Genomic DNA, 41,275 nt, shown 5'->3' on the forward strand with positions numbered 1-41,275 from the left:
GCCCGTCGTACAACATGGCGGTCAACCTGGTCGGCCAGGTCGGCAGGGAACGCGCCCGTACCCTGCTGGAGGCGTCGTTCGCCCAGTTCCAGGCCGACCGCGCGGTCGTCGGCATCGCCAAGCAGCTCCGGCGCGCCGAGGAGGCCCTCGACGGCTACACCGAGGCGATGACCTGCCACCTCGGGGACTTCCCTGAGTACGCGGCGATGCGCAGGGAGCTGTCGGACCGCGAATCCGACCTGTCGCGACAGCGCGGCACGGCCCGGCGCGCGGAGGCCGTGCGCTCGCTGGAGGCGCTCAAGCCCGGCGACGTGATCCGCGTCCCCGGCGGACGGCGGGCCGGTCTGGCCGTCATCCTGGACCCGGGGCTCACCATGCGCACCGAGGGGCCCTCGCCGCTCGTGCTGACCATCGGCAAGCAGGTCAAGCGGCTGTCGGCGGCCGACTTCCCGGTGCCGGTCGAGCCGGTCGAGCGGCTGCGCATCCCCAAGGGCTTCAACCCGCGCGCCCCGAAGGACCGTGCCAACCTCGTCGCCACCCTGCACGCCAAGATCGGCGACCGTGACCTCGGCCGACCGATGCGGGTCCGCGACCACGACGCAGACACGGCGATGACCCGCGGCTCCACCCCCGGCACCCCCGAGTGGGAGATCGCCGAGCTGCGCCGCAAGCTGCGCGCCCACCCCTGCCACGGGTGCGACGAGCGTGAGGACCACGCCCGCTGGGCCGAGCGCTACCACAAGCTCCTGCGCGAGACCGAAGGCCTGCGCCGGCGGGTCGAGAGCCGGTCGCACGTGATCGCGCGCACCTTCGACCGGGTGTGCGGGGTGCTCGACCAGCTCGGCTACCTGGACGGGGAGACCGTCACGCCCGAGGGTCGCCGCCTGTCCCAGCTCTACACCGAGCTGGACCTGCTCACCTCCGAGTGCCTGCGCGCGGGCATCTGGGAGGATCTCGACCCGGCCGAGCTCGCCGCGTGCGTGTCCTCGCTGGTGTTCGAGTCGCGGCAGGCCGACGACGCCCGCCCGCCCAAGATCCCGGCGGGCGCCGCGAGGGAGTCGCTGGCCGCGATGGTGCGCATCTTCGCTGAGCTGGAGGACATCGAGCGCGACCACGGCCTGTCGTTCATCCGTGAGCCGGACTTCGGGTTCGCCTGGGCCGCGTTCCGCTGGGCGAAGGGCCACAGCCTGGACGCGGTGCTCACCGACGGCGACCTGGCCGCGGGCGACTTCGTCCGCTGGGTCAAGCAGCTGCTCGACCTGCTCGACCAGATCGGCAAGGCGGCCCCCCGCGGCGGGAAGGTGAGGCAGAACGCCGCCAAGGCCATCGACGCCCTGCGCCGCGGCGTCGTCGCCTACTCCTCCGTGGCCTGACCTCACGTCCCTCACGACCCCGCCCGGGGACGGGCGGGGTCTCCGGCCGGGCGCCGTCCAGGCCCTTCCGGGCGCTCAGGAGGCGATGGCGCGGCGCGAAGGGTCGCGGGCCCCGGCTGCGGATGATCGAGCGGCACGAGCGCCTCAGGCGACGGTGAAGCGGACCTCGCGGGTGAGGAGGTCGGCGCGGGTGAGGCGTACCTCGGTCCTGTCGCCGAGGCGCAGGCCCTCGCCGTCGCAGCGGGCGACCACGGCGGGGTCGGCGATCTGCACGAGGCCGCCGGGCCTGCCGTCCTCGACGTCGATCACGACCGCGCCGAACGTCTGCCCGACCCGGTCGCGCAGCACGAACGCCTCCACCAGGTCGACGCAGGCGCGTTCGACGGCGGCGGCGCGGCGGCCTCCGCCCGCCATGAGCGGGGGCAGCTCGGCCAGCGCCTCCTGCACGGGTTCGGGCACCGGCACGCCCTCGGCCACCGCCAGGCACACCTCCCCGGCGTAGCGGTCTACCAGGCGGCGCAGCGGCGCGGTCACGTGGGCGTACGGCGCGGCGACGGCGGCGTGCCCGGCGTCCCGGGGCGGCTCGCCGTTGAACGCGGTGTACCCGGCGCCACGCAGCAGGGCCGTGGCCTCGTGCAGGAACGCCGCGTTGGCGGGGACGGCCGGGTCCAGCGTGTGCGCGACGTCCCCGAACGACGCGCCGGCGGGCCACGAGACGCCGAGGGCGGCCGCGATCCGGCGCACCCGCTCGACGGTCTCCGGCGCGGCGGGCGGCAGCGTGCGCAGGATGCCCATCTCGGCGTCGAGCATCATGGCGGCGGCCGCCATGCCGGTCATGAGGGATATCTGCGCGTTCCACGCCTCGGCGGGCAGCGGGCTGCGGAACTCCAACGCGATAGCCGTCCCCGTACGGCACGACCTCCTGCTCGGGCGTCGGCAGCGTCACCCCGCCGCGCGCCCGCTCCAGCTCCTGGCGCAGGGCGCCGACGACGGGCAGAAGGCGCAGCGTGCCGTCGGCGGTGCCGGTGTCGACGGCGGCCTGCACGTAGTCATAGTCGAGCCGCTCGCGGCTGCGCACCAGCGCCCGCCTGACGTCCGCCCCGACGGTGACGCCGTCGGAGTCCAGGTCCAGGCACCACAGGGCGGCGGGCCTGACCACGCCCGGCAGCAGGCTGGCCGCGCCCTCCGACAGGACGGCCGGGTGCAGGGGGACGCGCCCGTCCGGCATGTACACGGTCTCGCCGCGCCTCCTGGCCTCGGCGTCGATCGTGCCGCCCGGGGGGACGAACGCGGCGACGTCGGCGATCGCGTACCACACGCGGTAGCCCCGGGCGCGCTGCTCGATGCACAGCGCCTGGTCCAGGTCCATCGACCCCTGCGGGTCGACGGTCAGCAGCGGCAGGTCGGTGCGGTCGGGCAGGGCGGGCACGCCGGCCAGGCCGGGCAGCGCGGACAGATCGGACGCAGCCGTGTCCGCCACGCGGCGGGCCTCCTCCAGCACGGGCTCGGGGAACGCGTCCGGAAGCTCCAGCTCGCCGCGGATGCGGTCGAAGCCCTCGGCGAGCTTCGGCGCGCCGGACACGTGTATCGCTTTGGGAAGCACAACCCGGATCTTAGGGGCGATACGGCCGATACGCCCGTTCAGCCGGCCAGCGTGGCGAGCAGGCGGTTCAGCGGGCCGTCCAGGCCATAACGGTCGGCGAGGGCGACCAGCGCCTCCGGGTCGCGCGGCTTGACGGGCCGGGCCATGTCCAGATCGGGCAGGGGCGCGTCGTGGGCGACCTTGACCACGGCGGGGGCGACCGCGAGGTAGTCGCGCGCCTTGATGATCTTCGTGCGGCTGCCGGCGGGGAAGCCGTCCGTGACGCCCTCGTCCAGCGCGGCCAGCATCGCCTCCAGCGAGCCGAACCGCGTGATCAGCGCGGCCGCCGTCTTGTCGCCCACGCCGGGGACGCCGGGCAGCCCGTCGCTCGGGTCGCCGCGCAGGGTGGCGTAGTCGGCGTACGCGCGGCCGGGGATGCCGTACTTCGCGGTGACCTCGGCCTCGTCGATCGTCTGCAGGTTGCGGATCCCCTTGACCGTGTACAGCACCCGGCACGGCCGCGAATCGTCCACGAGCTGGAACAGGTCGCGGTCGCCGGTGACGATCTCGACCGCCCCGGTGGCGCGGGCCGTGCACGTGCCGATGACGTCGTCGGCCTCGTACCCGGGCACGCCGACGCGGGCGACGCCCACGGCGTCCAGCACCGCCTCGATCACCGGGATCTGCGGCACCAGGGTGTCCGGCACCTGCTCCTGGTCGCCCGTCGCGACCCGGTGGGCCTTGTAGGAGGGGATCGCCGCGACCCGGAACGCGGGCCGCCAGTCGGCGTCCATGCAGGCCACGAGCTCGTCGGGGGCGTGGCCGCGCACGAGCGTGGCGATCATGTCGATCAGCCCGCGCACGGCGTTGACCGGCATGCCGTCCGGAGCGGTCATCGACTCGGGTATCCCGTAGAACGCGCGGAAGTACAAGGAAGGGGTGTCGAGAAGCATCAGCCCTGGCATGAGCCCATCCTTCCAGCCCCAGCCCCCTGTCCGGGCCTGCGCCTCGAATCCGACGGGAGGGGACGCGCCTGCCCCGCACTCGCGCTGATCTGCTCGGGTGACGCCCCCCGCCGCCGGCGTCCACCCAGCGGTGGCGGACCGAGGTGGCCAGCGGGCGGGGGCGGTAGGTGGGGCAGACGGGAGGAATCGGGGTGGAATACATTGGGCGATGTGACAACGACGTCCTCTGATCTTTACCCCGTGACCCGCGTCGCGGCCGTGCGCGAGGCCGCCGCAGCCGCGGGCATCGACGCCCTGCTGCTGACCCCCGGCCCCGACCTGCGCTACGTCAGCGGGTACGACGCGATGCCCATGGAACGGCTCACCTGCCTGGTGGTGCCCGCCCAGGGAGAGGCGTTCATGGTCGTGCCGAGGCTGGAGCTCCCCGCGGCCGAGCACTCGCCGGCCGCGCGCCTCGGGCTGGAGTTCGTCGCCTGGGACGAGACCGACGACCCGTACGCCCTGGTCGCGTCGAGGATCGGCTCCCCGGCCACCGTCGGGCTGGCCGACCGCATGTGGGCGATGCAGTCGCTGCGCTTCCGCTCCGCGCTGCCCGGCGCCGAGCAGGTGCTCGCCGGGTCGGTGCTCAGCGAGCTGCGCATGCGCAAGAGCCCCGCCGAAGTGGCGGCGCTGCGCGAGGCGGGCGCGGCCATCGACGCCGTCCACGCCCAGGTCCCCGGCCTGCTGAAGGCCGGCCGCACCGAGCGCGAGGTGGGCAGGGACATCGCCGAGGCGATCCTCGCCGCCGGGCACGCCACGGTCGACTTCGTGATCGTGGCCTCGGGCCCCAACGGCGCCAGCCCGCACCACGAGCTGTCCGACCGCGTCATCCGCGCGGGGGACCCCGTGGTCGTCGACATCGGCGGCCAGATGCCCAGCGGGTACTGCTCGGACTCCACCCGCGTCTACAGCGTCGGCGAGCCCCCGGCCGACTTCGCCGCCTACTACGAGGTGCTGCGCCGCGCCCAGGAGGCCGCCTGCGCGGCCGTGCGTCCCGGGGTCTCGTGCGAGTCGGTCGACGCCGCCGCCCGGCAGATCATCGCCGACGCCGGCCACGGCGACCTGTTCATCCACCGCACCGGCCACGGCATCGGCCTGGAGACCCACGAGGAGCCCTACATCGTCTCCGGGAACGCCGAGCCGCTGGCGCCGGGCTTCGCCTTCTCCGTCGAGCCGGGCATCTACCTGTCCGGTCACCACGGCGCCCGCATCGAGGACATCGTCGTGTGCACCGAGACCGGCGTCGAGCGCCTCAACGACCAGCCCCGCGACCTGGTCGTCGTGTGATCTCCGGCCGTGACGACCCGATCTCCGTCACGGCCGCCGGCGCCGGCCGGGCCCGCGGGGCGATCCTCCGCGCGGCGCGTGCCCGGCGCGTCCACCCCCCAGACCCGACCTCTGCGATCCGGAGTGAATAGATGGCGGTCGACCGCGTCCTGCCCACGCCCGAGGCCCACGACCTTCTCGACCTCGTGAGAGACCTCGTCGCCAAGGAGGTCGCCCCCCGGGCGGCCGGCGACGAGGCCGAGGGCCGTTTCCCGCGCGAGGTGTTCACGACCCTCGGCCGCAGCGGCCTGCTCGGCCTGCCGTACCCGGAGGAGTACGGCGGCGCGGCCCAGCCGCAGGAGGTCTACCTGCAGGTCGTCGAGGAGCTCGCCGCGGCGTTCCTCGCCGTCGGGCTCGGCCTGTCGGTGCACACCCTGTCGTGCTTCCCCGTCGCCGCCTACGCCACCGAGGAGACCCGCGCCGCGCTGCTGCCGGACATGATCGGCGGCGAGCTGCTCGGCGCGTACTGCCTGTCGGAGCCCCAGTCGGGTTCGGACGCCGCCGCGCTCACCACCCGCGCGCGGGCCTCGGCCGACGGCGGCTACGTCGTCGACGGCGTCAAGGCGTGGACCACCCACGGCGGGGCCGCCGACTTCTACACCCTGATGGCGCGCACCTCCGACAACGGGGCGCGCGGGATCTCCTGCTTCCACGTGCCCGGCTCGGCGCCGGGGCTGTCCTTCGGCCGCCCGGAGCGCAAGATGGGCATGCGGTCCTCGCCGACGGCCCAGGTGCGCCTCGACTCCGTACGGCTCGCGCCGGGCGCCCTGATCGGCGCCGAGGGGGAGGGCTTCCGCATCGCCATGGCCGCCCTGGACGGAGGACGGCTCGGCATCGCCGCCTGCGCGGTCGGCGTCGCCCAGGCCGCCTTCGACGCCGCCTCCGCCTACGCCCGCGAGCGCCGCCAGTTCGGCTCGCGCATCGCCGACTTCCAGGGCATCGGTTTCATGCTCGCCGACATGGCCACCCAGATCGCCGCCGCGCGCGCCCTCTACCTGGACGCCGCCCGCCTGCGCGACGCCGGCCGTCCGTACGGCACGCGGGCCGCGATGGCCAAGCTCTTCGCCGCCGACACGGCCATGAAGGTCACCACCGACGCCGTGCAGATCTTCGGCGGCTACGGCTACGTCGAGGACTTCCCCGTCGAGCGGTACATGCGCGAGGCGAAGGTCCTGCAGATCGTCGAGGGCACCAACCAGATCCAGCGGCTGGTCATCTCGCGCGCCGTCACCAAGGAGGGCTGACCGCTTCACGGCGCGGCTCGCGCAGGCGGAGCGCCGCGGGGAGGGGCCGGGCCTCTACGGGGTCGTCGCCGCCTCGATCCGCTTTCGATCTACAATGTAAAGGGGCGCCCGCCGGGCTACGTGCCCAGGGGTGGCTGGACCTGCGTGTAGGCCGTGGTGAGGATGCACAGGACGGGGCCCAGGTCCGGGGGACTGGTGCCGACGCCGACCACGACGTCGGTGCGGGCGGTGTCGAACCACAGCGAGCACGCGTCGTCGCCCGGATCGTTCGGGTCGTACAGCGCGAGCGCGACGCCCGTCCCGCTGACGTAGTAGCCCCAGGCCAGCACCTGGTGGTTCTTGCCAAGGTCGCCGGGGTTGAGGCTTTTGACCTTGACCAGGCAGATCGGCCGGGGCACCCCCGCGTCGATCCACTCCTTGATGTTCGGCCACGCCTCCCTGATCATCACGGCGGACCGGCCCGACATGAGCCCGACGGGCTCCAGCACGCCGCGGTCGGTGTCGGGGTAGGCCGGTTCCATGATGGCGAACAGCCGGGCGGGCAGGTTCGGGATGTCGAAGGAGTCGAACAGCCGGCTCACCAGGAAGTCGAAGAGCGGATCGCCCTCACCGGGCGGGGCCAGGGCCTGCGGCGGGACGGCCCTGCCCGCCATGAAGTAGTCCAGGGCCGCGTAGACCATGCCGCCGCACAGGCCGTTGGAGGCGTCGCCGATGGGCAGGCGGACCAGGCCGAGGTCGATGGTCTTGTCCGTGGTCCCCTGCGGCCAGCTGTTGGGGAACCGGAAGCCGTGAGTGCTGGGCCGGAAGGCCGTGACATGCCACTGCGCCGGCTCCAGCAGCCACGTGACGGTGGTGTTCGCGCCGGCTCCGCCGCCGCGCAGCATCGCCCAGCCGGGCGGGCACACCTCGTCGTAGCTGTTCCCGCCACCATAGGGGTTGTCCCAGTGAAGCTCGGCGATCGGCCCGGCGTCTCCGATGTGGTAGCCGACGCGGCCCTCGGTCCCGGTGAGGATGCCGTCCGACTCGGTCTGCCAGCTGACGGTCTCGCCGGGGCCGATCGTCCACGCGGGCTCGATCCCCCCGCTCCACATACCGTGCGGGAGGTCCTGCCAGGCCTTGCCGAGCACCTGGCCGGTGGCGTTGGTGACCGTGACCACGGTGCTGCGTGCCGCTGTCATCCAGTACTCCTCGTACTGCTCGGTGATGCCTTGTACCGCTACAGACGATTCACGCGATCGGGGTCGCGTAGAGGTCGCCGCCGGCCATCTGCTCCCAGGCGGAGAACGGGCCGGTGCCCGTCCTGGTCAGGTTGCGCCGCCGCCATTCGAACCGGGGCGCGTCCGGGGACATGCCCGCCACCAGGTCGGCGAGCGTGTACGCGAGATGTACCGTCTTGTCCCACTCCTCGCGAGTCAGGTAGACGGTCACGGGGTCGGTGCCGCCCCGCCTGAGCTGGACCTCCAGGCCCTCCAGCCCGGCGAGCTCCGGCGGCAGGTCGGCCGCGTGCTGGAGCTGGAAGCTCCGCACCCGCACGGTGGTGTCGAGGTTGACGGTGGCGGCCAGCTCGTGCACGCGCTCCAGCACGTCCGCCGCCGTGACGTCCAGCCCCACGCGGTCGAAGTCCAGGGCCACCCGCCCGACCACGCCCGGGTCGACCGGCTCCCGGGGGACCAGCGTCACGGTGGTCTCGCCGCCCGCCGCGACGGTGAAGGGCAGCGGCGAGACGTCCGCCGGGACGGCGTCGACGGGCTGGTGCCCCGCCGGCGCCACGACCAGCAGCGTCGCCACCGCCTGCCGCACGGTCGCCGAGCCGGCGGCCAGGTTCCTCACCCGGGCGGTCAGCCTGCCGGCGCCGTCCGGCTCGACCTCCAGGAACTCGTCGTTCGGCGCGTCCAGCCTGATCCGCACGGGGATCTCCCTGACCGTGCCGGCGTCCTCGGGGGAGGTCTTCAGCGTGACGCGGACGGAGGCCTCGATCCCGGTCGCCGGTCCCTGCGCGGGGGCGAGCATCCGGCACAGCAACGTGTAGAACTCCAGGCTGCAGTCGTAGACCAGCTCGAAGCCCCTCGGGTCGACGGCGGACCCGTCGGGCTGCTCCACCACATCGCCGCCGAGGCCGGTGAACAGCGAGGAGGGGCGGAACTCGGTCTTCTCCAGCCCGCCCACGGCGAACTCCGGATAGGGCAGGTTCTCGGCCTCGGCGATCGTCGTGCGCAGCCGTTCGAGCGGTTCGGGGGCGAACCACGGCGTCAGCGCGAACCGCACCCGGACGCGATGGGCGGCGCTCGCCGGCCGGCCCTGCGGGACGGGCTGCTCGCGCAGCAGCGCCGTCACCGCGGGAACGCCCCGCGCGGTGTCGAACGCCAGCCGGTACTCCGTGGGCAGCACGTAGTACTGGTTGGGAATGGGGGAGGCCTTCCAGGGGCCGGCCGGGCCGGTGATCCACACCGTGTCGGGGTCGAACCCGATCGCGCCGTTGACCAGCGCGTAGATGGGCCGGTTGGCGTGGGCCTCGGTCGGGAACCACATGGAGATCCCCCGCCGGTCGGCCGTGAGCGTGAGCGCGTCCTCGTGCGGTTCGGACCGCGGCGGAGGGTCGGGCCGCTCCAGGATCCACCGCCCGGGGTTGCGCAACAGCAACCGATCGAGCCGCAGCGCGTCCGGGGAGAGGTTCAAGGACTCGGCGGCGAGGGTCGCGGACGTGAGCGTGAGGCGGATCCGGGGCCGCTCGAAGAGCTCACGGACGGGCAGGTCGGCGTGGGGGGTGTACTCGATCGGGTCCGGCCGCAGGGGGATCTTCTCGACGGGGATGTACTTCTCCGGGATCAGGGGGCCGTGGCCGTCGCGGCCGACCTCCAGGGGGCCGGGCCTTCGCGGGTGGCGGTCGACGGGGATGTACTTCTCCGGAATCCGGGGGCCGTGGTCGCCGCCCTCGTCCTCGGGCTCGGGCGGGAGCGCCAGCCGCCAGTGGACGGTGCCGGTGACCGTGAGCACGGCGGTCTCGTCCTTCTGCAGCACCGCCGCCACGCGGGCCGGATCGTCGAGCGGGGCCACGGCGACCAGCCGGCGCGCCACCCCGGGATCGCCGGTGGGCTCCTCGTGTACCTCGGTGAAGACCACGGAGACCCCGGGGACGGAGGTGACGAACGCGACCTTCACCCCGTCCAGCGGCAGCGGGGAGGCGTCCGCGGCGACGGAGGGGTGGCGGCGGAGCTCCAGCGTGACCCGCAGCTGCCAGGCGTCCCCCGACTTCCCGATGAACACCGCGGGCGTGGCCGAGGACGGCGTGCGCCGGGGGATCGAGGCCGCCGGCACGTAGTACGTCCCGCTGGGCGCGCCCTGCCAGGTCTGGTCGACCCGGGAGGGCGGCCCGGTCAGCACCGGCGCGGCGTCGATGGCCGCCCTGGTCAGCGCGCCCGAGAACCGCGTGAAGATCGACGGGTCGAGGTCGAGGATCAACGGCACACGGCCGGCGGGGTTGGCCGGGAACTCGCCTTCCATCCTGCTCTCCTGTCCGGATGTCTAGAGCTCGACCACGAGGAGGATGTCCTCGGTCGAGACGGGGCCGACGACCTTCTTCACGCCGTCCACGCCGTAACCGTGGATCTCGTAGGTGTAACCCTTGGCGGTGGCGTCCCGCAGCGGGACCGTCCACGGCTCGCTGGTCAGCGGGGTCGCCGCCGTGTACTGGAAGGTCTTCTCGGTGACGCGCCCGGTGCCGGGGTCGGTGTGCCTGAGCCGCACGACCACCAGCCGCCATCTGGTCATGTCGAGCAGCGCCGGCTGGACCTCGACCGTCAGGGTGGCGCCGGTCACCTCGCCGACGAACTTCGCGGTGTCGCCGCTGGTCTGCCACTCTCCGAGGTCCACCGCGCCGTCGGCGTAGGCGACGTCGACCTTGTACCTGTACTCCTGCAGGTCGGGATCGCGCAGCCGTACCTTCCACACCCACGGGTCGTCGTGGGCCTCGAAGACGTGCACGGTGTCGACCTCGTAGTCGTTGGCGGGGTCGCTGTAGCGGACGGACAACACGATCGACGAGATCGGCGGGAACGCCCCCTGCGGGGTGAAGGTGACGGTCAGCGTGTCGTCGAACGGGGCGTCGACGACCAGCCGGGCCGTGGTCGAGCGCTGGGGCTCCAGCTCCATCCGGCTGCCGTCCAGCAGGGTGAAGACGAACTGGCGCTCGTACTCCCGGGACGGGTCGCCGTTGGTGTAGGTGAACCAGCTGCCCTCGCTCTTGCCCGAGGTCAGCGTCACCGTCTCGGTGGCGGAGGGGGAGTTCAGGCCGGGGTAGCGCAGCTTGACGTCGGCCCGCTCGACGACGTCCCACGGGATCTTCCCGGTGATGCAGGTGACCTGGACGCAGCTCAGGCTGTCGTAGCCGATGACGAGGCTCTTCAGCCGGGTCTCCACGGGCGGGACGTGCACCTCGCTCTGCGAGGCCCGGTAGTGCAGTGTGCTCGAGTAGGTGAAGGTGTCCTTGGGCGTGCCGTCCGCGGCCTTGGCCATCGTCGTCCGGAAGTAGTAGACCTCGCGTCCCGTGGTGAAGTCGAACGTCTCCGATCGCGTCTTCGTCTCGTTGTGGCCGGGCCGGTCGTCGGTCTGCCGGTAGTCCAGGTGCACCTGCACGGTGTGGATCGGATCCTTCTCGAACTCGGCGGTGACCCGGACGGGGACGTCCAGCCGGTGGAAGATCGGGGTGTTGAGGTCGGCCTCCACGGTCCGCGCCTGGAGCACCGCGGGGTCGATCATGTCGAACAGCTTGGCGTTGGGCTGCACGTTGACCGGCTGGGAGAGCCGGCCGTCCAGGGTGAAGTCGATGGTGCCCTTCATGGATTGGGTGAAGTCCTTCAGCCAGAGCTGGTTGCCGCCGATGACAGGGGTGCCCGCGGGTTTGAAGTTCTGCAGCGGGTCGGTGCCGAGCTTGTCCTTGTTGAGGTCGGGGGTGAACCCCGGTGTGAAGAACCGGTCCTTGAGATAGCCCTGGGCGATGTCCAGCACGAGGTTCTCCAGCCGCTTGGCCGCCTCGTCGGCGACGGCCTGGTCCTGGCCGGTCATGGCCGGGAAGTCGACCCTGTCGTAGGTCACGTGCAGGCTCGCGACCTTGGTCTGCAGCTCCTGGAGGCTGGAGACCTGCGGGTAGATGCGCACGGGGTGCCCGTTGTGGGTCTCGGTCACCGTGGTGTGCTCCTTGAGCTCGTTGTAGACGTCCTCGGAGTTCCCGGTGATCGAGATGTGGATGTTGGGCAGCCTGGCCTGGTACCTGAGGCTGTAGTAGACGCCCCCCGGGGAGACCCCGCTCTTCAGCGACTCGCGGAGCAGGCGCGCGCCCTCCTGGCCCAGCAGCATGGTGAAGCTGGCGAGGTTGCTGCCGGTCAGGGATGGCTTGTCCGACCCTTCGTACCCCTTGAGGAACGTCGGCCCCGCGCTGGGCAGCATGGCGAATTTCACCGTGCCGTCCACCCACGTCGGGTAGGAGAGCCGGGGCGTGCCCGAGGCGCCGGTACGCCGGCGGTAGACGACGGTTCCCTCGTGCATCGAGGCCATCAGCCCGCCGTTCATGATGGTGGCCTCGATGTAGTCGATGATCTTGGCCTGGTCCTCCTGGCCGACGCGCACTTCGAGGGTCATGCTGAGCAGCCCGCCCTCCTGCTCGCCCCGGGGAAGTTGCTCCGCCGCCGACGCCATGAGGCTCATGTCGCGGGCGAACAGCATCATCGAGATGGAGGGCACGCCGTCGTCGGTCATGGCCGGCGACGGCTTGCCGGGGAGCATCCAGAACTGCAGTTCGTCCTCGTCGTCCTGGAAGATCTCCACGTGGTCGACACCGGGGACGACGAACTTGCTGAAGAGGTTGAGCATCTCCGCTCCCTACGCGGGTGGCAGTCGCAGGACGAGGGTCCTTTTGTCCGACGTGCTCTCCGGCACGGTCCGGCGGGTGCCGTCGGCCAGGTAGTACGTCGCGGTCCAGGTGTAGGCGGCCGGCTCGCCGGGGGGCACCGGCGCCGTCCAGGTGCGGGCGCCGCGCTGTGCGGGGGAGAAGGTCAGGGCGGCGCCGGCGCCCGGGCCGGTCAGCCGCACCACGATGAGCTTGACCACGGAGTAGTCGATCGGGTCGTCGGCCACGGTCACGGTCAGCACCGCCTCCGGCATGTCGCCGACCTCGACGGTCTGCGACCCGGAGGCCTCGATCCACTCCCCGGAGCGCTGTTCGCCGGTCGCGTAGGTGCTGGCCACCTTGTACCGGAAGCCGGGCGGCTCGCCGGGCAGCAGGCCGGCGGTCCACGACGCGGTCTCCGCGCCCGGCCGCAGGACCAGGGTCTCCCGGGTGACCCGCCCGTCGACTCCGGTGTGCTCGCACTGGACGATGTGCGCCGTGGCCGTGCCGAACCCGCCCGGCGCGCGCAGCCGGACGGCGAGGAAGCGGTCGTAGGGGCCCGTCAGGATCAGGCGGTCGCTCGCGCCCGGCGCCCACGGCTTCTCGATCCGGCGGCCGTCGCGCAGGTTGTACCGGACCCGGTGATCCCAGGGGTGGTCGATCAGCGCGTGGACGGGCCGCTCGGACACCGCGCGGCGCCGGTCCTCGCGCAGCACCACGGCGTCCTCCTCGCCGTCGTAGCGCACCCCGGCCTCCACCGACTCCGTGAGCCCCCAGTCCACGGCCGTGCCGTCGATCTCCACCCGCAGCCGCCCGGCGGCGGGCACCCGCAGCAGCAGGTAGCGGCCCCGGGAGGTGGCCTCGGGCAGGGTGGCGGTCGCCGCGGTGCCGGGGAACTGCACCACCGCGTCGTAGGTGTACACCGGCTCGCCGCCGGGCGGCAGGACGGTCTCGACGGCGTCCACCGAGGCGCTGTCGGTGAACAGGGCCTCGTGCCGGAACGATCCGCAGCGCAGCCGCAGGCGGACCGAGTGGATGTCGCCACGGGCGAAGTCGGCGTCGCACTGGGTCTCGACGCGCAGCGTGCGGAAGATCGGCTCGGTCAGGTCGTACTCGTGCAGCCCCTCCGCGGGCAGCGGGAGGTTTCCTCGCGGGCCGGCCCGCGAGGTGATCACCGCGCCCGCGGTCAGCACGATGTCGTACTCCCTGCCGTCCGCGCCCAGGTCACGGGCCGCCCACTCCGCGAGCTGCCGCCTGAACTCCTCGAGGGACGCGCCGGGCTCGCCGGGCGCGTCGAGCAGTTCGACGCCCGACCGGCCGCCCGCCGACCACAGGCGCGCCCTGCCCTCGGGCAGCCGGGCGAGGAACGTCAGGTCGTAGGCCACCGCCAGGGGAGAGGGGGTCTGGCCGGCCTGCTCCCACAGCAGGGTCGCCATGTCGGCGGTCAGGGTGGCCTCGAAGCCGGCGAGGCAGCCGTCCATCAGGGAGGGACGGCTGGAGATCGCGGCCTGGCCCGGGAGGGCGAGCTGTACCGTGCCGTCGACGAACTGGGGCGCGCGGACCTCGGGGGTCCGGCCGCCGGAGTCTTCCCGGAGCCGGTCGACCAGCGCGTCGCCGGGACCGGCGAGTTCGGTCTGGAGGTCGAGAAAGCCGCCCCCATTATCAGTATTTGTCCGATATTTCAGAAATGAGAAGCACGGGGAACCGTCCGGGCGCCGGCGAACGCGCGGAATCTCGGGCACGAAGTAATACACCGATCGATCTTCGTCGTCGGCGAAAACAAGATCCGCTCCCCCGAGCGGTAATGCGGGCAGCGACAGCAAACGACCCCCCCTGCCTCGATCGTAGGGGCGACTGTAGACGCCGAAGCGAGGGTTAACAAGGCTATTTATGAGGATATATGACCTCTACTTGGAACGATATACTGCTAAGCTTATTTACCTTGACTCGCGTTTAGCCGGGTGAGATCGTCGCGATGTGCCGAACGCCTTCCTGGACGACGCCGATCCCACGATCGTGCACGTCGTGCCCGGCGACCCCGGCCCGGCCCGCTCGCCCTCGGGCACCCCGATGGTCACCCTGATCGCCTCCGGCGACACGGCTGTACTCAACCTCGGCACGGTCTGGTGGCCCGGCGAGGCCGAGCTGTCCGCGGGTCTCGCCGCCCTCGCCCGGGAGGTAGGCCGTTCCCCCGGCGAGCTGCGGGTGGGCGCGGGCGCGGTGACGGCACGGTCGGTGTCGGCGTGGATCCGCGCCGGCGACGGCTCCGAACACGAGCTGGGCCGCACCACCCCCTCCGGGACGCCGCCCTTCTCCGCGGTCCTGTCCCTCGCCGTCCCGGCCGAGCACCTCGGCGCGGTACGGCGGGCGTGCCTCGGTGAGCCCGGCCTGCTGTCGGTGCGGCTGGAGGGCGAGCTGGTCCGGGGGCACACCGCCACCACCGTCCTCGAAGCCGCGGCGGGGGGACTCGGGGGAGAGGTCTCCCGGCACCGCGTCCACCTGCCCGGCTGCGACCCCGAGGTCATCGCCGCCGCCGACCGGCTGGCCGAGGCGCGGCTGGCCGAGGCGCGCTCCGCGGGCTCCCCGCCCGGGGGCGTCCTGCGGGTCTCCGCGACCGTGCGGCAGCCGTCCACCGTTCCCCTGACCCGCACGGCCGATGTCGGTGCCTGGATCCGCGGCACCCGCGAGCCGCACGTGTTCGAATACGAGAAACCCGCCGAGGGGAAGGCCCCTTCGCCGGGGCCGATGCCGGTCCGCGTCGGCTTCGACGCCTCGGGGTCCCCGATCGAGCGTGTCGAGGCGCGGTGCGGCGACGCCGTGGCCGTGCTGCTTCCCCCCTTCGACCGGCCCGCCGACCTCGCCGGCGGCGGAGAGCTGACGGCGGTGACCTCCTACCGCACCGGCGGCCCCGCCTACCGGCGCACGGTGCGGGCGGGCGCCTCCGGCTGGACCCTCACCCCCGCCGACCTCGGGCTGGCCGAGATCCGCGTCGACGCCGCCGCGCTGCGCGACCGGGGCGCGACGCACGTCCGGGCGGAGGTCCACTACCAGCCGAGCGGCGAGGGGACCTCCGAGCGCCGCGTGATCGAGCTGGGCCCAGGCGGCTGGACCACGTCCTGGCACGTCGTCAGCCGTGCCCCCGACATGGCCGGGGAGCTGCTGGTGACCGGTCTTGCGGTGACGCCGTCCACCCTCGCCGGGCCGGCCTTCCTGCGGTCGGCGACGCCCGACCTCGTCCTCTAGCCACACGCCGACCTTCCAGCCGACGAGCTTCGACCCACGTGAGCTCCCCTGACCCGACCGGGCCCACTGGCCCCACTGACCCTACTGACTCGACTGACTCGACTGACTCGGCCACGGAGGCCCGACATGCTGCGGATCGACTCGGTGCAGACCATCACGGGCGTGCAGGTATACGGCGACGACCACGATCCATACGTGTTCTACGCGGTCCCGGAACAACCGACATTCCGGGTCGACGACAACGGCAAGCCCGTGTTCCGGTTCCTGCGCTACCGCACCCCGAAGAAGCGCCGCGACGGGACCTATGGCGGCGGCTTCGCGACCTTCGACGTCGAGTTCAGCCTCGCCGATACCAAGCGCGACATCATCATGGAAGAGCTCAAGCGGCAGGTCGCGGCGGCGAGGGGCAGGCCGGAACTGGTCCGCCTCGGCACCATCCAGTGGGCCAAGGGCACCGCCCAGCTGAACATGGCAAACATTTCCGGCGATTTCGTGACTTCGGTGTTCAATCCGGGAAGTCCATCGCTGTACGGCAAGAACATCACCCCGTTCACGGTCGAGCTGACCGAAGAGGGCGCGGTGCTGTTCGAGGCGGCGCTGAAGGGCCTCGGCGGCTTCGTCCAGGTCGTCTACGAGATGAGCGCGTGGGTGCGCCTGCCTCCGCTGACGGGCACCGCCACCTTCGACTCCTCCAAGTACTACGACTTCGTGCAGACCGCCAAGGACGACGCGGGCTGTGGAAGCGACACCTTCCTCAACAAGATCCGCGAGGATATCTGGAACTCGGAGATCCTCAAGGTCGAGGTCACCTCCGGCATGGGCACCGACGAGCGGGTGAGGGCGCAGATCCGCGAGAGCCTCACCCGCACGCTGGAGGACACCGTGGCCAAGAAGATGCTGGAGCAGCTCGGCCACTACGACGGGGACCGGACGGTCCTTGAGGACTACGAGACGATCCGCCGGGAGTACCACAAGGTCAAGATCGACCACTTCTCGTACACGATCACCGAGAACGCCGCCGCGCTGTATCCCTTCAACCCGAGGGGCACGCTGCCGAACATCGTGTCGATGATCGACCCTGCCCAGGTGGGCGAGTACTTCCAGGAGATCGACCTCGACCACCCCTTCTTCCGGCGGCTGGAGGTCACGGCGCGCGTCAACGCCGACTTCGCCGCGCTGTCCATCCACAGCGTGGACCTCCACATCGACTACCAGGGCAGGCACAGCGGCGACCTGCACTTCAGCAAGGAGGACGAGATGTTGAAGTTCTCCTGCTTCAAGGACGGCGGGCCCGACGAGTTCACCTACCGGTACCGGGTCAACTTCAAGGGCGCGTCCCGGCCGTACGACTCGCCGCCGGACCTGGTGGGCAAGGGCAACGAGATCACGCTGAACGTGGACGACACCGGCCTGCTGATGGTCGACGTCGAGGCCGGCGCCATCGACGCGAGAGATTTCCCGCTCGCCCTGGTGACGGTCCGCTACGAGCCGGCGAGCGGCCCCGCGATCGAGGAACAGTACGCGGTCACCGGCGACAAGAAGGCTTACCAGTTGCGCCGGCCCATCTACGAGCCGCGCCGCGCGCCGGTCAAGTACCGCATCGAGTACCACGACGCCGACGGGCGGACGCTCACGACCGGCTGGCAGGACACCGTCCGGCGGATCTACGTGAACACCCCGTTCCGCGACGTGAAGAAGATCCACGCCAGCGCCACCGGGGACCTGACGGCCGAGATCGAGTCCGTCACCGTGGACATCTCCTACACCGACGCGGCCAACGACTACACGGTCACCGAGACGTTCGAGCTTCGCAAGACCGCCGCCAGCGTGGACTGGGAGGTGCCGGTGATCGACTTCAACGCGGGACAGGTCACCTACAGCGGCTACGTCCGCCGCTACGACGGCTCCATCGAGCGCATCCCGCCCACGGTCCTGGAGGGCGACAGCCTCGTCGTCGGCGAGACCTTCGGCGCCGTGATGGACGTGCAGGTCGTCCCCGACCAGGTGGACTTCACCCAGGTCGCGCTGGTCACGGTGGAGCTGCGGTACGGCGACGACCAGTACCAGGACGTCCTGGTGCGGCCCGGCGAGACGCCCGAGCCCTGGCACGTCCAGCTGACCAGCCCCTCCGAGCGCCGGTACCGCTGGTCGGCCACCTACTACATGAAGGACCAGACCGAGCGGACCGTCCCCGAGCGGCAGTCGACCACCGCGCAGCTCGTCCTGCCCGCCCTCCCTCCCGCCTGAGGTGCCGCCCGCATGCTCTACCTGAACCCGCCCTACCTGATCGTCAAGGGCGTCTCGGTCTTCCCCGACCACGCCGACCCGCTCCAGTGGTACTACCTGCCGCTCCAGCCCCGCGTCTCGGTCCGCACCGGCGAGGACGGGCGCGAGATCCCCGCGTTCTCCCTGCTGTGGTTCCGCTCGGGCGGGGACAGGACGGGCGGGCTGCTCAACTTCGACGTCGACCTGCGGGTGGAGGACGACCTCCTGCGGACCGTGGCGGACGAGATCCAGCGCTCGGCGCGGTTGCCCGGCAGGCCCCGGCTCGGGCCGGTGCCGCTGGAGGACGGCACGGTCCGGCTGATGCTCCTCGGGCAGGACGTCACCGCGTCCGCCGGCGCGCCCGCCCGGTTCGTCGTGAACGCCGTCCACCCGGCCAAGCCGAGCCTGTACGGCGACAACCGGGCCATCTTCTCCGCGCTGCTCGACCACGAGGGCGCGGTCATGATCCAGCGGGCGCTGGACGGCGAGCTGATGCCCGCCGGCGTGGTCTACTCGCTGGACTACCTCGCGCTGCGGCCCGCCTACGCCGTCCGCCTGACCATCGACTGGGACCGCGTGCAGGACAGGCTGGACACCGAGTTCACCGGCGACCAGATCTTCTACTCGACGCAGATCCTCCAGTGCGTCGACTCACTCGTCGACAGCCGGGCCATCGTCCTGGAGTCGGACACGTTCGTCCCCGAGGGCGCGGACACCAAGGGGATCATCGCGCGCCGGGACCAGGCCCTGGCCGAGGTCCGCGACATGATCACCGACGCCTTCTTCACCCCGTCGATCGACCCGTCGCGGCCTCCGCGTGACGACGTCGGCGACGTGACCGCCTTCCTCGACTCGATGCACCACAACGTGGTCACCGGCGGCGGGCTGTTCCCTTCCTTCACCTACAACAAGACCCACTACTCCCGGATCGACCAGAAGCGCCTCACCGTCACCATGAGCGAGCGCACCACCGTCCGCCGCACGATCAACCCGCAGGCGCACCTCGCCGGGATCGGCGCGGCGATCCGCGCGTCCGGCAGGCCGATCGGCGAGTTCGTCATGGACGTCGACACCGAGCATCCGTGGTTCCAGCGCCGCAAGGTCCGCGTGCTGTCCCGGGTCGACTTCCAGCGCGCCCACGTCGTGTCGGTCAACGCCGAGCTGCGGTACGGGGACCGTGTCAAGAACGTCGTCCTGGACGCGCGGACGGACGACTCCGTCGTCGACTGGGCCTCCGTCGTCGACGGTGACCGCATGGTGCTGCCGGTCGAGGCCACCGCCACCGTGAACCTCGCCCAGGTCGAGAACCTGCGCAGGCCCGCCCGGCTGACCCTGCCGCCGAAGGTGGTGGAGGGCGAGGTCTGGGAGGTCTTCACCGACGATCTGTTCGCGATGGTGACCGTGCAGATCCGGGCCGAGGAGGTGCCCTGGGACCGCTGGTCGGCCGTGGAGGTGTCGATTCGCCACCGCGTCCCCGAGCACGACGTCGAGCAGGCCGCCACCATCAGGCTGACCAGCGCGGTGCCGGCCTGGGACTACCCGCTGTACGTCCCCGCGGGCGTGCCCGCCGCGTTCGACTACCACATCCGGTTCGCGGGGAACGGGCGGCAGGACCACGAGCACGACTGGACGACCACGACCGTCACCGAGCTGCGGATCCGCGACCCGTTCCCGGCCAAGCGCGCCGTCCTCGTCATCGCGCAGGTCCCCTGGGCCGAGGTGGCCCAGGTCCTGGTCGAGATGCGCTACGAGGACGCCGCCAACGGCGTGCGCGAGGAGCGGACCCTGCAACTCGCCGGATCCTCGCCCACCGGGACCTTCGGCGTCGACCTGCGCGACCCCTACCTGCGCAGGATCGACTGGCGGGCCATCGTGCTGCGCGCGGACGGCAGCGCCCTGGTCGTCGGCCCGTCCGCCACGACCGAGCCGACCCTGCTGGTCACGCCCGGCATGACGCCCCACCAGGTCGTCCTGGTCCGGGCCGCCCTGGGCAGGCAGGTGCGCGACGCGGTGGTGACCTTCGCGCCGCCCGGCGCCGAGACCCCGCTCGGCGAGCTCACCTTCACCCCCGGCGGCCCTCCTCAGGAGCTCCACTTCGACGGCGCCGACCCCGGCTACCGCTACAAGACCGTCGTCCGCTACGCCAACGGCCGGATCCGCGCCACGGACTGGACCGGCTCGCGGGCCCCCGCGCTCGCGCTCACCTTCGACTGACCCCCTGGAGGGCAGGATGCTGCAGCTGGGCGCCACCTCGCTCGTCATCGACGGCGTCACGGTCTTCCGGGACCACGCCGACCCGAACCAGTTCTGGTACCTCCCGGCCCCGGTACGGCTGTCGGAGCGGCCCGCCGACCACGAGCCCGCGTTCACGCTCGTCGTCTACAAGCCGGCCGCCGTGGCCGGCGGGGCCAAGGGCGGCGGCTTCCTGATGTTCGAGGTGGACCTTCGCCTGGACGAGCAGGCCCGGCGGCGGATCCTCGGCGAGCTGCGGCGGTTCGCCCCGCAGCCGGTGCTCAGCCCGGTGCCGTTCGACGACGGCGAGGTGCAGTGCGTGGCGCTCAACGTGCAGGGCCCCGCGGGGACGCGGGACACCGGCGCGTTCGTGGCCGTCGAGGAGATCCTCGGCGCCGCCGTGCCCTCGCTCTTCGGCGACAACCAGGCGATCTTCAGCCTCACCCTGTCCGCCGCCGGGGCCACCATCATGCGCCAGGTGTTCGACCAGGGAGGCGCGCCGGTCGGGGTCATCTACAAGCTGCGCTTCACGGCGCTGCGCCCGGCGCTGCACGTCAAGATCAGCGCCGACCTGTCCCGGGTCTACGAGGAGCTGTCTCTCGGGCTGAGCGTCCAGGTGTACTGGGTCCGCGCCGGGGTCGAGGCCGCCTTCCAGAAGCTCGCGCAGGACGGGGTCATCAAGATAGAGGTGGCCGACTTCGTGCCCGGCTCGGAGCGCTCACAGCAGGAGCAGTGGGCGCTGGACTTCTTCCGCGACAAGCTGCTCTCGGAGTGGTTCGAGCCCTCGCTCAGCCCGTCGGGCCTGCCGCGGCAGGCGCCCGCTCCCGGGACGGCCACCCCGGCCTCGCCGGTGGTCTCGCACCCGGTCTCCGGGACTCCCGCCACCGGCGCCCCGGGGAACCCGCCGGCGACGGGCTCCCCTCCCACCGGCACCGCCGGCGGGCCGCCCCCGGCGGGCACGGCCGGGGGCCCGCCGCCGGGTACCTCGGGCGGCCCGCCTCCGGCTGGCGCCGCCGGCGGCCGGCCGCCGGGCGGGTCGCCTCCCGCCGGTTCGGCCGGAGCGCCGCCCCCGCCGCCTCCCCCCGCCGGTGCTCCCGCGTCCGGCGCCACGGGCGCCGCGCCTCCTGCGCCTCCGCCCCCTCCGCCGCCGGGGCCGGGGACCGCGAACCCGTCCACGGGCCGTCCCGCGCCCGGCCCGTCCACCGGTACCTCGCCGGCCGCCGCGGGCGGCGTCGACACCGCGCTCGTGTCCTTCAAGCTCCGCTACGTCCACCAGGAGGAGCTCAAGCACGTCACGCTCGTGCTCGACCGCGCCGAGGCCGTCCAGCGGGTCCACGCGCCGCAGGGGTTCTTCGGCCTCCTCGCCGGGACGCTCTCCGGCCCGGGCCACCTCGTCGAGGTCGACCTCGACGACCCCTTCTTCCGTGAGTTCACCGTCAGGATGCAGTGCGGCGTCGACTTCGCGGCGCTGGGCCTGCACAGCATCAGCGTGGCCCTGGAGTACGGGCGGCCCGCCGACCCCGGCGGGCCCAAGCGCGGCACCTTCGTCTTCGACGCGAACGCCCCCGGCGACCGGACGTTCGACGTCTACGTCAACAAGACGCTCGACACCGACTACCGCTACGTCATCGAGTACAACTTCCGGCAGGACGCCGGGTGGGCGGCGCGCGAGACCTCCTACCGGTTCGGCGGCGAGACCGGGGACCGCACGCTCGACCTGGACCCATCGCTGCGGCTCGGCTTCCTGGACGTCACGGTGGAGCCCGCCGACCTCGATCCGGGGGCGATCGCCTTCACCGACGTCCACCTCACCTACCAGGACCCGGACGGGTGGGCGCGGGACAAGACCCTCGTGGTGCGGCCCGACGGCGCGGTCCAGCACTGGCGGGTGCGCTCCGGCACCCGCCTGGCCGACACCTTCACCTACTCCTTCACCCACAACCTGGTCGACGGCTCGGTCATCGCCACCGAGCCGAGGACCGCCGCCGAGACGCGCGTCGCCGTGGTCGACCCGTTCCCCGGCCGGCTCGACCTCGACCTGGTCCCCGCGTGGGACGCGGCCGCGGGCATCCGTACCGTCTTCGTCGAGCTCGCCTACGACGACGCCGCGTCCGGCTACCACCGCGAGCTGCGCGTCGAACTGCCCGGATCGCAGACCACGACGACGAGGGCCCACATCGCGCTGCGCGACCCCCGGGTGCGCGACTTCAGCCATCGCTTCACCTTCGTGGCGGCGAGCGGGCAGGTGCGGCGGACTCCCGTCGTCTCGACCACCGAGACGCTCGTCCTGATCCAGCCCGCCTGAGACCACCGGAGCCTCGAAGGCCGGGCCCGTGTCAGCCGGCGGGGCGGGCGTCGAGGAGCTTCTCCAGGCGCCGCACGACCGGGCGCCAGGAGGCGGGCACGCTGGACCGGCTGACGCTCCTGCCGTGGTAGGTGAGGGTGTACCTGTACATGTCCGCTCCGGGCGGTGCGGTCTGCGAACGGCCCAGGCTCAGCCGCTTCAGATCACCGCGGAGCGTGCGCGTGTCCGCCGCGGACAGGCATCGCGTGATCGCCGGGCCGGTTCGGTGGACGACGCGGGCGCAGCCGTCGGTGTAGACGGTCACACGGTCGTCGACGCCGGCGAAACCGCCCTGCCGCCGCAGCTTCACGAGGGACTGCGCCTTCTGGCGGACGGCCTGCCGCGCGTCCTCCGCCTTGTCTGCCTTGTCTGCCTTGTCCGCCACGGCCACGGCCACGGCCGCCGTCGCCGGAAACGGCGCCGCCCCTGTGAGCATCACCGGGACGAGCACGGACATCACCGCGATACGCCAGATCCTCATGACCTGTAGACGTACCCGCGGGCCGGACGGCTCACCGGCGTCCTCAACCGGCCTGTTCGCGACGCCGGGACGAGAACGCGGGCCGGCGCCCTCCCGCCCCGAGCCGGGAGGGCGCCGGTCGATGTGCGCGGCGCCGGGTCTAGGTGCCGTAGACCTGGAACTCGAACAGCGAGTAGCCGTACGGGGTGGCGCGTTGTGTGCCGTTCACCCTGATATAGCGCCCGGTTCCGGACAGCGTGAGGTCGTCGGTGCCGCCGTCACCGGTCGTGGTCGAGTAGACGTTCGTCCACGTGGTGCCGTCCGCCGACGTCTGTATCTGGTAGGCCTTGCCGTACGCGGCCTCCCAGTTCAGCGTCACACGGTTGATGGTGTACGAGCGGCCGAGGTCGACCTGGATCCACTGCGGGTCGCTGAAGGCGCTGCTCCAGCGGGTGGTGCCGCTGCCGTCGGTGGCGTTCGCCGCGCCCAGCGAGGCGTTCTCCACCGAGGAGGCCGTGGTGGGCTTGCCCTGGGCGACGTTCCCGCCCCCGCCACCGCCGCCGGGGCCCTTGTTGTAGACCGCGACGTAGTCGATGTTCATCTGCCCGCCGGAGATCGTGGAGGCGAAGGGGCCGCCACCGAAGGCGGCCGGGAAGCCGCCGCCGATCGCCAGGTCGTAGATGATGAAGAACGGGTGCTGGACGGCGCTCGTCCAGGTGGCCGCGGGCACGCGGGTGGCCGGCAACGTGAAGTAGTTGTTGCCGTCGAGGTACCAGCGGATCTCCTCCGGCGACTTCGAGCGGTCGATCTCCACCGCGTAGGTGTGGTAGCCGGTCTGGCAGCCGGGGCAGGGACGTTCGCCGCTGCCGAGGCCGGTCGACTCGTTGCACACCCCGCCGGGGTTCGTGCCGCAGTGCAGGGTGCCGAAGACGGAGCTGCGCCCGTTGATGTCCTCGAGGATGTCGATCTCGCCGCTGGTCGGCCACGGCACGCCACTGCGCAGGGGCGCGCCGAGCATCCAGAAGGCGGGCCAGTAGCCGGCGCCGTTGGCGGTGGTGACGTTGGGCTGCTGGATCGACGACTCCATGCGGACGACGCCGCCCGCGGGCGCGCCGAAGGTCGCCGCCTGGGTCTCGATGCGGCCCGAGGTCCACCCCTGGGTCGGGTTGGTGCCGGAGTGCAGGGCGCGCAGGACCAGGTGCCCGTTGCCGTCGTGGAAGACGTTGGCCGTGCTGTTGGTCATCGTCTCGATCTCGCCGGTGCCGAAGCTGCTTCCGGGACCGGTGTCGTACTTCCACGTGCCGGTGTTCACGCCGGTGCCCGCGGCCGCGCTGAAGTCGTCGCTCCAGGTGAGCGTGAAGCCCGGCGGCGGCGCCGGGACGGCCGCGTGCGCCGTGCCCGGGACGGCCACGGCCGTCAGCGTCGAGATCCCGACGGTGGTGACCGTCAGGAGTACGGCCGAGGCGGCGGCCTTGAGACGTGCTCCCAGCCTGCGACGTGGGATCGCTCCCACGTCGGTGCGATCGCGCATGCGTAGCATGGGCTCTCCCTTGGTGAGGACCGATCGGCGGTCGGCGGCCCCAGGCATGGGATAACGCTTTCTCGGCTACCTGGGACAGGGGCGCGGATCATGGGGGTCAGCGCCCCCCGCCTGTGCGCGTCGAGGGGTGGATCGGTCGTACCTATATGAGAGAGCGCTCTCTGGACAGAGAGTATTACCCCTTCGCGATGTTCCGTCAACACTTATGTAAAGTCGTTGAAACATAGACGGCCCGGCGCCCGTCCGGGGCCGGACGGCCGCGGCCCGCTTGCTGCGCGAGTCCGACGCCCTGCCGGCCGAGGTCGCCCGCCTGGGCGGCTACAGCTCGGAGTACGCCTTCGCCAACGCCTTCAAGCGCCTGTTCCGCGTCGCGCCCGGCGGGTACCGCCGTCAGGGGAGCCCGCGCGGCGGGAGGGCTCCGCCGGCCCCGGCGACGCCGCCGGAGCGTCGCGGTCCGCCTGGGAGACGGACGCGCCGCAGGATATCCTTCGCAGCCGAGGGCCCCACGTGCCAGGAACGAGCCGACGGAGATGAGAATCATGGAGAAGCCCGTGGCGATCCCAGGCCCCGACCACCCCATCACGGTCGAGCGGAACCCCGCCCGCGTCGTGGTGACGGTCGCCGGACGGGTGCTCGCCGACACCAAGGACGCGCTCACGCTGCGCGAGGCGAACTATCCGCCGGTGCAGTACGTCCCGCGCAAGGACGTCGACATGGGGCGGCTCGAGCGCACCGGCCACCACACCTACTGCCCCTACAAGGGGGACGCCTCCTACTACAGCATCCCCGGCGGGGGAGAGCGGTCGGTCAACGCCGTGTGGAGCTACGAGACGCCGTACGCCGCGGTCTCCGAGATCGAAGGGCACCTCGCCTTCTACCCCGACCGCGTCGACGCCATCGAGGAGCAGGGCGCCCCTCAGGAGTAGGTGGGCCAGGAGGCGCTCACGACGCGAGCCCGGCGTAGAGCGCCTCCAGGTCGCCGGACAGCCCGGCCTTGACGCCGCGGCTCACGTCGTCCGCCAGCACCTCCGGCAGGCCGGCCTCCACGCCGTCGAGGACCTGCCGCACGACGTCCTCGGGGCTGATCTTGGGCCCGGTGATCCGCGCGGCCATGTCGGTGTCGATGTACCCGGCGTGCACGCCCATGACCAGCGTGCCCTGGCCGGCCAGTTCCTGGCGGACGGCGTTGGTCAGCGCCCAGGCGGCGGACTTGGACGCCGAGTAGGAGCCGATGCCCGGCAGGGAGACGAACGAGAGCACCGACAGCACGTTGACCAGCGCGCCGCCGCCGTTGCGGGCCAGCACCGGGGCGAACGCGCGGACCATCTCCAGGGTGCCGAAGTAGTTGGTCTCCATCTCGGCGCGCGCCCCGGCGACGTCCTCGCCCCCGGTCAGCGGGCCGCCCCGGGAGATGCCCGCGTTGTTGATCAGCAGGGTGGTGTCCCCGCACCGCTCGGCGGCCTCCCGTACGGCGGCCGGGTCGGTGATGTCGAGCCGGACCGGGACGACGCCCGGCTCGGTCACCGCGCCGGCGTCGCGGGCCGCGGCGTAGACCGTACGGGCGCCGCGCCGCAGGAGCTCGCGCGCGAAGGCCGCGCCGAGGCCCCGGTTGGCGCCGGTGACGAGGGCGACGGAATCGTTGATCTTCATTGGATCCTCTCCAGGATGGTCGCGTTGGCGAGGCCCCCCGCCTCGCACATGGTCTGCAGCCCGTACCGCGCGCCGCGACGGCGCATGGCGTGGACCAGGGTGGTCATGATGCGGGCGCCGCTCGCGCCGAGCGGGTGCCCGAGCGCGATGGCGCCGCCGTCGGCGTTGACCTTCGCGGGGTCGGCCCCGGTCTCCTGCCCCCAGGCGAGCACGACCGAGGCGAAGGCCTCGTTGACCTCGAACAGGTCGATGTCGGCGAGCGTCAGCCCGGCCCGGCGCAGCACCTTCTCGGTGGCGGGGATCACGCCGGTGAGCATGAGCAGCGGGTCGGAGCCGGTGACGGCGAAGGAGTGCAGCCGCGCCAGGGGACGCAGCCCGAGCCGGGCGGCCGTCTCGCCGGTCGTGATGAGCAGCGCGGCGGCGCCGTCGTTGATCGGGCTGCTGTTGCCCGCGGTCACCGACCAGTCGATCTGCGGGAACCGCGCGGCGTAGGCCGGGTCGGCGAACGCGGGCCTGAGCCCGGCCAGGGCCTCCATGGTGGTGCCCGGGCGCACGGACTCGTCCGCGCCGGCCGCGCCGATCGGCGCGATCTCCTCCTCGAACGACCCGGCGGCGTGCGCGGCGGCGGCCCTGTGATGGGACGCGAGCGCGAACTCGTCCATCCGCTCGCGGCTCAGCGACCACTTGGCGGCGATCAGCTCGGCGCTGACGCCCTGCGGCACCAGCCCCTCGGGGAAGCGGGCGGCCAGGCCCGGCCCGAACGGATCCGCGCCCGGCGGGACGTTCGACCACATCGGGACCCGGCTCATGGACTCCACCCCGCAGGCCACCGCCAGGTCGTAGGCGCCCGAGATCACGCCCTGCGCGGCGAAGTGGACGGCCTGCTGGGAGGACCCGCACTGCCGGTCGACGGTGACCGCCGGGACCGTGTCGGGGAAGCCGGCCGACAGCCAGGCGTACCGGGTGGTGTTCATGGCCTGCTCGCCGACCTGGTCGACGCAGCCGCCGATCACGTCGTCGACCAGCGCGGGGTCCACGCCGGCGCGGTCGATCAGGGCCTTGAGCGTGTGCGCGAGCAGCTCCACCGGGTGGATCGAGGCGAGCGCGCCCCCGGGCTTTCCCTTGCCGATGGGAGTGCGCACGGCCTGCACGATCACGGCGTCACGCATGACGTCCTCCAGTGAGTTGGAAAACTGGACTTACTCTAGCCGCAGTCAGTTGGATAATCCAACGCAGCCTCCTAAAATGTGACCATGGCCACGACGCCCCCACCATCCACGCCGCCGACACAACCGCCGCCGCCGGCACGGGTGGCGTCCACAGGGGCACGACCCGAACCGGGCACGGCCCGCGCGGGCTCCCGTCCGTGCTCCGTCGCCGACGCCCTCAGCGTGGTCGGCGAGAAGTACTCCCTGCTCGTGCTGCGCGAGGTCTTCCTCGGCGTGCGGCGCTTCGACGCCATCGCCCGCAACACCGGCGCCCCGCGCGACATCCTGGCCGCCCGCCTGCGGCGCCTCACCGAGGGCGGCGTCCTGGAGAAGACCCTCTACAGCACCCGCCCGGCCCGCCACGAGTACCACCTGACCGACGCGGGCCGCGAGCTGGAGCCCGTCCTGCACCTGCTGCGCCAGTGGGGCGACCGCCACCTCACCGACCGCCCGCCGATCACCGTGGAGCACTCCTGCGGCACCGGCCTCGACCCGATCCTGGTGTGCCGCACCTGCGGCGAACCCGTCACCGAAGGCTCCTGCCGCGTCCACTTCCAGCTCCCCGGCTGGACGTTCGCGGGCGCCGTCCCCGCCCAGGCCCCCTCGGACGACCGGCCTGCGGAGGCGTAACGCTCTGATCCGCGCGTCAGATCTCATGAGAGACCTCGCGAGATCGCCGCCGAGGGGACATGCCGACCGGGGCGAGCGCGGCTGGCGGTAAGCCCGAATGGGCGGCTATTTCGTGGTGTGTCCCACCCGCGAGGCCGTTACCCTGGCGATCGACGATCGGGCGGAACCCCATGGCCGCCGGACAGGACGCGCAGTGCCGGCGCGGCAGGGTTCCGCTGCACGCCCGCCGCCGGAACCAGGAGGCGAACGTGCGGGATGAACCCGGCGCCGGACGCGCCGACGAGCCGGTCCACCCGCCGCGGGCCGGAAAGAGATGGGGAAGGCCCCTGGTGGTGGCCGCCGTCGTGGTGGCGCTGGCCTTCGCCGGCGGCGTCGCGTACCGGCTCCGGCCCGGGCCCGCCCTGACGGTCCTGCCGCCGCCGAGCGGGCCGTGGCCGGTCGAGGGGTTCACCGTGACGCTGTGCGCCGGCACGCCGCCGCGTCCCGAAGGCTGCGCCCAGGCGGCCACCGAGCAGGGCAGGCGCGCCGTCGAAGCGGCCATCCGCGCGGTGCCGGGCGTCGCGAAGGTGTCGTTCGTCCCCGCGAAGGAGTTCGCGGGGGAACTGAACCAGATGACCGGCGAGGAGGAGCCGGGTGGATCCGGCTTCACGGAAGACGGCACGGTCCCCAGGTTCGTGGGAGAGTTGCGCGTCCGGGGTGACGCGGCCGCGACGCGTCCCGCGGAGGACGAACTGCGGGCCGCGGTCGAAAAGCTCCCCGCGGTCGCCGACGTCCTGTTCGAACCGGGTCTCTTCTGGGCGGGCAAGGCCGACCTCGCCGTCCGGTTGTGCGCAGCCTCCGCGGACCAGGAGCCCCCGTGCGCGGGCAGAGGCCGCCCGACCCCGGACGAGCGCCGCGCCATCGAGAACGCGCTGTCCTCGATCGAAGGAATCGGCACGGTCTTCTTCGAACCCGCCCAACACGCCCGCAAGGTAGCCGAATCCGCCCTCGGCGTGCTCCCGCGCCTGGAGGAGATCGGCGAGGCTTACCACATCAAACTGACCGACCCCCAAGCCGCGGACACCATCAAATCCACCCTCGAACCCCTCCCCGGCGTCGCGGGCATGGTCCCGCACCTCGCCCCCTGAATGGCGAGCGTTACCCGTCCGGTGGGCGACCTCGCCACTGCCGAGGACGCGGTGGCCGCGAGTGGTCCGGCCGCGCGGCCGCGGGCCCTGGAAGGACAGCTCGCGCCGGAGGCCAGATGTTGCCGGAGAGTTCGATCGAATTTCACTGGTGTGCACACGCGCCATCTATACGCTCCGTGGCGCCTGAATGAGGCGTCTTATGTCCACAAATGGCTGTTGACCGGCTAAGGGTGACTATGGAGCAGGCTGGCCACGGGGATTCGTCGGCCCATCCCTGGCAGCAGTCGTCCTCCGACGCCATGCCTCCGTACGCGCCGTCGTACGACCTCGCGCCCGCGCGGTCGCAGGGGCGAACGGCGGGCTGCTTGTTGATGTCGGCCAGCCTGGCCGTCGGTCTCGTCGCCGTCCTGGCCCTGGTCTTCGTGGTCATGAGGGGGCAGCCGGACGCGGGCGGCCCGGGGAACGCCGGCGGGGTGGGGGCCATCGGCTCGCCTGACTCGGTGGTGCTGACCGAGGAGCGTCCGGGTGGTCCGCCGGAAAGCACGCCCGACTCGTTCCAGGTGGCCGAGGACGAGTTGCGGCGGGCGGTCGAGGCCCACAACCGGGCGTTCCAGGCAGGGGATCTCGGCGGTTACCTGAAGATCTTCGACCAGGGCGACGCCGAACTGCTGGAACAGCAGACGAACACCTTCGACAACCTCCGTAAGCTGCCCTTCGAGGAGGCCGCCTTCGAGGTGCAACAGGGTGAGGGCCTGGCCAAGGACGCCTTCGGAAACTGGATCTCGTTCTCCTTCGACGTGACCCTGGAGCACCGGTTCGACGGCGTCGACCTGCGACCGGTCGCCGAGTGGTACCGCTGGACCGTGGCGAAGGCCGGCGAGAACGCCCCGCCGACGGTCACCGCAGTCACGGGAACCCCCGCGACGTCCGGTGATTCCGAGACCGACTCCTATCCCGCTCCGTGGGACAGCTGGCCGGACATCTCAGTTGTCACGACCGAGCACACGGTGGTTCTCACCCGTTCCGCCCAGGCCGACATGGGTGCCAGGGTCGCCCCCCTCGCCGAGCAGGCCGCCGTCGCCGACCTGGACTTCTGGGCGCGGAACGGTGACACCGGCACTCCGGTCCCGGCCCGCTACATGATCGTGCTCGCGAAGGGGGAGGACGAGCAGGGAAACCTGTTCCGCCGGTCGAAGCGCCAGGCCACCGAGGCCGGTATCTCCATATCCATGCTCTCCTCCTCGCCCGAAGAGGGCTCCTGGTACGTCGGCGGCTCCCGGATCGTCACGAATAGCAACGCCTGGTACTTCGGCGACGTGGACGGAGGGGTGGACGAACTGCGGGAGCTCTTCCACCACGAGATCGCGCACTCGCTGCTGGCGCCGCTGGAGCACGGTGCGTCCTTGTCGTCGCTGGATAAATGGGTGGTCGAGGGCTTCGCCGAGTATGTCGCGACTCACGGTCAGAGCCTGGACGAGGACGGGCAGACCCCGGAGACCCGCGCATACGTGCGAGGCGAGCGCGACCGGCCGTTCGAGGGACGGATCCCGGACAACGCCTCCTGGGACCTTCACGGTCTCGTCGGCGTGAACTACCAGCTCAGCCACTTGGCGATGCAGATGATCGCGGAGCGGTACGGCGAGCAGAAGGCGGTCGCGTTCGTGCTCGCGCACTACCGGGGCAAGACGGCCGACGCGGCGCTCACCGAGGTGCTCGGCATCGGGAGGGAGGACTTCGAGCGTCAGTGGGCCGAATACGTCCGTGCCAAGTTCGCGTGATCCGCCGGAGGCCGCCGCCCCGCAGCGATGCCATGGCCTCACTCCGCTCGGCGTTTCGGGGCGCCTGCGACCGAGAAGGAGGCCACGATGTCCGACACCTCTCCGGACCCGACGGCGGACCCGACGACGGACGCTGCGGTGGACCCTGCGATGGACGCGACGGTGGACGAGGCGGTGGACGAGGCGACGCGGGTGTTCGCCGGCCACCGGGGGGTCCTCGACCTCACCCCCGACGGCACCCAGATCACCGGCATCTACACCGTCACCAACCCCGACAAGCTGTCCCGAGCCCGCTGAATATCCCTGCCCTGCTCCCTGGCCCGGTGGAGGCCGTGGGCTACTCCGGTTCGGCGCACGCGGGCAGCACCAGCCGCAGGAGCGCGCCGCTCGCGGACGGCACGGCCTCGGCCGTCCCGCCGTGGGCCTCGGCGACCTGCCGGACGATGGCCAGGCCCAGGCCGGAGCCGGGGTGCGCGCGGGCCGCCGGTGACCGGTAGAAGCGGTCGAAGACGAACTCGAGGTCGCTGTCGGGGATCCCCGGGCCGGTGTCCGCGACGTCGAGAGTGCCCCCCTTGACGCTGATCCGGACGCGCCCGTCGGGCGGGCTCCATTTCACGGCGTTGTCCACGAGGTTGGCGACGGCGCGTTCCAGGGCGTCGGGATCTCCGTGGACCAGGGTGGGGGCGCACTCCAGCTCGAACGCGATGTGCGGCGCCCGGCGCGCCGCGCGGGCCGCGACCCGCTCGGCGACGAGGTCCAGGCGGACGTCTTCGGTGTGGAACGCGGCCTCGCCGTAGCGGGCCAGGTCGACCAGGTCGTTGACCAGCGTCTTGAGCTCGCCGGCCTGGCCGAGCGCCTCGGCGGCCAGGAGTGGCGCCTGCGCGTCGGCCGGGTTCTCCGCCAGCAGTTCGAGGTTCACCGTCAGGCTCGTCAGCGGTGTGCGCAGCTCGTGCGAGGCGTCGGCCACCAGGCGGCGCTGCGCGCCGACCGACTCGTCCAGGGCGGCGGTCATCGCGGCGAACGCGGAGCCGAGCCGGCCGATCTCGTCCCGGCCGTCGGCGGGGATCGCAATGGCCAGGTCGCCGGTCCTGCGGATCAGTTCGACGGTCTCGGTGAGCCGGTGTACCGGGCGCAGGACGCGGCGTGCCGCCAGGCGTGAGGCCAGTGCGGCCAGGAGCCCGGCGGCCACCGTCGAACCGGCCAGCAGCCAGGCCAGCCCGCTCAGCGTGGGCGCGGGATCGGACTGCGGGATGGCCGTGCGCACGAGCGTCCCCTGTGAATCGGGCAGCTGGGCGGTGTAGACGCGGTAGGCGACGCCGTTGTAGACCGCGTCATGGAAGTAGGGGCCGGCGGTGCCGTCCGCGACGGCGACGTCGAGGTCGGTGACGTCGATGAACTCCGTCGAGGGCCCGGCACGGACCGGGCCCGGCACGATCTGCAACTGGGTGTTGCCGATGCCCAGCGGAACGGTCGGGAAAGAGGGCGGCTTCACGTTGGCCTCGAGGTACTTGGCCTTGATGGCCCGCGCCACGGAGGGCGCCTGGCCGGCGGCCATGACCAGGGTGCCGTCCATCTGGCCGCGGAGGTTGGCGTCCACGGCCGGATACAGGACCACCGACACCAGCACCAGGGCCCCCGCGACCACGGAGCCGCCGGCGATGGCCAGCCGCGTGCGCAGGTTCACGGCTCCTCCCGCAGGACGTACCCCAGGCCGCGCACCGTCTGGATCAGCCTGTCGCCGCCGCCCGCCTCCAGCTTGCTCCGCAGGTAGCTGATGTAGACCCACAGCGCGTTGGACTCCGGGCCGAAGTCGTAGCCCCAGACGGACTCGAAGATCTGGGTCCGGCCCAGCACCCGGCGGGGGTTGCGCAGGAACAGCTCCAGCAGGGACAACTCCGTCTTGGTCAGGTCCAGGCGCCGGCCCGCACGCTCGGCCCTGCAACCGTTCAGGTCGAGCTCGACGTCGGCGAAGCGCAGCACCTCGGCCCTGGCGCCGCTGCGCCGGAGCAGGGCCCTCAGCCGGGCCCGCAGCTCGTCCAGGGCGAAGGGCTTGGCCAGGTAGTCGTCGGCGCCGGCGTCGAGCCCCGCCACGCGGTCGGTGACCAGGTCCCTGGCCGTCAGCATCAGGATCGGCGTGTCGTGCCCGCCCGAACGCAGCGTCCGGCACACCTCCAGCCCGTTCGGTTCGGGCATGAGGACGTCGAGGACCACCGCGTCCGGGCGGAACACGCCGTGCTCGGTGAGGGCGGACGCCCCGTCAGGGACCGACGACACGTCGTACCCGTCCCGGCGCAACGCGTGTTCCAAGGACCGCCGCACGGCCGGGTCGTCGTCCACCACAAGAATCCGCATGGTCGCCATCCTCACCGTCGAGCGTTATGTGCGCTGTGAGATGCGGCGGTCGTCAGTCCTGCGGGGCCTCCACGCCCTGCTTGTCCTTGATGTCGACCTTGTCCTTGCCGTCGGCGGACGGTCCGGGCTTGCCGATCTGGGCCCCCAGGACCTCCTGGACCTGCGCGACCGGCAGCCCCAGGTTCGCCGCGATCGCCGCGACGATGGTCTCCGGCGTGATGTCGGCCGAGCGGGCCAGCGACGTCTTGGCCGCGCGCATGGCGTCGGTGAGCCGCTCGGCCGTCACCCCGAGCTCGGCGGCGATCGGGGCGAGGTGGGCGTCCGGCGAGTCCCCGGACTTCTCGTCCCGCTTGCGCGGGCCGTCCGCACGCTTCTCGTCCCTGGCGTCACCGTCCGGCTTCGGTGCGTTGATCAGCGGCGCCAGGGCGTCCTGGACCTGCGCCACCGGCAGTCCCAGGTTGGCCGCCACCGCCGCGACGATGGCGTCCGGCGTGACGTCGGTCGCGTTGACCAGCGACCGCTTGGTCGCGACCAGGGCGGCGGTGAGCCGGTCGGTCGTCACCCCGAGCTTGGCGGCGATCGCGGCCAGGTCGGCATCGGCGGACGCCCTGGCCTTCCCCTCCACGCCGGCGGACTTCTTGATGTTCTCGTCCGCCTTGACCGGCGCGGAATCCGACGTCACGGGGCTGGGCGCCGGGGTCGGTCCGGACGCCGCCGCCGCCGTACCGGTCGCGGCCAGCGCGGCGAGCGTCGCCGTGACCACGACCAGCCGTGTGCGTTTCCTCATCGTGATGCCTTTCGTCCGCAGGGTGCGCCGGACAAGAGCCGGCGCCTTGGGGACGACACAAACATCCCGGCCTCTGGCGTGGTTTCAGCCGACTTTAAAGGTTCCTTAGAACGGCGAGGAAGCGCCGCCACTCGTGGGGGGTGGCGAGGACGGCGGGCCCGCCGACACCCTTGCTGTCCCGCACCGCGACCACACCCGGCAGGTTGAGCGCCACTTCGACGCACTGGCCGCCGCTACCACCGGAATGGGACGACTTGCGCCAGATGGCAGTGCTCAGGTCCACTGCTGACTCAGCTCCTTACCACCCATCGCTGCTCATTGATTCAGTAGGTGAAGGAGTGGCTTTTGATAGCGCTGAGGAAGTGGTTCCATTCGCTGGGAGTGGAGATGAGGGCCGGGCCATCCGAGTTCTTGCTGTCGCGAATTGCCACGATACGGGGCAGGTTCGAGGCGACTTCGACGCATTGACCACCATTGTCTCCAGAGTAGGAAGACTTCTGCCATGCGGCGCTTCTCAAGTCCATTCCTGTCCTGCTTCCTTGATCATTTTTATGGATACGTGCTCAGGATAAGCCCACAGTCGTATCGACTCATAGCGGTTCCAAACAGAGGCGACCACTTCCGGGTCGTCGGTGATCTGACCTTCTGTCGAGGAGTCCGCATGGATGGTGTCTGGTTCGCCGTGAGGCAGTTCGGCGATCATGAACGCGCCCAGGAGACCCGCGACGCACTGGGAATCGACGATCTGTATCGATACCGCAGGATGCTGGGCGATCTCGATCAGATGGTCGAGTTGCTCGCGCATGAGTTTGGCGTCACCTAGGAGGCGGTGCAGCACTCCCTGATCGATCAAGGCAAGAAGAGTGGGTGAGTCATCCCTGTCGAGGATGCCCTGACGCTGCATCCTGGCCGCAACGCGGTCCTCCACCTCCTTGGAAGTGAGGCGAGGGCCTTGGCTGAAGATGTGCCGGGCGTAGGACTCGGTCTGTAGGAGTCCTGGGATCAGGAGGGGATCCCAGGAGCGTAGAACCAGGGCGTAGGGCTCGATCTGGTCTACCCAGTCCATGAACCACCGGGGGCCGCCGGGGCGTGCGGTTATTCGACGATATAGGCCGACAAAGTAGTTCCTTTCGTCGTGGCCGAAGATGAGGTCCAGTTTCTCGGCGTCGGATCTGGACGGCGTGCGCTTGGCCATCTCCAGGCGGCTCACCTGGGTCTGCGTACATCCCAGGCGCGCCGCCACGGCCGCCTGTGACCACTGCTTGGCCTCCCGCAGACGGCGCATTTCAGCGCCGAAACGTGCCTGAGGAGACCCGGGAGGAAGGGGAGGCTCGGAATTCTTGACGTTCTCGTCCATGGCATTCTCCGACGGGCGCGGGGGTATTCGCTCGGTGAGATCGTCATACCACGTTCCGTATCCGGTTTCAGGCGATCGACATTCACCGGCCCCCGCTGGCCTGCGAATTCGGCTCCTAGCGCGCCGATCCTCTCCAGAATTGATCAGTACGCGGCCCTCTGCGGTGAGAGCGGCGAACAAACCGATTTACACCATTCAAAAGGGAATGCCATCCTGAGCACGTGGCCCGATACTACGAGGTCGCGGGCCGCTCGGGGGCGGCTGGAGGGCGGGGCGTATGACGGCGCGGCCAGAGGTCGGTTCGGTGAGGACGGCGCGTCTGCTGGGGAGGGCCGAGCTGCCGGGGAGCGCGGCGTCGGTGGGGCTGGCGCGGATGTTCGTCCGGGAGGTGCTGCGCACGGGCGGCTGCCCGGAGACGGACGACGCGGTGCTCATGGTCAGCGAGCTGGTGACGAACGCGCTCCAGCACTCCTGCTCGGGCCATCGCCCGGACGGGCGCCTCGTCGTGATGCTCACCCACCACGGCGACGCGATCCAGGTGGACGTGGTGGACGAGGGCTCGATCGAGCGCCCCCGCGTCCAGCGCGCGGTGGACGAGGACGCCGAGGGCGGCCGGGGCCTGTGGCTGGTCTGCGAACTGGCCGCCTCCTGGGGCTGGCGCAAGGACACAGACGGCCACGTCGTCTGGTTCCAGATCCCCACATCCTCGACCCTCACCGCCTGACTCGCCGTGGTCGTGATGTTCAGGGTTCGGCGCGGGCTCTCACGGCCACGAGCCCGGTTTCGTAGGCGATGACGACGAGCTGGGCACGGTCGCGTGCCGCGAGCTTGGTCATGATGCGGCTCACGTGGGTTTTCGCCGTGAGGGGGCTCAGGAACAGTTTGCCGGCGATCTCGTCGTTGGACTGACCGTGGCCGACCATGGTGAGCACTTGGCGTTCTCGGTCGGTGAGCCGGTCGATGGGGTAGTCGGCCGGGGCTTTGCCGGGGCGGCCTCGTGCTGCGATGTCGGCGATGAGACGGCGCGTGATGCTGGGCGATAGCAGGGCGTCGCCACCGGCGACGACGCGGACGGCTTGGATCAGCTCTGCCGGCTCGGTGTCTTTGACGACGAATCCGGCGGCGCCGGAACGCAGCGCCTCGTAGACGTACTCGTCGGACTCGAAAGTGGTCAGAATCAGCACGCGCACACCGGCAAGGTCTTCGCTGTCCGCGATGCGCCGTGTCGCTTCGAGGCCGTCGACCCCTGGCATGCGGATGTCCATCAGGACGACGTCCGCCCGGGTCGTGGCGGCGAGGCTCACGGCTGCTTCCCCGTCGAGGGCTTCCCCGACGACCTCGATGTCGTCGGTGTGTTCGAGCAGTGCGCGGAAGCCGGCGCGGATGAGTGCCTGGTCATCGGCGAGAAGAACCCGGATCATCTGGCGGCCTTCAGGGGGATGTGTGCGGTGACCTGGAATCCGCCGCCGGGTGCCTGTCTGACGTCTAGGTCGCCGCCGACGGCTGCGGCGCGCTCGCGCATACCGATCAGGCCATGTCCGCTCGATGGGGTGGAGGATCCTGGTCCCCATCCGGTGCCGGTGATTTGCAGGCTGATTTCGCGCTGGTCGTAGCTGATCTGGACGATGGCGGTGGCTGGTCCGGCGTGGCGGATCGAGTTTGTCAGTGACTCTTGGACGATGCGGTAGGCGGCGAGGTCGATCGCTGGTGGCAGGACATCGGGTGGGTGGCCGGTGGTGACGATGGTGGTCGGGAGACCGGCCGCGCTGACGCCGGCCACCAACGCGTGGAGGCGGCTCAGCCCCGGCTGGGGCTGGTTCGACTCGGGGTCGTCGACCTGGCGAAGCACGGCCAGGATCACCCGTAGCTCGCGCAACCCGTCCTTGCTGGCGGTCTTGATCGCTTGCAAGGCGTCGGCGGCCGTGGGAGGGAGGTCGCCGGCGACGTAGGCGGCCACGCCGGCCTGGACGTTGATGGTGGCCATCGTGTGGGCGACGACATCGTGCAGTTCCCGGGCGATCCGTAGTCGCTCGTCGTCAACGGTGCGGCGAGTCCTTTCCTGCTGTGTGCGTTCGATCAGCTCGGCGCGTGCCCGGACGGCGTCTATGTAGCGGCGCCGGTTCGCTTCGGCGATTCCGGCGAGCACGGCGATGCCGACCAGCCCGGCCAGTCCGATATCGCCGCTGGTGACGCGGTCGATGGGGCCGGCAACGACCACCCCGCCCAGCACCAGGAGCGTGACGACCCCGAGGATGACCGATTCGCGTACGGACACGGTCAGCGCGACGGTGTAGAGCGCGAGGGGCGGTATGACCAGGGCGGCGTTGCTCATGTAGCCGAGAGCGGTGAAGGCGACCACGCCCGCGAGCGAGACGCCGAGCACGATCCGGGGGTGGCGGCGCCGCCAGATCAACGACAAGCCCGCCGCGGCCACGAGAAGGTAGGCCCACGTCGGTGCCGGGGTGAGGACGTGCCCTCCCAAGACGCGCCTCGCTCCGGCGGAGGGATTCGACTCGGCGTAACACCCCCACACCGTGACGCCCGTGACCACCACAGCCAAGCCTAGATCAACTGCCGTCGGCGGCAGTCGTCTCTGAACCCTCTGGGTGCTCACGGTAGCCAGGGTAGGTGAGAAGGGCGGGTGAACAGCATCCGCTACAGGAAGGTCAGCGCCTACTCCCAGTGGAGCAGGCCGGGATACTTCCGCTGGGGTAGCGGAAGCATCCCGCGGCGCGATGCCCGCCGACAGCCGCACTGCGACGCTTGACAAATGAGAGTTGCCACTCGCCGTTCAGGGCGTATAATGGCCCGCCCAACCTCCCGATCCCGCCAGCGCCCGAGCCTGGATCACAGGAGGCTCGCCCCCACCGCGCGCGGCCGCGCAGCCCGCCGTCGCGTCTCCCCGGAAGTGCCGCGATGACCGCGTCGGTAGCGGCGACCACTGGCAGGAGAGATGGTCAGGGCATTCATCTGACATGGTTCGCGTCGATTCGGCTGTATCTCGCCTCGGATGCCACCAGAACCATCCAGACCCTGCTCGGGCTCCTCTGGATATCGGACGGAGCGTTGCAGTTCCAACCCTTCATGTACTCGGCGGACTGGGTTCAGCAGCTGTCAAGCATGCAGGTCGGCCAGCCGCAATGGCTCGCGTCGAGCATCGCCTGGGGAGCTGATCTGGCCGGCGCGAACTTGGCGGTCTGGAACACACTGTTCGCGCTGACCCAGGTCGCGATCGGTCTCGGCCTGCTCTACCGCCGGACCGTCAGCATGGCGCTGACCGCCTCCCTGGTGTGGGCGATGATCGTCTGGTGGTTCGGCGAAGCGTTCGGGATGCTCTTCATGAACACCGCCAGCCCCCTCACCGGCGCGCCCGGCGCCGTAGTGCTGTACGCGCTGGTCGCGCTCCTGGTGTGGCCTAACGACCGACCGGGTGGCCTGCTCGGGGACCGAGGGGCACGGACGATGTGGGCTGTCCTGTGGGTCGTCATGGGCTGGCTCTGGCTACTTGCCGCGAACAGCGGCAACGATTCCGTCAGCAATGCGATCGCCGGGTCGCCCGCCGGGGCCGAGTGGCTGAGCACGGTCCTCACCGAGGTCGCCCAGGTCACTCAGGGCCGGGGCCGGCTGATCGCGCTCCTCTGCGCCGGACTGTCGGTCCTGGTCGGATGCGGCGTCGGTCTGCGGTGGCACGCGCGGACATTCCTGTGGATCGCCACAGTGCTCAACCTGGTCTATTGGGTCGTGGGCCAGGCATTCGGCGGCGTCGCCACCGGCCAAGCCACCGACATCAACTCCGCTCCGTTGTTCATCCTCCTCGCCGCCGCGATGTTCATCCTCTTCCCAAGGCCGGCCCGATCCGCATCGGCGAGCCCAGCCCTGGCTCTCGACGGCGCGGCCCAGGCGGCCGGTGAGGTGCCCTCGGCGAGCGGTCGAGTCATGCACGGTCGCCGCGCCGTTCTGGCGACGGCTGGCGTGGTCGTCGGGTTGGCTGCCGCCGCGGCCATCGCTGACCTTGCCGGCGTCTTCGGACGCGGCGGAGGAACACCACCCCCTGGCACCGTGCCCCTTCCCAACAACGACCACGGCAACGGCAACGGCGGCAATTGGGGCTCGCGAAGCCGCCGGGACCCGAACGCCGGCATCCGGACGCTCAACAGCGAGATCACACTGCCGCCGCGATTCCGCGCGACACTGCCGATTCCGCAACAACTCAAGCCCAGTCGCCAGACCTCCGACACGGACTACTACGAGATCGTGCAGTCGGCGGCGATGGCGACGATCATTCCGGGCCTACGGACACCGATCTGGGGTTACAACGGCACCTTCCCCGGCCCGACCATCGTGCAGAACCCGGGCCGCACCGTCGTTGTCAGCCACCGCAACGATCTTCCGGTGCCGACCGTCGTGCACATGCACGGCGGAACCACGCCGCACGACAGCGACGGCTACCCCACCGACTTCATCCTGCCCGACGCGAAGTACGGCACGTTCCCCGAGATGCCCGCCATGGCCGGCATGCCCGCCATGACCGACCCGGAGGCCATCATCACGCGGCAGACCCGCGACTACACCTATCCGCCGCAGCCACGCGCCGGGACACTGTGGTACCACGACCACCGCATGGACTTCACCGGCGCGAGCGTCTACCGCGGTTTGGCCGGCTTCCACATCACGCACGACACCGAGGAACAGGCGCTCGGGCTGCCATCTGGAGCGCGCGACGTGCCGCTGATGATCGCCGATCGCGCCTTCGCCGCCGACGGGTCGTTCCTCTACCCCGCGCTCGACCCCACGATGCGCTCGACCCCCGGCGTGCAGGACTCCTACACGAACGGCGTCATGGGAGACGTGATCCTCGTCAACGGAGCCCCGTGGCCGGTCATGAACGTCGACACCGCCCGCTACCGGTTCCGGATTCTGAACGCTTCCAACGCCCGCACCTATCAGCTCGCCCTCCAGGACGCCTCCCGGCAGAGCGTCGGGTTCACCCAGATCGGGACCGATCACGGTCTGCTGGCAGCGCCGCTGCCACAGGACGCCATCCAGATCGCGGAGGCCGAGCGATACGACGTGGTCATCGACTTCAGTCGATACAAGGTCGGCGACCAGATCACCATGGTCAACCAGATCGGTTCGGGCTCCACCGCCGTCGTGATGCGCTTCGTGGTCTCGCGGGCGACCAGCGACGGCAGCCGCGTTCCGAGCAGGCTTTCCACGATCAACGCGATCAGCCCGAACTCGGCGATGACGCGGCGCACCATGAAGTTTCATCGAGGCGCCAACGACTGGACGATCAATGGACGCCTCTTCGATCCGGCGTACTCGGAAGCCGACGTACCCGCCGGAAGCACCGAACTGTGGACGATCATCTCCGACTTCCGCCACCCCTTCCACATCCACAACGCCACCATGCAAGTGATCTCCCGCGACGGCCAGGCCCCCGGCCCCTACGACCAAGGCTGGAAGGACACGGTGTTCGTCAACCAAGGCGAACGAGTCCAGCTCGCCATCCGGTTCAGCACCTTCAAGGGCCGCTACGTCTTCCACTGCCACAACCTCGAACACGAGGACATGGGCATGATGGCCAACTTCCGCATCGTCTGATCGCCCCCAGAGGGCCGGACGTACTCGGGCAGAAGTACGTCAAAGTACTTCCGGTGCGGTAGCAACGACCTCCTACCAGGGGACGTGCGCCGACCAGTTCGCTGTGACCCAGCCAGCCCTCACGTGAGGATGAAAAGGGCTCACTGAAAATGCTGATTAACGGGAGTGTCAATTTAACGGCTGATCTTGGTTGTTGAAGTGGTTAGAGGTTGGCGGGGGTAAGGCGGCCTTCGAAGGCGATCTGGAAGGCGTTCAACGGCGCCTTCCAGCGCATGGTCCATCGCTTGC

The 41,275-nt window shown here is 71.2% G+C and carries 32 protein-coding genes and 1 pseudogene; 14 read left to right on the forward strand and 19 right to left on the reverse strand.

Annotation, left to right across the window (positions count from 1 at the left end; translation table 11 throughout):
• The coding region (locus DQ384_RS42950; RefSeq protein ID WP_484378257.1) for a DEAD/DEAH box helicase at nucleotides 1-1,373 on the forward strand (1,373 nt) is incomplete at its 5' end.
• A 144-nt stretch (nucleotides 1,374-1,517) separates the two neighbouring features.
• Here DQ384_RS42950 and DQ384_RS42955 read toward each other — a convergent pair.
• The 3 genes and pseudogenes from DQ384_RS42955 to DQ384_RS19715 all read right to left on the reverse strand — a co-directional run bounded on the left by DQ384_RS42955 (nucleotide 1,518) and on the right by DQ384_RS19715 (nucleotide 3,920).
• Complete coding sequence (locus tag DQ384_RS42955; protein ID WP_245966612.1) at nucleotides 1,518-2,210, reverse strand: ribonuclease R family protein; 693 nt, start codon at nucleotides 2,208-2,210, stop codon at nucleotides 1,518-1,520.
• Nucleotides 2,211-2,349: 139 nt separating this feature from the next.
• Nucleotides 2,350-2,742 (reverse strand): annotated as a pseudogene (locus DQ384_RS42960) (RNB domain-containing ribonuclease); the annotation flags it as partial.
• Between the two features lie 272 nt (nucleotides 2,743-3,014).
• On the reverse strand, nucleotides 3,015-3,920 hold the full coding sequence (locus DQ384_RS19715; RefSeq protein WP_114030307.1) for a 5'-3' exonuclease: 906 nt from the start codon (nucleotides 3,918-3,920) through the stop codon (nucleotides 3,015-3,017).
• Between the two features lie 240 nt (nucleotides 3,921-4,160).
• Here DQ384_RS19715 and DQ384_RS19720 point away from each other — a divergent pair, with 240 nt between their 5' ends.
• Together DQ384_RS19720 and DQ384_RS19725 are read left to right on the forward strand one after the other, a co-directional pair.
• Nucleotides 4,161-5,246, forward strand: a complete 1,086-nt coding sequence (locus tag DQ384_RS19720) for a M24 family metallopeptidase (RefSeq protein WP_245966613.1) — start codon at nucleotides 4,161-4,163, stop codon at nucleotides 5,244-5,246.
• 131 nt (nucleotides 5,247-5,377) lie between these two features.
• Nucleotides 5,378-6,529: an acyl-CoA dehydrogenase family protein gene (locus DQ384_RS19725; protein ID WP_114030309.1), complete on the forward strand. Its 1,152-nt coding sequence runs from the start codon at nucleotides 5,378-5,380 to the stop codon at nucleotides 6,527-6,529.
• Between the two features lie 116 nt (nucleotides 6,530-6,645).
• On the opposite strand, the gene DQ384_RS41330 is transcribed toward DQ384_RS19725, so the two are convergent.
• From DQ384_RS41330 to DQ384_RS19745, 4 genes are read right to left on the reverse strand one after another with little or no spacing between them, the layout of a single operon-like run.
• Nucleotides 6,646-7,707: a hypothetical protein gene (locus DQ384_RS41330; RefSeq protein WP_181871293.1), complete on the reverse strand. Its 1,062-nt coding sequence runs from the start codon at nucleotides 7,705-7,707 to the stop codon at nucleotides 6,646-6,648.
• Between the two features lie 49 nt (nucleotides 7,708-7,756).
• Nucleotides 7,757-10,030, reverse strand: a complete 2,274-nt coding sequence (locus tag DQ384_RS19735) for a hypothetical protein (RefSeq protein ID WP_114030310.1) — start codon at nucleotides 10,028-10,030, stop codon at nucleotides 7,757-7,759.
• Between the two features lie 21 nt (nucleotides 10,031-10,051).
• Nucleotides 10,052-12,394 carry a hypothetical protein gene (locus DQ384_RS19740; RefSeq protein ID WP_114030311.1) on the reverse strand — a complete coding sequence of 781 codons (2,343 nt, stop codon included), beginning with the start codon at nucleotides 12,392-12,394 and terminating at the stop codon, nucleotides 10,052-10,054.
• A 9-nt stretch (nucleotides 12,395-12,403) separates the two neighbouring features.
• Complete coding sequence (locus tag DQ384_RS19745) at nucleotides 12,404-14,164, reverse strand: hypothetical protein (protein ID WP_114030312.1); 1,761 nt, start codon at nucleotides 14,162-14,164, stop codon at nucleotides 12,404-12,406.
• A 223-nt stretch (nucleotides 14,165-14,387) separates the two neighbouring features.
• Here DQ384_RS19745 and DQ384_RS19750 point away from each other — a divergent pair, with 223 nt between their 5' ends.
• The 4 genes from DQ384_RS19750 (at nucleotide 14,388) to DQ384_RS19765 (ending at nucleotide 22,455) form a co-directional block, all read left to right on the forward strand.
• Nucleotides 14,388-15,653 (forward strand): hypothetical protein, encoded by a 1,266-nt coding sequence (locus tag DQ384_RS19750; RefSeq protein ID WP_114030313.1) that lies wholly within the window; start codon nucleotides 14,388-14,390, stop codon nucleotides 15,651-15,653.
• Nucleotides 15,654-15,779: 126 nt separating this feature from the next.
• Entirely contained in the window at nucleotides 15,780-17,900 is a 2,121-nt protein-coding gene (locus DQ384_RS19755) for a hypothetical protein (protein ID WP_114030314.1), read from the forward strand.
• A gap of 12 nt (nucleotides 17,901-17,912) precedes the next feature.
• Nucleotides 17,913-20,132: a hypothetical protein gene (locus DQ384_RS19760; RefSeq protein WP_114030315.1), complete on the forward strand. Its 2,220-nt coding sequence runs from the start codon at nucleotides 17,913-17,915 to the stop codon at nucleotides 20,130-20,132.
• 16 nt (nucleotides 20,133-20,148) lie between these two features.
• Nucleotides 20,149-22,455: a hypothetical protein gene (locus DQ384_RS19765; RefSeq protein ID WP_114030316.1), complete on the forward strand. Its 2,307-nt coding sequence runs from the start codon at nucleotides 20,149-20,151 to the stop codon at nucleotides 22,453-22,455.
• A 31-nt stretch (nucleotides 22,456-22,486) separates the two neighbouring features.
• On the opposite strand, the gene DQ384_RS19770 is transcribed toward DQ384_RS19765, so the two are convergent.
• Entirely contained in the window at nucleotides 22,487-22,975 is a 489-nt protein-coding gene (locus DQ384_RS19770) for a protealysin inhibitor emfourin (RefSeq protein WP_114030317.1), read from the reverse strand.
• Between the two features lie 139 nt (nucleotides 22,976-23,114).
• Entirely contained in the window at nucleotides 23,115-24,485 is a 1,371-nt protein-coding gene (locus DQ384_RS19775) for a discoidin domain-containing protein (protein WP_114030318.1), read from the reverse strand.
• 548 nt (nucleotides 24,486-25,033) lie between these two features.
• On the opposite strand from DQ384_RS19775, the gene DQ384_RS19785 reads away from it, so the two are divergent.
• Nucleotides 25,034-25,420, forward strand: coding sequence for a DUF427 domain-containing protein (locus DQ384_RS19785; protein ID WP_245966614.1), 387 nt, complete (start codon nucleotides 25,034-25,036; stop codon nucleotides 25,418-25,420).
• A 16-nt stretch (nucleotides 25,421-25,436) separates the two neighbouring features.
• Here DQ384_RS19785 and DQ384_RS19790 read toward each other — a convergent pair whose 3' ends face one another.
• On the reverse strand, nucleotides 25,437-26,144 hold the full coding sequence (locus tag DQ384_RS19790) for an SDR family oxidoreductase (protein WP_114030319.1): 708 nt from the start codon (nucleotides 26,142-26,144) through the stop codon (nucleotides 25,437-25,439).
• The gene (locus DQ384_RS19795; RefSeq protein ID WP_114030320.1) at nucleotides 26,141-27,313 is read right to left on the reverse strand and encodes a thiolase family protein; all 1,173 of its coding nucleotides are present in this window, start codon (nucleotides 27,311-27,313) and stop codon (nucleotides 26,141-26,143) included. Before DQ384_RS19795 ends, DQ384_RS19790 begins: the two co-directional genes overlap by 4 nt.
• A gap of 84 nt (nucleotides 27,314-27,397) precedes the next feature.
• Between DQ384_RS19795 and DQ384_RS19800 the strand changes: the two genes are divergently transcribed.
• From DQ384_RS19800 to DQ384_RS19815, 4 genes are all read left to right on the forward strand, one after another.
• Nucleotides 27,398-27,982: a winged helix-turn-helix transcriptional regulator gene (locus DQ384_RS19800; protein WP_114030321.1), complete on the forward strand. Its 585-nt coding sequence runs from the start codon at nucleotides 27,398-27,400 to the stop codon at nucleotides 27,980-27,982.
• A gap of 248 nt (nucleotides 27,983-28,230) precedes the next feature.
• Nucleotides 28,231-29,109, forward strand: coding sequence for a permease-like cell division protein FtsX (locus tag DQ384_RS19805; RefSeq protein WP_147268827.1), 879 nt, complete (start codon nucleotides 28,231-28,233; stop codon nucleotides 29,107-29,109).
• Nucleotides 29,110-29,345: 236 nt separating this feature from the next.
• Nucleotides 29,346-30,887, forward strand: coding sequence for a hypothetical protein (locus DQ384_RS19810; protein WP_147268828.1), 1,542 nt, complete (start codon nucleotides 29,346-29,348; stop codon nucleotides 30,885-30,887).
• 87 nt (nucleotides 30,888-30,974) lie between these two features.
• On the forward strand, nucleotides 30,975-31,184 hold the full coding sequence (locus DQ384_RS19815; RefSeq protein WP_114030324.1) for a hypothetical protein: 210 nt from the start codon (nucleotides 30,975-30,977) through the stop codon (nucleotides 31,182-31,184).
• Between the two features lie 40 nt (nucleotides 31,185-31,224).
• Here DQ384_RS19815 and DQ384_RS19820 read toward each other — a convergent pair whose 3' ends face one another.
• From DQ384_RS19820 to DQ384_RS19845, 6 genes are all read right to left on the reverse strand, one after another.
• A complete protein-coding gene (locus DQ384_RS19820) occupies nucleotides 31,225-32,571 on the reverse strand; it encodes a sensor histidine kinase (RefSeq protein ID WP_114030325.1) in 1,347 nt (448 codons plus the stop codon).
• On the reverse strand, nucleotides 32,568-33,239 hold the full coding sequence (locus DQ384_RS19825; protein ID WP_114030326.1) for a response regulator transcription factor: 672 nt from the start codon (nucleotides 33,237-33,239) through the stop codon (nucleotides 32,568-32,570). Before DQ384_RS19825 ends, DQ384_RS19820 begins: the two co-directional genes overlap by 4 nt.
• A 52-nt stretch (nucleotides 33,240-33,291) precedes the next feature.
• Nucleotides 33,292-34,026, reverse strand: coding sequence for a hypothetical protein (locus tag DQ384_RS19830; RefSeq protein ID WP_114030327.1), 735 nt, complete (start codon nucleotides 34,024-34,026; stop codon nucleotides 33,292-33,294).
• 94 nt (nucleotides 34,027-34,120) lie between these two features.
• Nucleotides 34,121-34,309, reverse strand: coding sequence for a DUF397 domain-containing protein (locus DQ384_RS19835; RefSeq protein ID WP_114030328.1), 189 nt, complete (start codon nucleotides 34,307-34,309; stop codon nucleotides 34,121-34,123).
• A gap of 40 nt (nucleotides 34,310-34,349) precedes the next feature.
• On the reverse strand, nucleotides 34,350-34,550 hold the full coding sequence (locus DQ384_RS19840; protein ID WP_114030329.1) for a DUF397 domain-containing protein: 201 nt from the start codon (nucleotides 34,548-34,550) through the stop codon (nucleotides 34,350-34,352).
• Nucleotides 34,541-35,383 (reverse strand): helix-turn-helix domain-containing protein, encoded by an 843-nt coding sequence (locus tag DQ384_RS19845; RefSeq protein ID WP_114030330.1) that lies wholly within the window; start codon nucleotides 35,381-35,383, stop codon nucleotides 34,541-34,543. The genes DQ384_RS19840 and DQ384_RS19845 overlap by 10 nt, the downstream gene beginning before the upstream one ends.
• Before the next feature lie 304 nt (nucleotides 35,384-35,687).
• Between DQ384_RS19845 and DQ384_RS19850 the strand changes: the two genes are divergently transcribed.
• Nucleotides 35,688-36,107, forward strand: a complete 420-nt coding sequence (locus DQ384_RS19850) for an ATP-binding protein (protein ID WP_181871294.1) — start codon at nucleotides 35,688-35,690, stop codon at nucleotides 36,105-36,107.
• A gap of 19 nt (nucleotides 36,108-36,126) precedes the next feature.
• Here DQ384_RS19850 and DQ384_RS19855 read toward each other — a convergent pair whose 3' ends face one another.
• Together DQ384_RS19855 and DQ384_RS19860 are read right to left on the reverse strand one after the other, a co-directional pair.
• A complete protein-coding gene (locus DQ384_RS19855; protein ID WP_114030332.1) occupies nucleotides 36,127-36,804 on the reverse strand; it encodes a response regulator transcription factor in 678 nt (225 codons plus the stop codon).
• Nucleotides 36,801-37,865, reverse strand: a complete 1,065-nt coding sequence (locus DQ384_RS19860) for a sensor histidine kinase (RefSeq protein WP_147268829.1) — start codon at nucleotides 37,863-37,865, stop codon at nucleotides 36,801-36,803. Before DQ384_RS19860 ends, DQ384_RS19855 begins: the two co-directional genes overlap by 4 nt.
• A gap of 434 nt (nucleotides 37,866-38,299) precedes the next feature.
• On the opposite strand from DQ384_RS19860, the gene DQ384_RS42220 reads away from it, so the two are divergent.
• Entirely contained in the window at nucleotides 38,300-40,987 is a 2,688-nt protein-coding gene (locus DQ384_RS42220; RefSeq protein WP_220183020.1) for a multicopper oxidase family protein, read from the forward strand.
• Nucleotides 40,988-41,275: the final 288 nt, after the last annotated feature.

Origin of the sequence: Sphaerisporangium album, from assembly GCF_003323745.1 — a bacterium.
Lineage (GTDB): Bacteria > Actinomycetota > Actinomycetes > Streptosporangiales > Streptosporangiaceae > Sphaerisporangium > Sphaerisporangium album.

Excerpts from the sequence above, each read along its gene's own strand:
- DQ384_RS42955 (WP_245966612.1), bottom strand. The coding sequence starts at position 2,210 with ATGACCGGCATGGCGGCCGCCGCCATGATGCTCGACGCCGAGATGGGC.
- DQ384_RS19715 (WP_114030307.1), bottom strand. The coding sequence starts at position 3,920 with ATGCCAGGGCTGATGCTTCTCGACACCCCTTCCTTGTACTTCCGCGCG.
- DQ384_RS19725 (WP_114030309.1), top strand. The coding sequence starts at position 5,378 with ATGGCGGTCGACCGCGTCCTGCCCACGCCCGAGGCCCACGACCTTCTC.
- DQ384_RS41330 (WP_181871293.1), bottom strand. The coding sequence starts at position 7,707 with ATGACAGCGGCACGCAGCACCGTGGTCACGGTCACCAACGCCACCGGC.
- DQ384_RS19735 (WP_114030310.1), bottom strand. The coding sequence starts at position 10,030 with ATGGAAGGCGAGTTCCCGGCCAACCCCGCCGGCCGTGTGCCGTTGATC.
- DQ384_RS19740 (WP_114030311.1), bottom strand. The coding sequence starts at position 12,394 with ATGCTCAACCTCTTCAGCAAGTTCGTCGTCCCCGGTGTCGACCACGTG.
- DQ384_RS19755 (WP_114030314.1), top strand. The coding sequence starts at position 15,780 with ATGCTGCGGATCGACTCGGTGCAGACCATCACGGGCGTGCAGGTATAC.
- DQ384_RS19760 (WP_114030315.1), top strand. The coding sequence starts at position 17,913 with ATGCTCTACCTGAACCCGCCCTACCTGATCGTCAAGGGCGTCTCGGTC.
- DQ384_RS19765 (WP_114030316.1), top strand. The coding sequence starts at position 20,149 with ATGCTGCAGCTGGGCGCCACCTCGCTCGTCATCGACGGCGTCACGGTC.
- DQ384_RS19770 (WP_114030317.1), bottom strand. The coding sequence starts at position 22,975 with ATGAGGATCTGGCGTATCGCGGTGATGTCCGTGCTCGTCCCGGTGATG.
- DQ384_RS19775 (WP_114030318.1), bottom strand. The coding sequence starts at position 24,485 with ATGCGCGATCGCACCGACGTGGGAGCGATCCCACGTCGCAGGCTGGGA.
- DQ384_RS19785 (WP_245966614.1), top strand. The coding sequence starts at position 25,034 with ATGGAGAAGCCCGTGGCGATCCCAGGCCCCGACCACCCCATCACGGTC.
- DQ384_RS19790 (WP_114030319.1), bottom strand. The coding sequence starts at position 26,144 with ATGAAGATCAACGATTCCGTCGCCCTCGTCACCGGCGCCAACCGGGGC.
- DQ384_RS19795 (WP_114030320.1), bottom strand. The coding sequence starts at position 27,313 with ATGCGTGACGCCGTGATCGTGCAGGCCGTGCGCACTCCCATCGGCAAG.
- DQ384_RS19800 (WP_114030321.1), top strand. The coding sequence starts at position 27,398 with ATGGCCACGACGCCCCCACCATCCACGCCGCCGACACAACCGCCGCCG.
- DQ384_RS19810 (WP_147268828.1), top strand. The coding sequence starts at position 29,346 with ATGGAGCAGGCTGGCCACGGGGATTCGTCGGCCCATCCCTGGCAGCAG.
- DQ384_RS19815 (WP_114030324.1), top strand. The coding sequence starts at position 30,975 with ATGTCCGACACCTCTCCGGACCCGACGGCGGACCCGACGACGGACGCT.
- DQ384_RS19825 (WP_114030326.1), bottom strand. The coding sequence starts at position 33,239 with ATGCGGATTCTTGTGGTGGACGACGACCCGGCCGTGCGGCGGTCCTTG.
- DQ384_RS19830 (WP_114030327.1), bottom strand. The coding sequence starts at position 34,026 with ATGAGGAAACGCACACGGCTGGTCGTGGTCACGGCGACGCTCGCCGCG.
- DQ384_RS19840 (WP_114030329.1), bottom strand. The coding sequence starts at position 34,550 with ATGGACTTGAGAAGCGCCGCATGGCAGAAGTCTTCCTACTCTGGAGAC.
- DQ384_RS19845 (WP_114030330.1), bottom strand. The coding sequence starts at position 35,383 with ATGGACGAGAACGTCAAGAATTCCGAGCCTCCCCTTCCTCCCGGGTCT.
- DQ384_RS19855 (WP_114030332.1), bottom strand. The coding sequence starts at position 36,804 with ATGATCCGGGTTCTTCTCGCCGATGACCAGGCACTCATCCGCGCCGGC.
- DQ384_RS42220 (WP_220183020.1), top strand. The coding sequence starts at position 38,300 with ATGACCGCGTCGGTAGCGGCGACCACTGGCAGGAGAGATGGTCAGGGC.